We start from the raw sequence: 57,671 nt of genomic DNA on the forward strand, positions 1-57,671 counted from the left end.
TCTCAATAAATTTCTCTGCCGTAAGTTCTTCTTTGTTTAGGTAACCTCTTGCCAGTCCGGCTCCTGAGATATACAGCTTCCCTACTACACCTACGGGAACTAACTGTAAGGTGTTGTTCAGGATGTATAATTGGATGTTATCAATAGGTTTCCCTATCGGGATAAGTGTTGCGTTTGCAGCACATTTAAAGTAGCTTACATCAATAGCTGCTTCAGTTGGGCCATACAGGTTCATTAACGATACTGTAGACAAAAGCTCAAAGAAAGTATTGTTTTGATGCACCGTCAACGCTTCTCCACTGGTAAATACCTGAACAAGGCTGCCTAGTTTTTCTAATGCTGCAGGATGCTCTTTTAAATAGTTCAGAAAAGCGCCTAACATCGAAGGCACAAAGTGCATGACTGTAACTTTATGGTTAAATATGGCCTCTACCAACTCCTGAGGATCTTTATGGGCATCGGGTTTCAAAAAACTGACACTTGCTCCATTGTACATCCACCATAATAGTTCCCATACCGAAACATCAAAAGAATAACTGGTTTTTTGAAGAATTACATCATCACAAGATAATGGATAGGCTTTTTGCATCCATTCCAAACGGTTCACAAGTGAAGTATGGGAAATCATAACTCCCTTGGGATTACCTGTAGTTCCCGAGGTATAAATTACATAAGCAAGATCCGTTGGTTTATTGATTTTTGAAATATTTGTTTTGGCAAAATCAGTACAAACTTTATCAAATGACAACAGTTCTTCACGATCTATAACCACTTTACAGTTACTGTCTTTCTCTATATAGCTGATACGCTCTGCAGGATAACCCGGATCAATAGGAACATAGGCACCACCGGCTTTTAAGATTCCTAAAATAGAAATCAGCATAAGCTCGCTGCGTTCTAAACGAATGCCTATTAAATCATCCGGACCAACTCCATAAGTAACCCTTAAATACGCCCCTAACTGATTGGCTCTTTCATTAAGTTCCTGATAAGTAAGTTTCACATCCTCATACACAACGGCAATATTATTCGGAGTTCGAAATACCTGCGACTCAAAAAGATCTACTATCGTTTTATCCTCAGGATAAGATACCGTTGTAGCATTGAAACTTTCAAGTAAAGTACTTTTCTCTAATGCTGATAATAAAGGATAATTAGATAAAGATGAATCAATGTACTTTTCTAAATCAACTATAAAATGTTTAAAATGGTTCGCTAAACATTTTACTAAGCTTTCATTAATAAATTCTTGTAAATAGGAAACCTTTATTTTAAGGGATTCATCACTTATTTCTATATCAAATAAAATCCCATTACAATCTATAGTAACATTACCATTTAATTTTAATCCGAAATTAGAAAATGAACTTAAACTTCCAAAATCAATTTTATTGTATAAATCCTGGTCATTAAAATCCGAATATTTTAAAACTTCTAAAATTTCATATTTTACAGTTTGAAGATATTCTTTAAAAGACACCTTTAAATCTATAGGAAATGAAAGAAGTAATGGATTGTTATGCTCTTTATAATTTGACACAATATAACCATCAAATTCATAGGTCAATTTAGTTAATAAAAAAGAATATACAGCACTTAAAACAGCATATTGAGCTAATGGTTTATTATTGGTAAGCTTACTAAAGTAAGATAGCTCTGTAGTATTAATTATAATATTAGGCAACGTTTTTTGTTCTGCATTTAACAGAAAAACTCTTTCTCTATTTGCTGCTTTTTTCTTCCAGTATTTTGAAATAAAGTTATTTTTATTTGGCAACTTACTTATATCCATAAAACTTTAAATTTTTTATTTTTGAGAACAAACAAGTTTTGTTTATTCTCAAAACAATATTTAAAAATCACTTTTTTAGCACCTTCTACTCTGCTTTTATAAATTATAATCAACTTCTTTTCGATTAAATTTCATAATGCAATTCCCAAAATATCAATTTTAAAACTTAATAATATTGAATCATTTTTTGGCTAATTTAGCAACAGTGATTACCTAAAAATTACGGACTTTTCAAATAAAAATTACGGAAGTTAATGGCATAACAGCAACTTTAAATAATAGAGAATCAATAGCTCCTATTAGTATTTTATAAAAGATTAAATTTTGACCCAAGTCACAATCTATTTAACTGACTTTATACTGTTTGTAGAAAATAAAATTATGGACAAAAAAAACGATATTAAAATAATCAATATCGTTTTTTCATCAAGTTGCATGTTAAAGTACTAGGTGTTTTTTATTATCTACAACTTAAAATCACTTCAATTTTAATACCTATTCCTATTTACAATTCAACATAAATTTCAATTTAAAAATTCTGTACTTTTATTTTTAAAAAAAACCAGTGAAATTAACTTCACTGGTTTTTTAAATTTATATAAATCTATTTTTTTGTTACTTAACAATCAGTTTTTTAGAAACATTAAAAATATTAGAACTAATTGTAACAACATATATTCCTGCAGCTAAATTATGATTGATTTTTGATGATGTATTTAGTTTGCTAATTAAAACCTTTCTTCCATTTATATCAGTAACTGTTATTGTGGCAATATCACCAGTTTTTAATTCCGGGAATACTATATTGAATTCATTGTTAATTGCCGGATTTGGATAAACACCAATAAAAGTGTTGTTTTCAGCTGTTACTTCTTCTTCAATACTATCAATTCTTTTTGATGTAGACGTTGTCTGAAATTGCCATTGTGCGCTTTCCCAATTGTTTTGAGCTCCGGAATATTGGGCAGAACCGTTTAGGTTTTCAATATGAATCATACTTCCGGATTGCCATCTGTTTTTAATTCTAACCCATGTACCATCAACATTTTCGTTTGACCATTGTGCGCTATACCACGTAGTTTGTCCGGAAGTACATTGTACCGCGCCTGTTAAGTTTTCGATGTGCATAATATCTCCCGTACCAACATTTTTCAGAATAAAATAAGTTGCATCAATTGCTACTTTTTCCCATTTGTAATTGTTATTGGCAACAGCAGCGCCATAACCTACATTTGCGCCGGCATCATATAAATAATTATTTGTCCATTTATTTTTAATGGTAAAGTAGTTTCCGGTTGCGGTACTTACCGTAATTACCGCCGTACTTGTTTTATTTCCGCTAACAGTTGTAACCGTGATTGTTGCGGTTCCGTTAGAAACTGCTGTTACCAGACCTGCTGAATTTACGGTTGCAACTCCCGTATTGTTTGAAGCATAAGTAACCGATTTATTGCTTGCATTACTTGGTAAAACCGTTGGCGTTAATTGTTGTGTTGCGCCAATACTTAAAGTCGCTGTTGCCGGACTCAAACTTACACTTGTAACGGCTACATTTGATGAATTTACAGTTATTGCAGCAGTTGCCGTTTTGTTACCATCCTGCGTTGTAACAGTAATTGTAGCCAATCCCGAAGCAATAGCAGTAACTAAACCTGCTCCATTTACGGTCGCTACGCCAGTATTATTAGAACTATAACTTACCGTTTTGTTTGTAGCATTTGCCGGAGCAACTGTAGGTGTTAATTGTTGTGTTGAACCAACGCTTAAAGTTGCTGTTGTTGGTGAAAGCGTAACTCCTGTTACCGGAATTGTAGTAGTAGAACAATTTGAGCTTTGTGTCCATGAAAAAGTACCAATTGCACTTAATTCTTCATTACTTGTTGCATTACCGCCTCTATTGGAGTAATTCATATTGCAATACGTACCGTTTCCGCTTGGGGAACCTGCTATAAGTACAAAGAATCCTCTGCCCCAATTTCTGTTAAGTGCATTATTATTTGGATATTCTTTATCGGTTCCGTTAACAGTTATATTTTTAAAGCTAAGATTATAAATTCCGTCTCCTCCTCTTTTACTTATCGATATAGCATCATTTCTTGAATCTATAATATCAATATTATACAACTGAACATTTTTTACCTGAGTGCCGGCATTACTGGCGCTAAAAATATCTACTGCCGCAACCGGATTGTTATAAGTATCGTTAAAAGTTCCGCATGAGGTTATTGCAATATCGTGTATTTCATGGCTTCCATCATTGTTAAATGGCGCTCCGGGAAAATTATTACTAACTCTGATCCCCGCTTCAAGATTATCTTTTATAATTAAATTGTAGGCTTTGTTATTTTTTCCGCCATAGATAGCTAAACCAGTGGCACGCCAGCAATTTTCAGATGTGTTGTATCTAAAAGTATTGTTGATACATTCCAGCCCGTCAGCTGACCAGATTGCCTGATCATCATCGCCATTATTTCTAAAACTGCAATGTTCTACAATGGCATTTGCAGTTCCTTTGCAAAGATTAATTCCATCAGCATAATTATTTCTAAAACGACAATGAGATAACGTAAATCCATCTGCAATAGCCGGACCGCCTACATTATATTGTGCAATCCATGCGCCACATTCAAAATGTTCTGCCCAAATATTTTTTATGGTTGAAGTAGCAGTAAAAACACCATTTATCGCTTTATAGGAATTACTTCTGGAAGCAGAATTGGTCGTTAAGTAAAGATCTGCAAAAGATATATTACTTGCATTTGCACGCAATCCTCCATTACCACTGCTTGTATTGGTAAAATTAATTTGAGTGTACCACATTCCTGCACCAATTAATGAGGTGTTTGCCGAACCAAAATACAATTCGCGATTCACGTTGAAAACACCACTTGGAATAAATATTTTTTTACCGCCGTTTGCATCAATAAAGGTTTGAAGATCACTTCCGTTTCCGGTATAAGTAACTGAACCTGCCGGAGCTGTAACAATTGCGGCAACGGGTTCCATTTCTGCAAAATCCAAATGAATATTTCCCGTTTCCCTCACCAGTTTTAAGGTTCCGGATGCTGCTATTTTAGCAGGAAGTTTATAACGTACTTCATCAAATCGCATTCTTGGATTTTGATTTGTGATTCCGCCGTTATTAGGATTTCCGTTGCTCCACAAATATTCCCACGACCAGGTTGAAGTCAATGTAATAGTTGTAATTTTTGTGTTCCCGTTGTACACGCCTAAAGTCGCCGTTTGTCCGTCTGGAACGCTGTATCGAATTACAAGCCCATCTGCAGCTTCTGTAAGATTCCATTGAATTGTTGCATTGGTTGCCGACATGTTTACGCATTGCTGATCTGTAGCTTCAGATTGAAGATCTGCCTGAATGTATGATTTTGAAGTAGTTGTGGCACCATTAGACAATTGACCCAGATTTGCTTCGTACCTTTTATAAGCTGCATCATAATAACCGCGCTGTGCGAATAAATTTGAGGTTAAAAAGAGGAAAAAAATCCCCGTTAAAAGACAAAATTTGCCTCTTTTAAAAATAGCATGTAATTGATTCTTCATAATTTTGGTTTTTAAATAGTTAGGTCCTGAAAAGGACATACCGAAATTAGACTTATTAAAAAGCTTAAAAAAAAGATATGTTAAAAATCAAGATTTATACAACGATTTCGTTGATATAACTATTTAATAATCAATACTATAATACTTATTTTAAAAATAAAAAATCTACAATAAATATAGGTAAGAAGTTTCTGATTTAAGTCTGAATCAATGAGGATGTGGAAATTTTTAGTACATTTTTTCGCCGAAAAATTTTTGAATTCAGACAGACCGCTACATTTATTCCTAAACAAAAGATTAGAATTAGCATTACCAACTTACCGAAAAAAGCAAAAAACCTGTTGACATATATTATGAAACAGGTTTTGAGAATTTATCGCATTTTTCGTTTGCATTAAAAAAACAGTTTGGCTACTCACCTACTGAATTACAAAGAATTAAAACAAACTAATAACGATTTTATATTGCAAAAAATTTATTTTTTTATGATTTTGGATGCGTAACTTTTACTCTCAATTTCAAACTTTATAAAATACATTCCTGAAGTTAATTCTGAAATATTGATTTTATTTTCATCAAATCCTTCCATAACTTTTTGTCCGCTAATATTAAATATTTCGTATTTATCAGCCTTCATTCCAGAATCAATATTGATAAAATTTGTGGCTGGATTTGGGTAAATATTGAATGTAGAAATTTCTATTTTATCTCCTAGTCCCAAAGTAGTAATTGTAAACTCATCAGCTCCACAATCAATCCTCCCACCTTCAATTCTTGCTTCATTATAATAATCTGTCTCAGTATTGGCAGCAATATAAGCTGGGTTTCCGGCATTTTTACCTGGAGATGTCGTCAAAATATGAAAATCAGGATTTGCAATTGCTGCGTTAGTTAATTGTGGATTTGCAAATATCGAATTGGCGTTTGTTGAAGTTCCGGTTACAAAAGGAGTGTATCCTGTATAGTACTTACCGTTCCAGTCTGTTGTTAAACCTGCCGCACCTGCCGGACAAAAAAATGTATTATAATTAAAAATTAAACCCGGCTGCGTTAATTCTGCGTAGGCGAGAATATTTTGAGTGCGGGTATAAAAAATATTGTTTTCAATAGTACTGTTTTCACTGTAAGAAAGGTATAATTCTCCGTTTCCTGAATTGCTGTAATCATTCTGTAGACAGGTATTATTTCTAAAAGAGGAATTGATCACTTTTCCCGAACCAGACGGATAATCAAATCCTCCTATGGCAGCTGCACAAATCTGATTGTCGTAAAAAACATTATTCCTAATGATAATTCCATCTGTAGTTTCTCCCTTTTTTTCACACCCAACCTCTATTCCGTAGCCATTATGATATGAGGTATTGTTTTCGACAATTATATTTTTTCCTCCGTCAATATAAATTCCTCCGGATGTTGAATACACGGCGATACAATTATGGGTAATATTGTTTTTAACAAGACCGTTTCGTGCCTGATCGTTTGCAGGAGTTGGGCAAGTGCCTTCGTGACCAATTAAATCGATACCAATATTAGTTAGATTGTAAACATTATTGTTCGTGACTTCAAAACCGTTTACGTTTCCATTTACGGCAATTCCCTCACTATAACCTAATCTGCAATTATACAATTCATTATTTTGTATTTTTAAGTTGGTAATTGCTGTTGTTCCGTTTGTGCCAAAAACGATAATTCCCTGTGCATTTACAGTTTCGTTTACAGCTGCATTTACATTAGAAGAAAAATGAATATCGTGTATTTTACAATTTTTAATCGTAATATTTGCTCCGCTTCCTTCAACTAAAATTCCCTGCGCATCATTTTGAATATTATTTTGCAGCTCAATTCCATCAATAGTAACATTGCTTTTATTGTTGATCGCAAGAATAGCATTTTGAGTTTTTATTCCTCCTGCATCAATTACAGGAAGTGTTGCAGAATAATTTTTCAGCGTAATATTATTGTTCGGAATTAGAATTTTTTCTAAGTAGGTTCCAGGAAAAACATTTAAAACGCCGTTAGCAGGTAATTGATTTAGTCCGTATTGTATTGTTTTCCAAGGTGAAGCAAGTGTTCCGGAATTGGTATTACTACCCGTTACGGCAACATAATAATTGGTTTGGGCAAAACAAAAATTCGACAAAACGCAAAACAGTAAAATTGTAATTTTTCTATTCATTTTCTTTTTTTTATTTTTAAAACGCCTTTAGGTTTGACGTTTTGTTAGATTTGGTAAGCCAAATGTATTAATTAAAGAATGAAATCCTAGTTGTTATTTTTGTTTAATAATAACCCGTTAGGTGCAATTAAGTTAAAAATAGAAACTGGATAAATTAGAACGCGGATAAAACAGATTTGCTTTGCAAAAACACCGATTTTCGCAGATTTTTATATAGAATAAAAAAAAGATCCTTGTAAATCCCTGTCTTCGTGATAACGAATCCGCCAAATCCGCGTCGAAATTATGTTTAAGTAGTAAAAACAAGAAATGTGAGCCGTTATTAAAAAGCAATATGAAATCATCTGTACATGAAATTCAATCCTTTTTAATACGGCTCACATTATTTTAAGCAAGTTATATTAACAACAGTTAGCTTTACCAAAAGCTATTTTTGATTTTGGTTGAACCAAATTACATAAGCATCAACCGCTTTTTTAATAAAATCTTTGGTTTCGCCTTCTTTAATAGTTCCGCTTTCATCAAAAAGCTCATTAATTTTTGCAAGATAAACTTCCGGCTGCTGCATCACCGGAATATTTAAAAATACAAGGCTTTGTCTTAAATGATGATTGGCACCAAAACCTCCTACAGCACCAGGCGAATTACTAAAAATCGCTCCGGGCTTGCCATCCCAAACACTTTTACCATAAGGACGTGAACCTACATCAAGCGCATTTTTAAGTACCGCCGGAACAGATCTGTTGTATTCCGGAGTAATAAAAATAAATCCGTCAAGCTTTTTTACCTCATTTCTAAAAGTTGTATAAGCCTCAGGCACTTCATTATTATCGTCAAAATCCTGATTGTATATTGGGAGGTCGTCTAACCTGATTGTTTTAAACTCAAATCCTTCGGGCGCCATAGCCAATAAAGCTTTGCCTATTTTTTTAGAAAATGATTCTTTACGAAGACTTCCTGCGATGATTCCAATTATTTTACTCATAACTATGTGTTTTATATTAATGACTTTTGCTTTTTAAAGCATTCGTTTACATCTGTAATTTACAAAAAAATGAAGTATAATAGCTGCTTATTTATAAATTATTAACTTTGTTTTACAACAAATAAAGAACTTATTATATCTTATTTTCCTGAAATTATCACTAAATTTCCGATTAGTATAACCCTGTCTTTTTTTAATCAATGAACTTTGCATTAAATAAGATTTAGTCATTAACAAATTTTTAAAACGTAAACAAATGAAAAAATTTACTGTATTATCATTAGTCGCTGTTACTTTATTTATAACGGCGTGTAAAAAATCTAACGAAACAACAACAGGCGAGGAAAAGCAGGTTGCCGAAAAAAAGGGTGAAGTATTAGCTGTAAAACTGGAAACATCAAAAGTAGACTGGAAAGCATTTCATAAAGGTGGTTTTGCGCCTCGTTGGGGAACACTTGCTATTAAATCAGGTGAAGTATCAGTTGAAGCAAATGAGCTTACTGCAGGTGATTTTGTGATTGATATGACATCTATAAAAGTGGATCCGGCATCTGTGACTGAAAAAGACAAAAAATACTCAGAATTAGAAGCGCACTTAAAAAGTGCTGACTTTTTTGATGTTGAAAAAAACCCAACAGCTGACTTTAAAATTACAAGCGTTACAGATTTAGCTGCTCCTGCAAAAGACGCTGTAGAAGGTGCTAATAAAACTGTAAGCGGTAATCTTACTCTTAAAGGTAAAGCTGTAAATGTTACGTTCCCTGCAAAAGTTACTGTTGCTGACGGAACTGCAACGTTACAAGCTAAATTTACTGTTAACCGTACAGATTGGGATATTAAATTTGGAGCTTCAGAAGCTGATCCTGCAGAATGGATGATCAGTAAGGATATCGAAATTGGTATCAATGTTACGGCAGGAAAATAATACTTAAACAGTTAATTATTATTCATAAAAAGGCAGCCTGAAAATATTAGGCTGCCTTTTTTGATTTTATGATTTAAACTTTAGACAATCCTTTTAAAAGTCTTTCAAGTCCTATTTGTAAAAGAACTCTTGGTGTTGCAATATTAATTCGCAAAAATCCTTCTCCCGAAGCTCCATACATGGTACCGGAATTAATCCAGAGCTTTTGTTCTTCAAGAAGTATATGCGATAATTCGTCTGCCGTTTTCCCAAAAGCGGTACAATCCAGCCAAACCAAATAAGTTGCTTCTAACGGAGTGACTTTTATTTGAGGAAGATTTAAATTGAGAAATTCTGTCAGGTAAATATAATTGTCCTGAAGATATTCTTTTAAAGCATCAAGCCATTGCTCTGATTCTTCATAAGCGGCAATAAGCGCTGCAATGCCAAATATATTGAGTAATTCTATTCCCATTAATTGAAAAGAAGATTGAATCGCTTTACGGAATTGCTCATTTTCTGTAAAAAAATAACCAACTTGTAATCCCGCTAAATTAAAGGTTTTGGTTGGCGAACTCAGCGTAACAGAATTTAGACTGTATTTTTCTCCCAATGAAGCAAAAGGAATATGAATATGTCCTTCAAAAACCAAATCGGCATGAATTTCATCTGAAATAATTAAGACATTATGCTGTAAACAAATATCCCCAACGGCTTGTAATTCTTCTTTTTTCCAGACTCTTCCCACAGGATTATGCGGATTACTGATAATCAAAAGCTTTACTTTGGGATCGGCAGCTTTTTGCGCTAAATCCTCAAAATCAATTATATATTCTCCATTATTATAAATTAGATTGTTCTCAATGGCAATTCGTCCGCTGTTTTCAATACTACTGTAGAAATGATTGTAAACCGGTGATTGTATAATTACTTTATCGCCCGTTTTTGATAGTGATTGTATGGCTGCGGATAATGCCGGTATAACTCCTGAAACGGGTACGAGCCATTCTTTTTCAAGGGTAAAACCATATCTTCTTTTCCACCATTTCATTATGGCAGCATAAAAAGCTTCGGGAATTGCCGTGTAGCCAAAAATTCCGTGATCTGCTCTTTTCTGCAGCGCCTTTAAAATTTCCGGTGCCGATTTAAAATCCATATCTGCAATCCACATTGGAAGTACTTCTCCAAAAGGAGCTTCATCCCATTTAATTGAACCACTGTCTTTTCGTGATATTATCTCATCAAAATTATACTTCATGATACCCAGTTTTGGTTTAAAACTTATTTTTTAGCGCAATAATCACTCAATTGCGAAATCGTATTAATGTGCAATTCTTTCGCTTGCTTTATGCGCATCATCAATGCATAAGCATTATTAAAGCCAATAGGTTTGAGCCATTGCAATTGATATTGTTTCTGAAATTCTTTCTGAACAAAATCATAGGTTTTTTTACTGTCTTTTGAAACTTCCTTAATTTTTTGTTCTGATGGTTTTAGCAAAACTAACAATCCTGTACCGGTATATTCCGGATAAAAGTCAATGCCATCATTCATTAACGCATCAAAGCATATTTTTGTTCCGCCAAGTCCGGTTTTGGTTTCTACTTTATAATTCGTATTTCCTTCAATAATCATTTTGTACATTTCTGCCAAAATATATTGTTCGCCAAAAATCTTGGATCCAATTCTGATGGTTTCGCCATTTCCCTGATTGGCTTTTTTGTATAAATTACTGCTGACTAAAAAATCTTTCGCTACTTTTTCAGGAGTTTGTTTTAAAAGTTCGGTTTTATAATTTAAATCCGTCATAATACTGTCGTTGATTTTACCTGCCAGAAGATTTAAAGTTTCTTCAAGTCCGGGAAATTTTTTCAGCGTCTGGGTTTTAATTATCGGCGCAGCATAATAAGGCGGAAATATGGTTTGATCATCTTCTAAAACGACCAAATCAAAGGCTTTGATCCTTCCATCAGTAGAATAACCGCTAATCAAATCCAGTTTTCCCTGATACGCCGCTTCGTACATAATCGCATCTGAAACCACTAGCGGATTCAACTTTAATCCATATACAGAGCGAAGTCCTAAATCGCCGTCCTGACGTCCCATAAATTCCGGTGTAAATCCGGCGATTATCTTGCGCTCAGCTTTCGCCGAAAACATAAAATAAAGACCTGTCATTATTACAATACCAAAAATAATATAAAGGACTTTTTTAAGTGTTTTTAAGGTAGAATTTTGAAGATAACCAATAATCAAATCCAGTAATACAGCCAATAATGCTGCCGGAATTGCTCCCGCCAAAATCATATTAGTATTGTTGAGGGAGATTCCTCCAAAAATAAATTCGCCCAATCCGCCCGCAGCTACAAACGACGCAAGCGTTGCAACGCCAACATTAATTACCGCGGCGGTTCGAATACCGGCAATAATCACGGGCATAGCCAATGGAAATTCGACTTTAAACAAACGCTGCATTTTGTTCATTCCAAGTGCGGTTGCGGCTTCTATAACCACAGGATCTACTCCCGTAATTCCGGTGTAAGTATTTCGTATAATGGGAAGTAAAGCATAAATAAGCAATGCAATTATGGCGGGTGTTGCGCCAATACCGAAAAGCGGAATCATAAAACCCAAAAGCGCAATACTGGGAACGGTTTGTAATATTCCTGCTGTTCCTAATACCGAAGCTGCTAATTTTCGTCTTCGCGAAATTAAAACACCTAACGGGATTCCGACTATAATTGCCAAAAGCAACGATAAAAAAGTAAGTCCCAGATGTTGCCCTATTTGTACAAACAGCTTTTCATGCTGTGACACCATAAATTGCCAAAGGCTTTGCTGTTGTGTCATACTGTCTGAAGTTTTCTGTAGTGATTAAATGCCTGCAAAAGTTGTTCGTAGTCTTCGTTAAAAGTATTCTCAGCACTAAAAATCTGAAGAGTTTCCCATACATTGGCATCTTTAGTAAGTTGTTCTTGTGCTTTTATCGATAATGGTTTTGAAAGAAAAGATTCCATCGATTTGACCGAAGCAATTTTATATTCCAGCATTAATCGATTACCCGCAAAGAAATCTTTTACAAAACTATTTGCCGGATGATATAATATTTCTGCCGGAGAACCTATCTGTACAATTTGTCCTTTATCCATTAAACAAATTCGATGTCCGAGTTCAAAGGCTTCGACTACATCGTCCGTTACTAAAATGGTGGTTTTGTTTTTGAGCTCGTCAAGATTCTTAAACTCATTATGAATCGCCGACTTTGTAATGGTATCCAAAGCACCAAAAGGTTCGTCCATTAAAAGAACCGGAGTATCTGCAATTAAGGCTCGCGCGATACCAATACGCTGTTGTTGTCCGCCGCTTAATTCATGCGGAAAAACCTTTAACAAATCTTCGGTAAGATGCAATTTTTCTAAAAGTTCTAAAGTTCTTTTCCATGTTTTTTGCTTATCCCAATTTAGCAGATTCGGAACAATTGCAATATTTTGTGCAACTGTATAATGCGGAAAAAGTCCGGCGTGCTGCATCACAAAACCAATACTTTTGCGAAGTTCTTCCGGTTTTTGATCTCTGATATTTTTGCTGTCAATAAAGATATTACCATTATCAGGCTCAATAAGCCGATTAATCATTTTTAGTGTGGTTGTTTTACCACAGCCACTAGTGCCTAATAGTACCAGAATTTCTTTATCATTGGCTTCAAATGAAATTGAATCTACTGCTTTGTTTGACCCAAAACTTTTGGAAACTCCCTTTATACTAATCATATCTTATCCTGATGAATTATTTTGCCAGACGAATGCCCATAAATTGCCATTGATGACGCGGATGAAAAAAGTTGCGGTAAGTAGCACGGCTATGACCTTCCGGAGTTGCTACAGAAGCGCCGCGCAAAACCATTTGGCTTACCATAAATTTACCATTGTATTCGCCAATTGCTCCGGGCGCTTTTTTAAATCCCGGATAAGGCAAATAAGCACTTTCTGTCCATTCCCAGCGTTGTCCCCAGTTTAAATTTGGCGAAGCAACTTCCCACTCTGCTTCTGTTGGCAAACGCATCCCTTTCCATGACGCAAATGCTGAGGCTTCGTAAAAATTAATATGACAAACGGGTTCGTTTAAATCTATTTCTTTTAAACCGGCAAAAGTATAATTCATCCATTTTTGATCGATAAAATGCCAGTATAAGGGTGATTTTGCAGCGTTTTCTTTTACCCACTCCCAACCTTCAGAATGCCAGTATTTAAAATCAGAATAACCTCCGTCAATAATAAATTCAAGATATTGCGCATTGGTTACGGGAGATTTTGCAATTTCAAAATTCTCTAAATAAACTTTATGTCGTCCGAGTTCATTATCAAAACAAAAATCTTCGCCCTGATATCCAATTTCATAAATACCCGATTCAACTTTTATAAATTCATTGTTTTGAATACTTTTTTGGTCGAAAACAGTATCAACACTATAAACCGGAAAAAGCGGATTATGTCCTAATATATATTTGATGTCGCTCAACAATAATTCCTGATGCTGTTGTTCATGATTAAGTCCGAGTTGTAGCAATTCAATTAATTCTGATGAAAGTGAATTGTTTTGTAAAAAAGCTTTCATTTGCTGATCTACATAAGCACGATAACGATACACATCCGTAACCGAAGGACGGCTTAAATTACCGCGATCTGTACGAACAACACGTGCGCCTAAACTTTCATAATAACTATTGAAAACAAAATCATATTGGTCATTAAAAACCTGATAATCCTTGTAATTGGGTTTCAGAATAAAGGTTTCAAAAAACCATGTTGTATGTCCCAGATGCCATTTAGGCGGACTAACATCTACAATGGGCTGCACCACAAAATCCTCAATTTCCAGAGGCTTGCAGATATGCTCAGAATGCAATCTGATTTTAGTGTATTTGTCTAGTATAGTCTGGTTGCTAATTGCTAAGGTTTGTGCTTGCATATTATTATCTTTAAATGTTAAACTGACAACCAGGCTACATCTGTAAACCATGATTTAGAGTCCATGATATGATTTATTGTTTCAAAACCGGAATTGTTGGCTAATTCCTCACTTTCTTGTAAAGAATATTTTTGCGAAAGCTCCATATAAATCAGTTCATCTTTTTCAAAGTTAACAGATTGACCGTCAATATTCACAAGCTGATGATCTAAACTAATTAAATAACTTCTGCATGCTCCGCTTAACGGGTCATAAGTCTGGTAATGTTCAAACTTTTCTACTACAAAATCAGCATTCAATTCTCTGTTGATTCGCGTTAACAAGTTAAGATTAAACGCTGCGGTAATTCCTGCCTTGTCATTATAGGCATCCAATATAATTTGTGGATTCTTTTTTAAGTCAAATCCCATCAGGACAATATCGCCAGGGGAAAGATATGTGTTAAGACCCCGACAAAACGAAAGTGCTTCCTCCTTCTCCATATTCCCAATATTGCTTCCCAAAAACAAAACTACTTTTCGTCTTGAAGATAATTCGGCTGCCTTTTCCAGCATCTTAAAATATTCCCCGTCAAGACATATAATATTAAGTTCCGGAAGATCTGCTTTTAATTTATTATTTAAAACAGACAATATATTGGCAGATATGTCAATTGGCATATAAGTAAAATCCGCTTTCTGATCTAAAAGATATTTTAGCAAAAAAGCAGATTTTGTTCCGTCGCCGGCACCAAGTTCAATTAGATCGAATGCTTCATCAGTTTCCAAAATAATATTGGCAAGTTCTGACGTTTTATTTTGAAAGATGTCCATTTCACAATTCGTCAGATAATATTCCGGCATTGCCATAATCTGTTGAAAAAGAGTATCGCCTGTTTTATCGTAAAAATATTTAGATTGGAGTTTTTTTGGTGTATTGTTAAGTCCTTTAAGCACATCAAAACGAAACTGCTCAAGTGCATTATCCTGTGCTGCAACTTCTTTGATTAAAGTTTTTTCAGTTTTTAGTATCATGTTATTGTATTAAATTAAGCACTCAGTTCCTGTCCTTCTATTAAAGGTAGTTATTTATGTAATAATATTTGCGAAAAAATTACCTCATTTTTATTTGAAAGTAACTGAACTTTGAACTGATGTAAATGATAATAGTTTACAGGATGGTAATTTAATGTTCCTGCTTCTTTTCGATATTTTAAAAATTAATCTGCCTATAAATTATTTTAAATTCATAAGCATATTAATTTTAGAATTAAAAAGATTCTTATCTTAGTCATAATCTGTTAAGAAAACAACAACAAGATTTTTCGTATCTTAAAACATAAATTTTAAATTGAGAATGAAAAAAATCATTATTTTATCATTTGTATTTCACTGTTATTTGGGCCTTGCTCAAAATAAGCGAGAGAATGACAGTATGAGAATCGATACGGTTAAAAATATCAAATTCTCTTATAAGCAGCTCATTATTCCAGCGGTTCTTATTGGATACGGATTTTGGGGAAATGAGAGCGGACAAATCAAAAGTTTTAATCATCAAATTAGGGACGAGTTTACAGAAGATATTGATCGTAAAGTTTCTATTGATGATTTTTCAAGATATGTTCCGGCTGTTTCTGTTTATGCACTTAATGCTTTTGGAGTTAAAGGAAAAAATAACATGAGAGACCGTTCGGTAATTTTAGCAACTTCATTTATAATTATGACCGCGAGTGTTTTTACATTAAAATCGATAACCAATGTGGAACGACCGGATGGAACGTCTAACAATTCTTTTCCGTCAGGACATACTGCGGTAGCTTTTGCAGGAGCAGAATTTTTATATCAGGAATACAAGGATCAATCTGTCTGGTATGGTGTGGCAGGTTATGCGGTTGCTACAGGAACCGGAATATTTAGAATGTACAACAACAGGCACTGGCTTACTGATGTGGCTGCCGGGGCGGGTATTGGAATTCTAAGTACTAAAATTGCATATTGGACGAATCCATATATTACCCGAAAATTGTTTGGAAAAAAAGAAGCTAAATCTACTTCATTCTTAACTCCTTCCTATGATGGAAAAAACTTTGCCATTTATTTTATAAAAACATTTTAACTTTTATTACAACCAGTAAGAGTTCAAAATATAATTACAGAAAATTTTCGTTTTTTAAGGAGAGAAAATTTTAGAGCTGAAAGAGGAAATAAAGCTTCTGAAAATGAAAAACGACAAACAATAAATAGTTGTTTATATAAAAAGACAAATACGGCATCTTTTCAGAATACCGTATTTTATCCAACTAATTCAATTTAAAAAAATCTACAAACTTGCTTTTACTTCACCGCAGGTTAACATGTTTTTGGGATAATAAGGATTTTTGATTTCCTTACTGTCACTCAACCACATTGCGTTAGTCATGGGACAAACCTGAAGATGTAATTCTGCATCAGCAGCTTTGAATTTAGGTGCCAGATCCCAAAATGTAATTGAGAGTGATTTAAAAATTTCACGCTGTTTATTGATGTTTTTAGTTGCTGTAATTTCAGCAGCAAGACCTATAATTTCCTTTCTTTTATTCATTGCCTCGTTCATTTGCTGAAGATTTAACTTTTTAAACTTAAAGTTATCCAATGAATTTTTTAATGCTGTGGCGTTTTTTACAACCGCCAGACTATCTGAAACAAGAAGATTGTTTTTTAAAGCCAGATAATTATTTGTAATCTCCTTTTTTTGAAGTTCGCGTTTTTGCACTAATTCGGGAGTTACTTCTTCCTTTGATGTTAACTGGGCTTGCGCCAAAGTGCCGAAGCAAATGAATGCTATAACTAATAATTTTTTCATATAGTGGTATTATTTATTTTTGAAATGATTTTATCTATTTCTATCAGAATGCCTTCAAAATGGTCTTTGTTAAATCCTGTTGATTCACTCATTAGTTTTGCAACATCATTTCTTAATTTTAAAATATGCTGTTTGGCATAAAGCCTTACATCACTTCGCTGAGCTGCATTTAAAGCCTTGCCCGGTTCTACTTCTTTAGGTAATAAAACCATTCCTAGTTTTTCGATATAACTGCGCTGTAAACCTCGTCTGTAATAATCTAATTTTTCATTACCGCTAAAGTTTATCCACACAGTTTGCTGTAAATCGTTTAAAAATTCCGGAACTGTATACGCTCCTTCAAATTGCATCGCTTTAAGGCTGATATTGTATAATATTCCAGAACTTAACAGCATATTTAATATCTGATTCTGCTGATCTGCAATCTGATCTTCTGTTTTTAAAGAAATAAGCTGACTTATATCTTGCGGATACATCCAGAGAGGTGCAACAAACAATTGTCTTCCCACATAATCAATAGCGGCTTTTACTTTTGCTTTAGGAACTGGCTGGTAAACCACGCCTTTTTCATCAACAGTTCTTTTTGTTATATAGTTGTTGCCAATATATTTAAGTACGTGATACAGGTACAAACCATATTGTTTTACAACCGCTTTATGCATATCTGATAAATTATCATAAGCATCATTGGGCTGATAGGTCCATTGAATAAGATTAGGAACGACACGTTTTAAATTTTTAATTCCGTAATCGCTTGCAAGAACGGCATCATCACCAAGATCTTCTGTCTGGCTGCGTGGATCTTCGTCTTTTCCTTCCCCTCCAAACCATAATTTAGGATTAGCGGTTAAACTATCAGTTGTCATTTTGTTCAGTATGTTTTCTTCTTCAAACTCATCTTTAGTTTTAGGAAAATAAGTATACCCCCATTTTACAGCCCATTTGTCATAAATTCCAATACGTGGATAAATTCCCACCGGACTAATATTATCTTCTGGCTGGGCCACATAGTTAAGGCGTGCATAATCCATTATAGAAACGGTATGTCCGTTTGCTTCGACCCATTTTTTATCCCTTAGTTTTTCTACGGGAGTTGCACTGCTGGCTCCCATATTATGACGTAAACCAATCGTATGACCAATTTCATGAGAAGAAACAAAGCGGATTAACTGCCCCATAACCTCATCATCCAAATGCATTTTTCTTGCTCTTGCATCTAGTGGCCCAACCTGAATCATGTACCATCTTTGTACGAGTTTCATCACATTATGATACCAGCCTACATGGCTTTCGATGATTTCTCCACTTCTTGGGTCGCTCACTCGCGGTCCGTAAGCATTTGGTGTTTCTGATGCATAATAACGTACTACAGAATATCTTGCATCTTCAAGACTCATGGTTTTATCCTCTTCCGGCCATTCTTTACCTACAATTGCGTTTTTAAACCCTGCTGCTTCAAATGCTTTTTGCCAGTCGTTGATTCCCGCAATTAAATAGGGTCTCCATTTTTTTGGCGTTGCCGGATCAATGTAATAAACGATTTGTTTTTTTGGCTCGACCAATTGTCCGCTCAGGTATTTTTTAATGTCTTTGTCTTTTGGTTCCAGGCGATAACGCTGAATAATGAATTTTGCCTGTGCGCGTTGTTCATCATCATCAAACAAAACATATTTATTAGCAAAATAACCTACTCTTTCATCGGCAAAACGTTTGCGCATTGGTGTTTTTGGAAGCAATACGATTGAAGTATTTAATCTTAAGGTTATGCTTCCGCTACTTGCTGTAGAGCTTGTGTATGTTTTTGTAGTTTTTACTTCAATGTTAATTGGGTAGACATCTATTGTTTCTATAAAAGATTTATCATCAGAAAGTGAGGTTAGCTTTTTTTCTGTTTTTTCTTTATTTTCGACAGAGAACATTGGATTATCTTTCTTGAAAACATCTGTAACTTCAATAACAACATTTCCTGTGGCAGGATTTATGGTCTTTACAGGAAAAGCGGCAACAATTGGATTTTCGTTACTTCCTGCCAATGCTTTTGCCAGCATCGAATCGGCATTACGAACATCTTGCTTGTATTGCAATGATCTTAAAAAGACAATATTGTTAGCTCCTTTTTCAAAATAAATAGTCTGCTCGTTAGCTTTCTCACCACCAAAAATTCCAATACCTTCAGGAGTTGAAAGATATCTGGTAACCACAATCATATATCTGTTAAATAAACTATCCGGAATTTGAAAGTAAAATTTATTGTCTACCTGATTAATGGTAAAAAGACCTGATTTACTTTTTGAGCCTTCTTTAATTATTTTATCGTATGGTTGTAAACCTTTTTGCGGCGTGCTTGTACTATCCGCTTTTTTTTCTGTCTGTGTCTGGGCAAAACCATGCTGTTGTCCTACAATCAGCATGATTAATACTATAAATAATTTCTTCATCTGAATTAAAATGGAACTGTTTCGTTTGTGTTTAATGTAAGGTTTGGATTTTTTTGCAGCACAGATAAAGGAAATGGCATAATGTATAATCTGGAATTAGGCTGCAAAGTGTACGTTTTTTGCGGAACAGTTTTATTAACTATTGGAAATACCCTTGTAATTGTTTTTGCATATTCTGTTTCATTATTTAATCTCTTTAAATCAAAAAAACGATTAAATCCTAAAAGCAATTCTTTTCTGCGTTCGTTGATCACAAGTTCCATCGTTTCTTTTCTGGTCGTGGGAACGGCTAAATTTACAGTTCCTGATACAATACGTTTTGCTCTTAATGTATTTAAAACGGTAACCGCATCATTGAATTTATCTTCTCTGGCATAACATTCCGCCAGCATTAAATATACCTCGGGAGTTTTCATGCCCACTGTAGGATAAAAAAATCGTGTATATTGAGTTGCCCAATATGCTGTATTTGAACCCTGATCTAAATTTGTGGTGCTTGCAGTATTGAAAAACAAATTAAAACGCGCATCATTGGTTCCAAATAAAGTTCTCAGCTCGGGGCTTATCACATAGCTTTGTGCAAAATTCATTTCATTGTAACCTGTCATGTACATATAACTCAATACTTCGACGTTATTTGCTGCCGGTACAGCAACTACAGTTGGTCCGCCTAATTTGTTATAAGCTACCATGTCAAATATTTGATTGTTGTAAGTCAGTGATTTTTCTGCAGCTTCCTTAGCACTTTCAATTTGACGCTTAAACAAGTGAACTTTGGCTTTAAACGCATAAGCAAATGCCAGCGAGGGATGGTAAACATCAAGTGGTTTTTCCTGAATATACGGCAGTGCTTCTTCTATATCTTTTTGGATAAATTCATACACCTGTGCTACTGTAGATTTTGATGGCTGCGCTTCTAAATCAAATTTATCCATGATACAAATGCCACCATCTGTAGCGGCAGTTTGAGGATCATATGCCTTTGCATAGGTATTTACTAATAAAAAGTGATCATAAGCTCTGTAAATTTTAGCTTCTGCTTTTGCTAATTGTTTTGTTTTTTCATCTCCTGTACTATTATCTACTAATGAAATAATCGTGTTCCATCTGTTAATATAATTGTAAGCCTGATTGTAAAAACTGGACGAATTCATTAAGGAAACCCTATCTGTAGTTTCATCAAAAGTAAAATTAATGATATCAATGTTTGGCGTTTTTCCTATTACGTTTGCTTCTCTCATCCATTGATCGTCTGATAAATATTGAAAATTATTGATTGGATACCCTCTGTTTGGCAGTGATACCGTTTCAAGAAATTGATCAGCTGTTTCAATAACTAAAGAGCCTTTAGGTGTTATGTCTGTATAATCTTCACAAGATGTTACTGTGAGTATGATCAGTGACAATATTAGAATATATAAATTTTTCATTTTTTTTAAAGGGTAAGGTTAAAACCAAATAAATACGTTTTAGGCAATGGTAAATTACGTGTGCCGGAATTAGCAGAATAAACTTCGGGGTCGATACGATTTCCGGCGGCGCTCCAATACCAGATATTGTTCATTTGAAAAGTAAATTTTGCAGATGCAATATTCATTTTATTGGCGAAGAGTTTTGGTAAATTATATCCTAAAGAAATGTTTCTAAGTTTGATGTAATCGCCATCTATTACATTTACATCTGAGTTTCGCCATTGACTGTTCATTGTTATGGCATAATTTCGAACACCTTCGTCAAGATCCACAAATAAACGTGTATTGCCATTTTGGTTTGCATCAGTATAACGATCTGAAATACCTGTGTTGTTTACGGCATCAGAACTCATGTCGATAGTTTCTTTTCGCATTACATTTCCTCCTGAAAAAACAAATAACAAGTTCAAATCAAATTGGCGATAAGAAAATCTTTGTGATAAGGAACCGGTATAAGTAGGAGTTAAACTTCCCATATTTACCAAAGCATCTGTGCTGTTGACTGTTTTTAAACTATTTGCTACCGGAATACCATTGGCATCAAAAGTCATGGATGGATTTCCATTTTCGTCTAAAATATAAGGATAACCATTGACCATTCCTCCATATTTGTAAGCATACAAACTATTGTAGCCTTCATTCTCTAAAAAGTAGTCTAAAGGCGAGCTTGTATATACCGAAGCAGTTGATTGTGCTCTGGTAACTTTTTTAACGGTAGTTTTGTTAAATCCTAAAATTACATTTGAACCAATACGGAAATTACCATTATTGTACCAGTCAGAACCAATACTAAACTCTACTCCTTTGTTCATCAAAGCTCCTGCATTAATTCGTCTGGTCAATGCACCCACAGTAGGATCTAAATCTGTTGTGGCTAATAAATCACTGCTGTATTTGCGATAGATGTCAATACTTCCGTTTAATTTTGCTCTAAATAAACTATAATCTACACCAAGGTTGGTGCTTTGCGTTTTTTCCCATCTTAACATTGGGTTGGGCTGTCCGGTGATATTGGTGTATTGCAAAGATTGATATAAGTTGTCATTTTTTCTTGTAGCGGTTACATATGGGGTTGTAGACTGATCTATGTTTCCGTTAATACCATAAGTGGCTCTCAGTTTAAGTGCCGTAACCCATTTTATTTGTTTCATGAATTCTTCATTACTGGCATTCCATCCTAAACCTGCTGACCATAATGGGCGGTTTTTATATTTAGGATCTACTCCAAACAAATCTGCTCTGTCTACTCTATAACTTCCTGTTAAGTTGTATTTTGATAAAAAGGTATAACCCACAGTACTAAATACAGAAAAATAGCGGTGTAAAATCTCTGTCTGCGTTCTTGATCCAGCTGCCAGAGTTCGGTTATTTCCGTAAACGTAACTTGGCGTTCCTGTCTGGCTTAGCGCAAGGCTATTAATTACAGCAGATGTAAGTGTTACAGGATCATAACCGTATCTTAATTGCTCGATTGTTCTGGGAACAAAAGTCTCTCGCATTTCAAAACCAGCCAAAGCATTTATAGAATGTCTGCCTTCGCTAAAATCCTGACTAAAATCTAATTGATTTCTAAAAGAATAATTACTTGCCTGACTGCTCGATTGTGAATATCGACCTCCTGCCGAAACGCCTTCCGGATACGTATAAACATTTGTAGTTGGATTATATGCTGTTAGCGCATTTATCGCATATCGCATTTTATAAGAGTTAATATCGTAATATTGCTCGTTATCGTTTCTTGTAAGTTCATATTGAAATTGTGTACTTAAACTTAAACCTCTCCATATAGTGGCACGAATATTTGCAAAGGTTCTTAAGTTTAGTGAATTTTCATGCGTGATACCTTCCTGAAGTGCGTTTAAAACATTAAAAGTCATTGGTTTAAAACCGCTTAATGCTGCCATTTTTTCAGCTATAGCAGGATTAATAATACTACCGGAAGTAAAACCATCTTTAATAGCTACAAAAGGCGACAGCACAAGATCCCCATTATCATCTGTGATACGTTCGTATCTTTTTTGAATATCATAACTGCTGTAATCTCCATCAGTAACATCGTCATTGCTGTAAGTTCCGTTTACTCCAAATGTTGCATTTAGCCAGTTATTTAGCTGAAAACTGCTTTTTGCATAAAGATTGAAGGAACGGCTCTCGTTATTTTTAATACGATTTTTTGCTTCATCATAATTAATCGATACATATGTATTCTGTCTGCTTGTACTGCCGGAAAATGCAACATTATAACGCTGTCTTAACTCATTTTGCCATACATTATCACGATAATCTTTCATGTAATCGTTCTTTCTCCATTGTGCAATAGTGCTGTTATAATCTGCACTATTGATTTTTCCTTCTTCTAAATTTCTGTTAAGCTGATAAAGCGGACTGTAATATTTAGGATTGCTGTTTCCAATATCTCCATAACTGCTAAACATCGTAGCTGTGTTTGCAACTCTGGCTCTTTCTCTATTATAAACTGCTTGTTCCAAATCGATCAAATCACTTGTCGAAGCATAATTCATATCGCCTAAATTGGGTTTTGTTGAAACAAAGAAAACCGAATTTATACTTACTTTTAGTTTTCCGTTTCCTTTTTTGGTAGTCAAAACTATAATTCCGTTTGCTGCCCGTGAACCATAAATAGAAGCCGCAGCAGCATCTTTAAGAACATTTACACTTTCGATATCATAAGGATTAATATCTTCTAAAGTCAATTCTGTTGGCAAACCATCAATTACCAAAAGCGGACTATAACCTACTTGTAAAGATGAAAAAGTCCCCATACCACGTAATATTGGAGTATCTGCTGAAGCTCCGGAAGGATTTTTTCGTAACATTAAACCTGCTACACGACCTTCAAGCGCAGTTGACAAGTCTGTATTGATGTTTTCATTTAATGTTTTTTCGTCAATCGTAGTAATCGAACCTGTTGAGTGACTTCTGGTTAAGGTTTGATAACCCGTAATTACAACTTCTTTCATTGCCGCTACCTTATCCTCAACAATCAGCGTTAATTCAGTTCGCCCTGTGATACCAAAAGATTTTTTCTCAATTGTTAGTCCTGAACATTCAATAATACCATTCTCCGGCACACCTTCAAATGAAAAGCTTCCGTCAAAATCTGTTATACTCGTTCTGTTTGTTCCTGAAAGAGCAACTGTTACTCCCGGAAAAGGCTCGTTTTTATTGTTTAATACTTTTCCGCGAATATCGATTAATCCGTTTCCCAGGTTCTCTGCTTTTTCTTTTACAGCAGTTACCACAATAGTTTGATTGGTAATCGTGTAGTTTAAATTTTGGGCATTAAAAATCTGGTTCAGGGTTTCTTTTACATTCGAATTCTTAACATTAATAGTTACAGGTTTAGAATCTTTGAGTAACTTTTGTGTGTAAAAAACTTCGTAATTGGCCTGTTTTGCCACTTCTTTCAACACTGTTTCAAGCTGAGCACCTTTAAAATTAATGGTAACATTTTGTGCTTGCCCTTTATAACTGCAAAGCAGCATGAGCAACACACTAAAGCCGCATAAATAGCTGGAAAAATTAGATTTGTTAATCCTTTTCTTGAATTTTTTGTAAGGTTTTTTTGGTTGTAAATTAAATTTCATACATTTACATTTGGTTATAGTTAAACAATAGGTGGACAACTTATACTGGCTATTAACTTTTAAACAAACCGGAGGCATTGCAACTGCTTCTGGTTTTTTAGTTTATAGTCTCAGTATATTCAGGTAAATTTAAAATCAGGGATATACAATAATTGTTTTTCCTTCAACCTTAAATTTTATATTACTAAGCTCAAGTACTTTTAATACTTCAGACAAATTTTTATTCATAAACGTACCGCCGTTAAATCTTACATCCGAGACATCGCCGCGGTATTCTACTTTAATTCCGTACCAGCGTTCTAATTGTCGCATTACGGTTTTCAAGTCCGCATTATCAAATTTAAAGCGACCGTTTTTCCATGCAATTGCAGCTTCCGTATCCACTTGTTTGATTGTAATTTTATTCAATTTTTCAGATACATTAGATTGTTGTCCCGGTTTTAAAATTGATTTCTGATTTTTATAAGTAACGACTACACTACCCTCTAATAAAGTCGTTTTTACAACCGCTTCATTATCGTATGCATGTACATTAAAATGGGTTCCAAGTACTTCTATATCCTGATCACCTGATTTTACAACAAAGGGTTTGTTTTTATTTTTGGCAACTTCAAAATAAGCTTCTCCATCTAGTTCTACCACTCTTTGATCTCCGTTAAACTGAGTTGGATATTTTATAGATGAAACTGCATTTAGATACACCTTTGTTCCGTCTGCCAAAACAATATTATACTGTCCTCCCGTTGGTGTTGAAAGTGTATTGAAAGAATTAGTGTTTTCTTTTGAAGCAGCAGTATTTGGATTTATAATATACGTTATAACACCATTTGCCCCCATCTTAATTGTCACTTCGTCTTTTTCTCCTTCTTTTGCAATGGTATCTTTTGCCGAAATATCAGAAAGCACAATTTGTTTTCCGTTTGAAAGTGTCAGGATGCCACGATTTCCGCCGGGAGTAATTTCCTGTGGTTTTTCTGCAACCTGAATTATTTGTTCTTTTGGTTTTGCAAAATAAAATAGTCCGGTGCCCAATAATAAAGCAATCGAAGCAGCAACAGCAATGCGGGGCCAAATACGAATTACTTTTATTTCCTGCTGCAATGGTAATTTTGCTTTCAGCTGTTCGTAGCTGTCTTCCAGCTCGTACTCGTTAAGCTGTAAATTGCTGGTAGAAGCTTTGTGCAAATACCACGCATCTAGTTTGTCCTTATCTTGATTAGATAAAGTATTATTCTGGTATTTTTTTAACAACGTTAAGATTTCATTTTCAGTCATAAGTACAACACGAGATTTGGTCCTGTTTTAAGTAAGACAGTCAGAAGGTACTTTTGTCATAGGCAAATGACAAAAAAGATTAAAAAATTATTACTATATCGTTATCAAAGCAAGAAAAGTATTGATTTTTATGTATCAATTAAGATGATACGCTCTTATTTTGATATTAAAATTAACAAAAAGACAATGCTTTTGTCTACCACACAAAAACACCCACAAAATTTTTTAGTTTTTCCCTTAAAATTTTGAGTGAATTATAAACTTGCTGTTTGGCTGTTTTATCTGTAATATTGAGTTGAAGTGCGATTTCTTCATAGGATAAGTCTTCTACTTTTCGAAGTAAAAAAACTTCGCGCATTTTGGCCGGAAGAAGTTCAATTTCTTTTGCAATAATGGCTTCTAATTCTTCTTCTCTAAGTTGAGAATCTGCCAGAACATAATCATTTTCTATAAAGTTTGAAATGGATTCGGCATAATTTGAAACCACTTTTTCATGCGCAATATGATTGAGTATCCTGTTTTTTGTTGCTTTGTATAAATAGGAAGAAAGAGATCCGGTAATGGTTAGTTCATAACGTTTGTTCCAGATGGATAAAAACACTTCCTGAACAACATCATTTGCTTCATCCGGATTGCCAAGCATTTTGTAGGCATGATTAACGAGGAGTTTACAATACCTTTCAAAAATTTCTGTATACGCTAACTGATCATCTTTTTTAAGAAGATCCAGTAAAATATCATCAGCGTATTTGCTATAAACAAGCATTTATTAAAGGGATTGAAGATCAAAAAAGCAATATTAAACATTTTTTATCTTAAAAACTAGATAGAAAAAACGGGCAAATTGTATTGCAAATTGTATTAATCTGAGTACTATTTTTGAATTTTGGTGTTAACCATTTTGAATTCAGGAGTTTACTTTCCTGCCAGATTTTAATTAAAACCCGGTAATGAATTATTTTAGAAAAAATGCAAACAATTAAAAATATAAACTCCGCAATAAACTGAATTATTGCGGAGTTTATTATTTGAAAGTTGAACTTAAAAGATGTAATCTGTACTTAAAAAGCTGGAATCATGATCTTTTACAATTGTATTTAAAAGTTTTTTGTTCGCTGGTGTAATTTTTGCCGCCACGAGAGATCTAATAGAAAAAGAACGTAATGCATCAAAAACAGAAAGTGTACCTTCTGCACTGTCTTTTCTTCCGGTAAACGGGAAAACATCCGGTCCTCTTTGCGCCTGACAGTTGATATTTACCCTGCTTACTAAATTCACAAATGAATCAATTAATAGTGAAACTTCACGCGGTTCTTCACTAAAAATACTTACCTGCATTCCGTGAGAAGCGTTAATTTGATAATCAATAGGATCCTGAATATCTTCAAAAGGAACAACCGGAATTATTGGACCAAATTGTTCTTCATGATACAATTTCATTTCTGGCGTTACAGGAAAAACTACTGATGGAAATACAAATGATTCTTCATTATATCCTCCGTTTTCATTTAAAATTTTAGCTCCTTTTGCAATTGCATCATCAAGGCATTCCTTAAGATATGAGGGTTTATTAACTTCTGGCAATGGTGTAATTTTTACGTTTTGCTCCCACGGAAGCCCCGCTTTTAATTGTGAAACCGCAGCTGTTAGTCTTTTATTAAATTCTTCGGCAATTTCCTGTTGTACAAAAATTAATTTTAATGCTGTGCATCTTTGTCCGTTAAAGGATAAAGCCCCCAACAAGCATTCGCTTACCGCAACATCAAGGTCAGCGTGTTTGGTTACAATTGCAGCATTTTTAGCATCAAGGCTTAAAATTGCACGCAGGCGATTTACTTTAGGATGCAGTTTTTTAAGTCCGTTTGCTACTTTACTTGAACCTATAAATGCCAGTACATTTACTTTTCCGCTTTCCATAATTGGTGTAATAATTTCTGCTCCTTTACCGTAAAGAGTATTAACTGTACCTTTTGGAAAAGCTTCTTTAAAGGCATTCAGCAAAGGATAATGAGCCAGAACACCATGTTTAGGCAGCTTAAATAAAATGGTATTACCCATAATTAAAGCCGGAATAAGGGTGGTAAATATTTCATTTAAAGGATAATTAAAAGGTCCCATGCTTAAAACCACTCCTAGAGGCGCTCTTCTAATCTGGGCAATAGTACCTTCGGCCTGTTCAAACCTTGAAGATTCACGGTCTAAATCTTTTAGTGCGTCAATGGTCTGATTAATGTAGTCAACCGTTCTGTCAAATTCCTTAGTTGAATCCGGTAATGTTTTACCTATTTCCCACATTAATAATTTTATGATGAGGTCTCGTTGCTCTCCCATTAAATACACAAATTTTTGCATGCATTTAATTCTGCCTTCGACCGGCATTTTTGGCCACTCTCCAAATCCGTTGTCATATGCATTAACAGATGCGTCCAGAGCTTCTAAAGCTTCTTTTACTCCTGTATTAGGCACGCTCCCCAGAAGTTTTCGCTGTAATCCATTTTCGGTTGGAATACATATCGGAGAATAAAGTTCTAATACCTCTCCATTCCATTCTACCAGTTCTCCATTAAGTAAATAGGTTTTCTGATGAATTTCCTCTACTTTAAATTCGTCAGGGATTTCACTTTCGGTTTTAAAAATTTTGCCTTGTAATGGAGAATTTTGTTGAGAATCCATAAATATTTTTTTTTAGTTAAGTATTGATTTCTTAAAATTAGATCTATTTACAGCCAATTAACTGCTCAGTTTCAATGACTGAATTGAAGATGTAAATTAGTGAATTTCTGCCAAAATACCGATGGTAAAGTCAATAATTAGGATTTATTTATCTGTTTCAAATTGAAAAGATGGTTTGTTAATCTCTCTGTAAAAGCAAAAAACTCCGCAACGTCAGAGACATTTGCGGAGTTTTCTAAGTAATTGATTTGACTTTTTTATGTAATAATTAAAATTTATGAACTCAAAATATCTTTTAAGAGTCCAGCTTATTTTACATCAAACCATAGTTTTGTTGTAAGTAAGTCTTTGCCCTGAACAGATATTGCTGCCTGATAACTGGTTCCGTTCAACGATTGCTCTGTTCCGGGATAAAAGAAACGGGAAGGAATTTGTCCGTCTAAAACAGCTGCCGGACCCGCTTTTAATACCGGATAATCCAGTCTTCTCCACTCTACAAAGGCATCAAGACCTTGTCCGTAGAATGCAATCCATTTTTGTGTTCCTATTGATTTTGCATAATTTGCTGCATCATACTTCACAGTTGCCTGATTCAAATAAGCAGCAATAGTAGTTGCATTTGTAATTCCAAATTGATTTAATGATGCAGTAATGGCATTTTTATAAAGCTGTTCTGCATCTCCTGCAATATAACCGCGAGCCACGGCTTCAGAAAGATTAAAAAGCGTTTCAGAATAAGAAGCAATTACAGCCGGCGATGCCGAAGTCAGGAAGTATGTTCCTGGTTTTGATGTTTTAGCAAAACCCTGACTATTAGCATCACTGTTTGACAATCCATTTGCTCCACCAACATATTTACCTACAGTTGCATCTGATGGTAACTGCGCATAAACAGGCAAACGCGGATCTGCCAACTCATTTAACTTGTCAACCAATGTTTTTGAAATACGAAAATCATCACGTGTTTCAAACCATGCCGAAGCCGGATTTTGTTGAGGTGAACTGGTGTAAACAAACTGAAATGTTTCGGTATTACTGCTAATTACTCCCGCAGCATCTGATGTTGCTTCAATAGCGGTTTGTTTTGCTAACGCAGGTTCTTTGTCTGAAATTCTTAAAGCAATACGCAAACGAAGCGAATTTACCAGTTTTTTCCATTTTAGAATATCTCCTTTATATGCTAAATCCCCGGTTACAGTTCCGTTTGCTGTATTTAACAAAGTCTGGGCTTGTTTTAAATCTTCCAGTAATCCTGTATATACTTCTTTTTGAGTATTATATGCAGGGGTTACTTTTAAACCTGCTTCTTTGTAAGGAATGCTTCCATATGCATCTGTCAATAATAAAAATGTCCATGAACGCAGGGTTAAAGCAATCCCTTTGTAATTTGAATTTGCCTGTTCAGCAGGAAAATTCAAAATTGTATTTAAATCTGTAATAAGTGTTGCATATCCGCTATTCCATAAAGAAGTGAAAGTAGCATTTGATACGTCAAATCTGTCAGGTTCAGTATATTGAATTTTAGCCCAATGCTGAACAAATAATAAAGAGGAATTAAAATTATTATCTGATCCCCAATATAAGTCAGCGCCTTGTTTTAATGTTCCTGTTAACAAATAAGGAGCCAATGGTGTTTCGGTTGCATTTGGATTTTTATTAATATCATCCAATGTATCATCGCATGATATTAGTGCCAATGCAAATAGAGTTGTATATAATAGTTTTTTTAGCATGATCTTGTTTTTTTAAAATCTTAAATTGACATTAAGGCTGAAATTTCTGGTGGTCGGTAAAGCTAAACTTTCCAATCCTTGTGCGTTTCCTGTATTGAAAGCTGTTTCAGGATCAATATTTGGCGCATCTTTATATATAAATAAAAGATTACGACCTACAGCAGTAATACTTGCTCCTTCTAGTCCCAGTTTTTTAGCAAATGATTTATTGAAATTGTAAGCTAATTTTACTTCTCTTAGTTTTACAAAACTTGAACTGTAAATATAAGCTTCACTAATATTGTACGATGCCTTGTAATATTCCTGTGCACTAATTACTTGATTGTTTGGAGTTCCATCAGCATATACCCCATTAAAAATCATTCCGTCATCAAATACTGGTGCTCCACCAGGCGCAGCAACTCCGGTAGGAAGCAAGGTTTTTGTGGTTCCCGTAGTTGTAGTTGTTGTATAATAATTTAATCCGCCATTTGTTGCATCACGTCCCGGAAGAGTTTCTGCAAGTACACCTGTATAAGTACCCGTTCTATTTGTTCCTGAAAAAAGTTCCCCTCCTACACTTGCGTCAATAAGAAATGAAAGTTCAAGATTTTTATACGTCAATGTGTTTGTAACACCGGCTAAATAATCCGGAGTATAATGTCCCAGAACTCTCTTTGTAGGATCAGCTTTTGGCAGTCCATTAGCGCCTACCACTATATTTCCGCTTGCGTCACGCTCATAAGCAGTTCCGTAAAGTGCTCCGTAAGCTTGCCCTACTGATGCCAATACATCTACACCTCCAGAAGTACCAATTGTGTAGTTTTGAATTTGTTTTGCATAGTCAAGAACTTCAACTTTGCTTGTATTCTTTGAATAATTTGCACCAATATTCCATTTGAAATCCTGAGTTTGAACAGGAGTTCCGTCAAATTGAATTTCTATACCATTATTATTTACTTTACCTGCATTGATTAATTGCGAATTATAACCACTTCCTGCCGTTGTTTTAATCTCTAAAATCTGATCAAAACTATTTGTGTTATAATAAGCAACATCAAAATGAAGTCTGTTTTTAAAGAAAGAAGCTTCTAAACCAACTTCTGTAGAACGTGTTGTTTCCGGTTTCAGGTTTTCGTTAAGTTTCTTTTGTGAAGAAGTTTGAATTGGATTTCCGTCAAATGCCGTTTTAAAATCATAAACTGTAGACAATTGATACGGATCTGCATCGTTACCTACTTCAGACCATCCACCACGAACCTTTAAAAAATCAAGTGTATTGCTTTTTAGATTCAAGGCTTCAGATAAGATCAAACTACCATTAACAGATGGGTAAAAATAAGAACGGTTACTGCTTGGCAATGTTGATGACCAGTCATTACGAGCCGTAAGATTTAAATAAGCATAATTTTTATAACCCAATTGTGCCGATGCGTATGCGCTATAAACTCTCAATCTTGATAATGAGTTTGATGACGTTAACGGATCTCTTGAATTAGTCAATGTATATAAATCAGGCACGGCTAAACGAGGTGCTTTTTGATAATTATTTGCATCACTGTGATTACGAATATTGAAACCCGCAAGAGCATCTACGGTAAAATCATCATTCAATTTTTTAGTATAAGTAAAAATACCTTCCGTATTTTGTTCGTTTACAGTATAAGCGTCTTCGGCATATGATCCAAAAGGAGTTCCGTTTGTACCATATTTAATCTCGTATTTTCTACGATCATTGTAATAATCAACTCCTGTACGGAATCTAAAATTAAGTCCTTCGGCAAGTTTTGCATCTAATTGGACATCCCCAATAAAACGGTTACGTTGCTGACTTGTAGTATTGTAATAAGCATTCCAATACGGATTGCTGTAATAGCTATTGTTCCAGTTAACGTCTCTGTTATTTCTAAGCTGATTAACATCAACCTGGCGCCCGAACCAAAGAAACTGAAGCATAACTCCCGCAGCACGGTTTCCTGTTGGACCACCCGGAAGAGCCGGAGCATCAGTAACAATATAATTCCCTGTTACACCTACTTTTACATTTTTAGATATTTGATAATTAGTGTTAATAGTAAAGTTGGTTTTGTTTACTTCACTGTTAGGCACTGTTCCTGTTTGTTTTTGATTGTTTACTCCCAAACGGAAATCTGATTTATCATCTGATTTGGCAATAGAAATACTATTATCAAAAGTAAGACCTGTATTAAAAAAGTCTTTTACATTATCAGGATGTGCCACAAACGGAACTGCAACACCATTCGAATTAAATTGAGGAATAAGTCGACCATCTAATTTAGGTCCCCAGCTTTCATCAACTCCATCATTAACTCCGCCACCTTTACCATCTACATAACTGAATTTTCCGTTTGATCCTTGTCCAAATGAATTTTGAAAACTAGGCAATGTAGCTACCTGAGAAATTGTGATTCCTGAATTAAAGGTAATACCAAGTCCTTTTTGACTTTTACCGGATTTTGTAGTAATCAAAACAACACCATGCGCCGCACGCGATCCATAAAGAGCTGCGGCATTTGGACCTTTTAGCACTGTTAATGTTTCAATATCATTCGGATTTAAATCGGCAACCGCATTTTTGAAATCGCGGGAAGCTGCGGCTCCACCAGCACTGCTTAACTGCGAGTTATCAACAGGAACTCCATCTACCACAAATAATGGCTGGTTATTTCCCGCTATCGAAGTTTCTCCACGAATAATAATACGGGATGATCCCATATCTCCCTGTGAATTGGTAATACGTACACCTGCTAATTTACCGGTAAGACTATTAAGAAAATTTGTTTCCTTTGTTTCAGCCAAATCCTTATTTTTAAGAGATTGAGTAGTATAACCTAAAGATTTCTTTTCTTTTGAAATACCAAGAGCCGTAACTACTACCTCTGATAATGCATTTTGTTCCTGGGTAAGATCAATAACAATTGAATTTTGATTTGCTGTAATCTCTGCTTTTTTATATCCCAAATAACTTACGATAAGAGTATACGGCAATTTTTGTCCAGTCTGGAAAAAAAACTTCCCGTCAAAATCTGTAATAACGCCGTGTGTAGTACCTTTAATGTTTATTGAAGCGCCAATAATAGGCTCTTTTGTTACAGCATCAACTACTGTTCCTTCGAGTTTTGACTGGATTAACGGTTTTGTTTCCTGAGCTTTAACTCCTATGGAAATCAACAAAATACATAATCCTATATATCTATTTAATTTTTTTTTCATTACTTTGTTTTAGTTTAATAATAAGGTGCGCCGAAAATGGATTTTTCTACTATCGCTTTCCTTACAGAGATGTACAATTTCTTTAAGCTTCGCCATTTCTGCTCGAACAGAAATGGTTTTTTTATTTACAACACATTCGTTTTTTCATTTTTATTTTATTTTGGATTATTATTATTTGAATTGATCTCATAAGATTTTGAACCAAAAATTAAGGATCCATCTTATCAAATTATAAGAAATAAAAATTAGAATCATTGACAGCGCCAACTCGCAAGGCATAATTGTCAAACATTTAAGTTCTACTAATTTGGTAGAACAAAAGTAGATTAAAATCTTTATACCCAAAATTTTAAATGTTTTTTTTGTCAAAAAAATGTTAATTAAAGTTTTAGTAAAATTTTAATTAACTTAAAACAAGAACGTTACTAATTATGAGATTTTTTTACCGTGTAAGAATTTTTTCTAAAACAATAGGATTATCGTAGAAAAACAATCGATTTTAAAACCTAAAACTTATAAGAAACCCGCATTATCATTGAATATGATGCTATTTTGAATTCTTTTTATCTCTATTTTGGATAGATTTCTCCCAATAACAGGATGATTTATTTTGTACTTTTTTAAAGCCTATAATTTGAATCTCGTTTTGTCTCTTTTATAATAATATTCTACCATCAGAAAATCTTTTCTAAACTATTTGCAATAAACTAATTATGTAAATAGGAACGATTATTCTATAAATAAAACTTAAGTAACCTTTTTAAATTTGAATATCAGCGTTTTACTAATAATTCAGATATCCTGAATAAACGTAAAGCCTGATATAATAAAATTGCTGAAACGGTCAATACTGCTACCATCAAAAAAGCAGTTATGAGTAAAAAAAATTAAAAAATAATATTATGAATTTAAATGAATTAGAAAACAACCGTCAGGAAAACGGAAATTTTCAGGATGATAACACAAATCAAGGACAGGAAAAGCAATCTGCAGCTGTAGATCATTCCTTTACAAACAATGCAGAACCTGATTATGGAGATGATTTGAATATTAACGAAATTGATACTGAAAATCTGGATAATGAAAATTTGGGTAATGAAACATTTGATGATGAGGAATTAAATAACGAAGGATTTGAGGATGAATTTGATACTGAAGATGATAACGACGAATTTGGTAATGAAGAATTGGATGATGAGGGGCTTGATGACCTGGATAGTGAAGAACGAACTGATAGTAACAGCTCACTATAATTATAAAAAACCGTCACTTTTAGACGGTTTTTTTTATGTGAAAGGTAAATCCTTCTGCTATTTGAAAAGAATAATACTGTAAAACAAAAAACTCCAGGAATCAGGATGATTTTGGAGTTTTAATTTTTGTATGAAAAAATGTTAATGCTATAGCTGCATTTTAAATGTCAGACTCAATATTGAGCCCGTTGGGTGCAATTAAGTTAAAAATACAAACTGTATAAATTAGAACGCGGATAAAACAGATTTGCTTTGCAAAAACGCAGATTTTCGCAATTTTTATATGAAATTTAAAAAAAATCAGTGTAAATCCGCGTCGAAATATATGTTTTTTTTAATTACACTCAACGGGGTAATATTGAATATTATTTAATCTTCTTATTTGTGGTTTTCTTTTTTACGGTATCTGTTTTTAAGTTTTGTGGATCAGAAGGACCAGCATAAGCAGAACCATCTTTAGGACTTGGTCCAGGTCCGGTTCCTGTTCCCGTTCCTTTTACTTCTCCATTTCCAGCTTCTTTAGTTCCTGCATTAATACTTTCGGCACCGGTATTTGCAGCACCTTTGTCTCCAGTACCTCCAATAGCACTTTTACCCGCGGGTCCAGATTGATCTGTAGCTGCAGAATCTGTTGCAGTTTGACTGGTGTCATTTGTTTGTTCTGTCGTGGTAACTTCATCGCTATATCCGTCCTGCTTTTTACATGAAAATAATAGACTTGTAGCAAGGAGACTACAAAGAATTGTTTTATTAAATAGTGCTTTCATAATATTAAATTTTAATTTTTTTCAGCCAGGCTGAAAATTGTTTTTGAATTAATAGTGTTTTATTATATAAATAGGACTTGAATTTTAAGCCTTTATTACAAAAATAAAACTCTGATAACCAAAACACTTATATAATTTTCAATAGTCTTTTATAAGAATCAAATAAATCATGCTAGATAATGAGAAATGGAATCTTAAATGAGACCGTATGAATCCGGAACAAGCATGATAATTTAATAACAAATCAAGATTTTTTTATAAGAAAAATTACTGCTATAGAATTAATTTTGAGATTATTAATCTAATTTAAAAAATGACAATCATGGAAAATTCAAACAATTACACTGCTGAAGATCTTCAAAAATGTCCTTATCATAACCAACAGTTAAGTGCACAAAACAATGATAATGATCGCGAGAACGCTAATACTGGCGATTGGGGAGATTTTGATGAAGATGATGAAGCTGGAACGGATCCGGATCGTAATGAAGGTGGAAATAATAATTCCGGTGGCGCTGGAAGTACAGGAAGTGCTGCGACAAACAGCTAAATTATAACTAAAATACTAACCTAATTTTTACTATAATGAGCGACGATTTAAACAAAAAGGGATCTCAGGACAGGTCGAGAATCAATATAAATGAAGATCACGAGGTAACATATTGGACCAAAAAATTTGGTGTTACTAAAAAACAGCTGGAAGATGCTGTTAAAAAAGCGGGCAGCACGTCTGCTGATGCGGTCGAAAAAGTACTAAAACAATAATAATTACTGTTGCTAATAATCACTTAAAATCGTAGCAATATAGATTTTATAAAATCAGTCAAACAAAAAAAAACCTTCAAAATCGAATGACTTTGAAGGTTTTTAATTTTAAAATATCTTACTATTACATTTCATTCAATTCGTTGAACTCGTGTAAAGATTTTAATGTGTTTTCGTAAAATAAGATTGCTGCGATAAGGTTTCCTTTATCAGAATATGGCATCATCTTTCTTTGAAATTCTACTGTAGTATCTAAGAAAGTTGTAGTACCCAATGCCTGAGCATCTAATACTTTTTTGTGCTCACTATCGTCCGGAATACCTAAATCTGACATAGTAACACCTGGTTTAGTCACCAAAGCGATGTAAGGAAGGGTTTTCACTAAAACTTTAATACGCTCAATGTATAATTCTAAAAGTTCTCCTTTTTGCATACCACTCAATTCTTTTTGATCATGGTATTTGCGGATTAGAGCTGTTGTACTAATAATACTTCTTGGAGCATTTTTTGCTTGTGCTGAAATTGCACCTGTTGTCAAGAAGAAAAGGATACTTAATATAAAAATTTTGCTCTTCATTTTTTTGTGTGTAATTGGTTGTTGATTGGAAACAAAAATATATAAATTAACTTAAATTGCAAGTTTATTGATTTCTTTTTTTTTATTTTTTTTAACATTTCATATTTTATCAATCTTTAAGGCTGTTTAGCAATTACAACTTAATAAGATTTTTTTCCGAATTTATTTGGGAATAATGAAATATTGTTCTTTAAAGGCACTTTACAAATCGGTTTTAGTGTTGCCGGACAAATTAATATTGCCTGTAACGAGTGCCGTATTTTTACCTGGCTGTGAAATTGCATAATTGCTCTTCATATCTTCATCTGACTTGATAATTCTAAAACGTCCGGGATATTTTATCCAGATACTTTTTTTATTGCCATAGTAGTCCATAAAATCTTCACAAACAAAAACCGCATGTGCTGTTGACCAAGCTACCACTCCACAAAATTCGCTTCCGGATTGTCGCTTTAACTTTTGTATTTGTTTGCCTATTTTAAATCCTAGGTATTTATAAATTGTAGGAGTATATACTTCACCGCTTTCAAGATCCTCTAGTGCTCTGTCAAAAGTTGCTTCGCTATCAATAATTTGCTTGTATTTTGCCATCACTGCGTATGTTAATACTGCATAATCTGTTATTGTTTCACTCTCAGGATTGTCTTTTATAAATATAAAACCGGCAGATTCTTTAGCTTTATTTATTTCATCGGGACTTAAATGAAATGAAGCATTATTTTTTAGTGTAATTTTTTGTGAACCGTCATTTATTTTTTCAGTTACAAAAAGATTGTCTAATCCATAAACATTTAAAGCCGCTTTGATAAAAGCAATCGATGAACAATTTGTACGCTCTCCTTGTTTAAAGCTATCAAATATTTTATCTGAACTCAATTGTGAGTACGAATTCGAATAAAAAATTAAAAATATAAATATTGAAGTAACAGATTTCATTGTATTGAGATTTTACAATTATTTCCCAGCTATTTTTTGGGAACATATACATTTTACAAATCTATAAAAATCAACTGATAGTTTTTTTTTTACTTCTTAACTTTTATAAAAAATTACCAACATCGCTAAAAATCAGCTATTTAAAAGCATTATACATTAGTTGGCAGTCATTATTTTCTAAATTCCATCAGATATATCCTGTTAGAAGAAATAAAAACATATAGGTTGTGCTCATCCAAATGGACTAATTATTAGCTTTAAAACGATAAAAATTCTGGATAAAAAATTAACAAGAAGCAATTTAATGTGCTGATTTTTTCTTTATGCTTTCTACAACAACTCCCTAAACCGAAACTAAATTTTTAAGCGCCCCGGCATTGTAACATACTTTTTACCAAATGGTAAATCACAAAAACTCATTTTTTAGTAACTTTCCGCTATGAAAGAATTGATTAATTATATTTTGCAGTTTGGGATTTTAAACCAGCAACAAATAGATTTTATTGAAAATAAAGCAATAGAAGTAGCACTTGAAAAAGACGATTATTTTTCTGAAGCAGGAAAAATTCCAGTTCGTGTAGGCTTTATTTTAGAAGGTGTAATTAGGGGTTGTTACTACAATAATAAAGGAGAAGAAATTACACGTTGCCTTATAAGCGAAAATAGTTTAGTGGTTGATTATCTAAATTTTGAAGCAAACACTTCCTCTACAGAATATCTACAGGCGTGTACAAGTTGTAAACTTATTGTGTTTTTAAAGCAAGACTGGCTGGAACTTTCTCAAACTATTGTGGGTTGGGAAAATATTGCAGGTAAGATGTTTCAAAAATGTCTTTTTCAAAAGTCCAGAAAAGGTCCGGTTATTTCGCAGGATGCTACTACACGATATTTAGAATTCATGCAGAATCATCCATCACTTATTAATCGTATTTCATTGGCTTATATTGCATCTTACTTAGGAGTTACACAACAATCATTGAGCCGAATAAGAAAAAATATTCGGTGATTTCCCTTTTTACCAAATGGTAAATCGTTTCATTTTTATACGATGCAATTTTGCTTTGTTAATTTAAAAAAAATAAAAATGAATACAAAAAAAGAGGAATACTCAAAAGGCAATGAAAACGAAGTCCCTAAATCAGCATTAATAACAGGCGCAAATAAAGGAATAGGTTTTGAAACTGCAAGACAATTGCTTCAAAAAGGATTTTACGTTTATATTGGAACCCGCCATTTAAAAAACGGACTTGTAGCGGTTGAAAAATTAAAATCAGAAGGATTAAACAATGCACAAGCAATACAATTAGATGTAACTGATGACAATTCTGTAAAAACAGCTAGAGAAGAAATTGGAAGAAAAACTCAGGTATTAGATGTTCTTATTAATAATGCAGGCATCAATGGAGGAGCTCCATATACAGCACTTGAAGCAGGAACAGACCAATTTGCGGCAGTTTTTAATACTAACGTATTTGGTGTAGCAAGAGTTACAAAAAATTTTATAGACTTACTGCAAAAATCAACCGAACCACGAATTGTAAATGTAAGCAGCAGTGTTGGTTCTCTTTCGCTGCAAAGCGATCCAGACTGGCAAGCTTATCATTATGCAAAATATGCTGTATATGGTTCGTCAAAAGCCGCTATGAATATGTACACCATTCATTTAGCTTATGAGTTACGAGATACGGCTTTTAAAATAAATGCAGTTTGCCCTGGTTATACAAGAACTGATTTTACCAACCATAACGGTGGAGAAGTTGAAGAAGCTGGAAAACGCATTATAAAATATGCCTTAATCGATCAAAATGGTCCAACAGGCAAATTCTTTAGTGAAGAAAGCAATCCTGAAACTGGTGAAATTTCGTGGTAATAAACGATTACAAATACTGTTAACACTGTAACAGTTTGTATTTTATAACTTTTACAAATTATTATATAACCTTGTATTTCAATATTATAATTAATTTTATTAAAAAATTAAAACGTAGTATTATGAAAACAAATAATCAAACTCCGAACAACAATACAAAAAACGGTTCTGATAATCGAAGTGACATGAGAAAGCATCAATATAAAGATCATGATGAAGTTTTAACAAACGATGAAAATTATGATGTTGACACTCACAAATTTAAAGGCGAACAACCTGATTTTGACGATAAACTGACTAATGAAAAAGAAAAGTAATATCAATTATTAAAAAATGCGCGAATGCTTTTAGTTTTCGCGCATTTTTTTATGCATTAAATAATCAAGTAATAAGTCAGCCAGGTATTCTCAATCACTGCATTTAATTCAAAAGCCTGTAACAAAATTTGCTACAGGCTTTCTTTAAAACATCAAAAAATCAACAAATGGAGATTCCTATCTGCCATTTGTACCGGTCGAATCTGCTTTTACAGTCGAATTTCCTTGTTGTGTTGATCCCGCAGTACCTGAGCCTGTAGAACCTTCTCCGGTTGCACCCGTTGTTCCGTTTCCTACCCCGGTTGTATCTGAATTTGGACCAACACTATCTACAGCAATTTCTGTCGAATCAGTGTTATCTGTGTTGTCTGTTGAGACCGTTTTATCATTTTTACATGAAAAGGCAAAACCCGCAAACATTAATGCCACAACTAATTTTATCTTTAACGCTTTCATAATTAAATTTTTAGAATTTATAATTAAATCTCTTTAATAATTTTGAGAAGTCGGAGCTTTATCCTGAGCATCGTGACCCTCTAATTTTACAAGTTTATTGTAGATGCCAAGTAATAAAAATGGAGCTGCCCACTGCCCCACAAATAAGGCTGTATGCTTTTTGCCTAAGCATTTTAATGTTAATGATGTTCCCATTGCTGCAAGCGATGCATATAAATATACATCTGACGGGATTTTTGATGTTTGCTCTTCAATAGCTTTTGCCGTAGCACCTTCTGTATTTTCGTTTTCTAATAACATATCATTTTTATTTAAAATTAATATTGGAAAATTAAAATATTCAAATGAGGCGTTTTTACAGAATTTACAATTGCTTTTACAACATTACAACACTTAAAATACTGACTATCAAATAGTTTTTTTAAAAAAAAGCAACTTAACTAACTTAAATAATCTGTAAAAGCGGTCTAACCTGCATAGTCACGATATCACATCTTTTAGGTTGCGACAATACAAATAATATACTCATTGCCAGATCATCTGCTTCAAGCATTTCTAATTTTTCTATTTTTTCCCTTTGTTCTTCTTTAGTTCCCGGCTGCATGTCAGACATTACGGCTCCGGGCTCAATAAGGCTTACTTTGATCTCAAGGGGATTTATTTCTTTACGAAGCGAAGATGTAAATCCGCGAATTGCCAATTTTGTTGTTACATAAATTGTGCTTTCTCCACTTTGCGTTTCGGCACTCATGGATCCTACATTGACAATGTGCCCGGATTTTTGAGATTTCATTCTTGAAACCGCTTGTTGCGCAAAATCAATGTAACCTTTTATATTGGTATCAATCACATATTTCCATTCGTCATTAGCACTATCAGTTATACCTTGAGCTGGTAATCCGGCGTTGTTGATTAAAATATCGATACCGCCCATTTCGAGATCTACAATATCAAAAATCATTTTAATATCTTCCTCATTCGTAACATCGGCTGGCGCGCCAAATAATGCTGCATCCGGATATTTTGCAGTAATTTCTTCAAAAGTTGCATCAAAATCTTCTTGGTCCCTTCCAAAAATTAGTACGCGCGCACCAAGAGAAATTAATAATTCGGCTGTCGCTTTTCCTATTCCAGTTGTTCCTCCGGTTATAACAATATTTTTTTGTTTGATATTTGATCCAAAGTATTCATTCAAATTTTTCATAAATATTAATTTTAGTGGTAAATAAAACACCTTTTAAAAAGTGTCATTTCTTGTATATGGTTCATCATTATTTCAGCTAACTTTTAAACTATTTTCAGTTTTAATTTTAGAATATTTTCTAATTAAAAATCAGGAAATGTCGTTTACCAAACTATCTTAACCTGACTGTTTCCTGCTACTTGATAATGTAAAACGCTTGTATCAGAAAATAAAAATTCAATCTCTTTTTTATTTTGGGTAACTTTTACATTTTTCGGAATTTTATTTGGATAAATAATCTTAACGTTCCCGCAAAATTCCTCACTTCCCAACATTCTAAATGTGATTGCGCTTTTAACTTTTCTAAAACCCACTATAGGATAATCTGAAAATACTACAAAATCTTCCCCGTTAACCTTGCAGTATTGGCGCGGCACAACACCAAAAGCTACACCGCCGCCATAAACCTCCTGCCCTACCTGACCGCTTTTTTCCCAACCGGTATAGAGATCTTCAAGCGGAATCCATAGTTTAGGTTGAATTTCTCCTGTTTTCACATCGTCAGACAGCATATCTTCCGGCAGTTTTGACGGATAGTAATATGACATTCTGCTAAGCGCATATTTTATAAATTCCGGCAGTAAGATTTTTAATGCCGGCAGGATTTCAACATCCTCTGCTTTTATCATGTATTCCCTCAATTTGGCATACACCTCATGTTCTTCATATACTGCACTGTAAGGCGCATCATTAAGAGGAAATAAGGAAAAATAATTGGGATAATTTTTACCAAAACCATATTGGCAATCCCATATCTGCATATTCTTAAATAATCCGGCAAGACAGGCATAACTCAAATCGAGATACATTTTTTTGCCCGTAATTTTATAAAGGTCTAAAAGTGCTCCTGCAGAAAAAGCGGTGTTATTGGCTTGATAGAAAATATCAAAACCCCGACCAGTAAGTTTTTTAACAGCTTTTTTAGCTTCACGCAGATAAAGTTCATCCTTTGTCAAATCATAAACAAGCAGCATTAAATGGGCATAGGAACCAGGTACGTCATGTTCGCCGCCTTGCCCCGGAACAGTTTCCTTTTTAATAACCTCTAGCGTATCCATTTTATAAAAAACAGGCCACTCATAATCAAAATGACGTGCTACTTTTATAGCAAACTGAATTGAATCCAGCAATAATTTTTCGGCAATTTTTTCACCTTTTAAGGCAAGTCTGGCTAGATTCATTAACGGATGATGCAAATACCAGGAATCCATCACCATTTTCTCTTTTTGTTCCTCAGATCCGTCAAGTTTGTCCTGTAAGGCAGGAAGCCATCGGTTTACAGTTTTAATTTCAGGATCATAAAAAGCCGAAATTCCTTTTTGCAAATCATCAAAAAGCGGGTGTTTTTCACCAGTCCACTCCATATATTCCTTCAAAGGCACTAACATAGCCAGCTGTACCATGATCTCTGCCGGAGTATCATAATCGCACAAATACGCATTTAGATATTGAAAACCATTAGTTTGTGTCCAGCAGCCTTTATTATGATAAATATCTTGCTGACATTTTTGCGCAATCTCAGGCCATTTATGATATTCGGTTTCCGGATGCGGAAGCAATTTATATATTTCTGCCAAATGATTTAAAAATTCGTGGGTAACCTGTATATCATCTTCCATAATTTGTTCCGAAAATAATACATAAGCATCTGACAGTATAAAATCCTGATCTGCCGGCAAAGGCTTATTTTCAGTCAATGGTAATCGAAATCCTATTTCAGGCCAGTCTCCTCCTACTGTTTCAGCCAGCGAAGTTTCGGTAGCTTCACAATATGAGCTCATGGAACCCAAATTCTGAAAGTAAAAAACAGATCCCGTTTTAGGTTTTGTCATACTCAGATAAAGTAAACCTGAGCGCGCTCCTATTTGATGTGTATGGATGTTTCCAAAGGTGTTTTCTACATTTCCCTTTTCTGTTAATGGCAAAATATCACGTGGCCAGAACGGAATCATTATTGGAAAATCTGCTTTGAAAGATGTTTTATAATGCAATATTGGCGACAAATCATTTGGGAAATCAATTGTTACCTCATATTTTCCAATTCTTGTTGACAAATTAATTACGGTTGTCTGGTCGTCATCAAATAAATTAGTTATTTCAAAACAACTGTTCAAACCAAAAGCTGCCCTAAAAGCCATTTTTCCCTGATTGGGCCATAATGCAACAATCCATAACGAATCGCCGGTATTGTATAATTGAAAGATATAATTACGGAATTTTTTCTCCCATAATACCATACTGTTTTCCAGATCAGACTGCACTGTTGCAGTCCATGGTGAAATTGATTGCATGTGTTATCTAATTTAATGGATTAATTTTCAACTTATTTTCTTTTTAATAAGCGCCGCTGCACAATCTGCCGCTTTTAAAACAATTTCTTCAGGATTACCTGAAAATACTTCTCTGTGACTAATGTTTCCTAAAGGTGTTATGATATAAAAGAAAATGGTTCCTACCGGTTTTTCCTTAGTTTCGCTGCCTCCCGCAGTGGTAAGACCGGTAAGTGCAACAGTTATTTTTGAATTAAAAAACTGTGCTGTTTGTTGCGCAAGAACCTGTGTAACCTGCATTGATTCAGGCGTGAATTCCTTAATAAGATAATGAGGAACTTTCAGTATCTGTTCTTTTACAAAAACTTCATAACACACAATTCCTCCTCTTAAAATTTGTCCGGATTGTGGTGTTAAAGAAAATTCGGCACTAAGTCTTCCTGCCGATGCGCTTTCTGCAAAGGCAATATTCCAGCCCTTTTGTGCAATAAGTTTACTGCATTCTGTAATAATTTCTGATGGCATAATTTCGCTTTTTAAGATCTAATACTATTCTCCGGTTTCACTATTTGGTGCGTCAACAGGTTTAGATTGTGAGGAACCAATTTGTCGAAAATAAATAGACAGAATAACTATGGCAAAAACAGATAAAAACTCACTCTGCCAATTTTGAAATGATTCAAACCAAAATCTTGAATCTCCCATATAATTCAAAGCAGTTTCTAATGGATGTCCTTTTAAGGATAGCTGCTCGTTTTCATCTTTTAAACTTCCATAAAAATGTAAAATAAACGAGATAAAAAACAATAAGAAAAGAATAATTGATAAGGAATGTTTATAAACGGTTAAAATAAATCCTCCTTTTTTAACCGGCCAAGGCACATTTTTACGATTTGCAGATGGTTCTCTGTCAACTTCTTCCTCTTTATCAAAATTCTTAGATTCTGATGAGCCTTTTTGTTGTAAAAAAATAGTCAGTACAACAAACAGTGCCATTTGTAAAAATTCGCTTTCCCAATTCTCAAAAGTCGATTGTATAAAATGACCTGTACTGAAATAGGATAAAAACGATATTGCACCGACACCATCATCGAGCAGTTCTTTATTATGCTCTTTAAATCCAAAAAATGTTTGTGCGCCTAATGCTGCTACAAACAGTAAAAAAAAAGTAATAGAAAGACTGTTGTTGCGTACAAATTTTTTCATGATCTTGTTTTTGATAAATACAAATTTGTAATCTTAAAACGACTTTTATTTACATCATTATTCTTAGATTTTATAAAATTCCATCTTAATTCAATTTTACATTCTAAAATCAAAGGATTCTCACATTATTGAAAATCAATTATTAATAATGAAAATTGCATAAACGTTACTAATTATTATATAAATTTAGTCCGTTAATAATGTCTTTCTTTATAAGATGGATTATTGTAAGATTTTAAGACTAAAAATTTGAAAATAATTCTCTTTAAAAAGTCAAATAAACAGCAACATTATGAGTGATATAGCACGTCGTTTTCCTGAAAATCCCTTACTGATGCCCAAAGATTTACATGCAAGCACAGATGATTTACAAATTATAAGTCTTTTAAATCCTGGTGTATTTGAATTTGAAGGTAAAATTTGGCTATTAGTTCGCGTTGCCGAATGTATTGCCCAAAAAGAAGGTGTTATTTTTTTTCCTGTAATTAATGCATTGGGCAAAGTAGAAATTATTGAAATCCCCTTAAACGATCCGGATCTGGTAACAAACGACGCCAGGATTGTGCAATATAAAGGACTGGATTATCTTACTACACTTTCGCATTTACGCTTATTGTGCAGTGATGACGGAATCAATTTTCAGGAACCAAAACAAAATTCTATCCTGACAGGTTTGGGAAACCTGGAACAATTTGGTATTGAAGATTGCCGTGTTAGTAAATTAGATGATACATATTACCTTACTTATACAGCAGTTTCAGAAAACGGTGTTGGGGTAGGTTTAAGAACTACAAAAGACTGGAAAAATTTTGACGCAAAAGGTATGATTTTCCCACCTCATAATAAGGATTGTGCTATTTTTGAAGAAAAGATAAAGGGCAAATTTTATGCTTTACATCGTCCGTCGAGTCCACAAATTGGCGGTAATTTTATCTGGCTGGCAGAATCAAATGACGGAATTCACTGGGGGAATCATCAATGTATCATAAAATCTCGTCCCGGTCTATGGGATAGTGCAAGAGTTGGCGCAGGCGCAGCTCCGATAAAAACAGAAAAAGGATGGCTGGAAATTTATCATGGCGCAAATGCAGAACATCAATATTGCCTGGGAGCTTTCCTGATGGATCTTGAGGATCCATCAAAAATTATTGCCAGAACTGTAGAACCTATAATGCGACCTCAGGAAAATTATGAGCTAAGCGGTTTCTTTGGCTATGTTGTTTTTACAAACGGACATGTAGTTAACGGTGATAAACTAACCGTTTATTATGGAGCGGCAGATGAATTTGTTTGTGGCGCTTATTTCTCTATAAATGAAATTTTATCATGTCTCGAATTCGTTGGTAATAAGTGATTTACTTATTTATCACGCTTACAATCAAAACGTTATAATCATGTAATAATGTTATTGTAATTATATAATTTTTTGATAATCCCGAAAACTAAATTTGGATATCTGAAAAAAATATAATTTATAATAAGCATTATAAAATTAATTTTTCAGGTTTAATAAACCAATAATATAAATATATTATGAAAAATTTACAAGATGAAAAACAACGTGATTTGTCGATCAACAAATCAGATGGAACTAACAAATTTTTGACTACTGATCAGGGCGTTAAAATCAATGATGACAATAATTCCCTGAAAGCCGGTGAACGTGGTCCTTCACTCCTTGAAGACTTTATTTTACGCGAAAAGATTACGCATTTTGATCATGAGCGCATACCGGAAAGAATAGTGCATGCAAGAGGTTCCGGAGCGCATGGTTTTTTTGAAGTAACCAATCCAATTCCGGAATTAACCAAAGCAGGATTTTTGCAAGAGGCAGGACTTAAAACTCCGGTTTTTACCAGATTTTCTACTGTAGCAGGCTCAAGAGGTTCTACCGATTTAGCGCGTGATGTGCGCGGATTTTCTGTAAAATTTTATACTCAGGAAGGAATCTACGATTTAGTAGGAAATAATATTCCGGTATTCTTTATTCAGGATGCTTCAAAATTTCCTGATCTGATTCATGCAGTTAAACCTGAACCGCACAACGAAATACCACAAGCAGCATCTGCACACGATACATTTTGGGATTTTATTTCCCTAATGCCAGAATCCATGCACATGATTATGTGGGTAATGTCTGATCGTGCCATTCCAAGAAGCTATCGTATGATGGAAGGATTTGGAGTACATACTTTTAGATTAATAAATGAAGCAGGAGAATCTACCTTTGTAAAATTTCACTGGAAACCAAAATTAGGTACTCACGCTGTTGCCTGGGATGAAGCGCAAAAAATTTCAGGAAAAAACCCAGACTTTCACAGAGAAGATTTATGGGAAGCCATCGAAATGGGGAATTTCCCGGAATGGGAACTTGGAGTACAAATAATTCCTGCTGAAGATGAAAACAAATATGAATTTGATTTACTGGATCCAACTAAATTGGTTCCCGAAGAATTAGTTCCGGTTACTATTGTGGGACGAATGGTTCTGAACAGAAATCCAGATAATTTCTTTGCAGAAACGGAGCAAATTGCTTTTCACCCCGGACATGTTGTGCCAGGAATCGATTTCTCAAATGACCCATTATTACAAGGACGTTTATTCTCGTATACCGATACTCAATTGTCAAGATTAGGAAGCCCTAATTTTCATGAAATTCCAATTAACAGAAGTGTAGCGCCGGTTCACAACAACCAACGTGACGGACATATGCGCCAGGAAATTAATGTAGGACGTGTGAGTTATCACCCTAATTCACTTGGCGGAGGCTGTCCTTATCAGGCAAAAATCAGCGAAGGCGGTTTTTCAAGCTTTGAAGAGCGTATTGATGCCCATAAAATCAGAGAAAGAAGTGAAAGTTTTAACGATCATTTTGGTCAGGCAAAATTATTTTTCAACAGCCAGACAGCAACAGAAAAAAGCCATATCGTAAAAGCACTTCGCTTTGAACTTGGAAAAGTAGAAACCACAGCTATTCGTTTAAGAATGTTGGGGCTTTTATCACAAGTTGATACAGAACTGGCAGAAAAAGTAGCTATAGGACTTGGTGCTACGGTTCCGCCAGTATTAGAAACTCCACTTAATCATGGCGTTTCACCGGAAAACCTGGAGGAAGGTAAACATGAGCCGCAAACTGTAGATCAGTCTGTAGCATCCTCTGATGCTTTGACCATGCTTAAAAACCCGACTAACTCCCCTACTATCGCATCTAGAAAAGTAGCTGTTATATGTGCAGATGGTGTATCTGAAGCCAGTGTTATGAATATTAAAAGTGCCCTTTTAAAAGAAGATGCAAAAGGCTGTATAATTGCGCCACATCTGGGATCTGTACTTACAGACAGTGACGGTGCCATTCATGTTGATTTTAGTTTTCTAACTGCATCATCAGTATTATTTGATGCTGTTTACGTAGCTGATGGTTTAGGTGTTAAAGTACTTATTGACAATGATGATGTAAATGAATTCCTGACAGATGCCTATAAACACTGTAAAGTAATTGGTGCTGATGGTCAAGCAATAAGCGTAATAAATGCCGCTCCTTTTGCAGCAAAAATTACTAATGAAGACGAAGGAATTATATTATCCGGAGATGCAGCGTCTCAAGAATTTGCACAAGAATTCATTACAGCTATGGGAAAACACCGTATCTGGGATCGTGAAAAAAACTTATACAACTAATACATAAAATCAAACCTTATGAAAAATTCAGAAAAACCAAGCGCAACAAAAGCCGCCAATACTAACGGTAGCGTTCCTAATAATGCTAGCGCAATTGTAGAACCTGCAAGCGATGCTGCGACAGAATTAAGAGGATTGTTTATTGACAGCCTTAAAGATATTTACTGGGCAGAAAATGCTTTAGTTGGCGCTTTGCCTAAAATGGCTGCCAATGCAACTTCTGCAAGTCTTGCGAGTGCTATTAAAGAACATCATGCAGTTACACAAAACCAAATAGCACGTTTAGAGCAGGTATTTGATATTGTTGGAGAAAAAGCTGAAGGCAAAAAATGCGAAGCAATGGCGGGACTTTTAAAAGAAGGTGACAGTATTCTGGAAGAAACTGTTCCCGGAGCAGTTCGCGATGCAGGTATTATAGCGGCTTCACAAAAAATTGAACATTATGAAATTGCTACTTACGGCACACTGGTTGCCTTTGCAAAAACACTTGGTGAAAATGATGCAGCAAAATTATTGACACAAACTCTTGCCGAAGAAAAAGAGGCTGATTGTTTGCTAAATGATGTAGCGCTAAACGCTGTGAATATTGTAGCGGCAGAATAATTATTAAAAATGCTTTCACATTAATTTCAATAAAAAACATCTGTATTAGCTACAGATGTTTTTTCATTATTTACAAAATATAAATGTATAAAGAAGCTTTGCCCCCACTTATAAATAATTCTAGCAGGATATTAATTCTGGGAACAATGCCTGGCGATCAATCTATTGCCAAACAGGAATATTATGGCAATAAAGGCAATCATTTCTGGCGAATTATGTTCACGATTTTTAATCAGGATTATAGTTTACTATATGATGATCGCAAGGATTTATTAAAGGCTCATAAAGTTGCTTTATGGAATGTGCTTGCAAATTGTATGAGAATTGGTAGCAGCGATTCTAAAATTAAAGACGAAAAAGTCAATGATTTTGAGAGTTTTCATCTTCAATACCCTGATATAAAATACATCTTTTTCGAAAGTAAATCAGCGTCAAAATATTATCAGAAATATGTAAAACCAAGAGAAGATATTTCCTATTTCATTATGCCATCCACAAGTGGATTGAACGCGGGAATTCCGCTTTCTGAAAAAATTGATTGTTGGAGAAAATTAGCCGAAGTATCGGGAATTTAGAGAAGTATTTGTGTCAATAGGTTTAGTCCCTACGGGACATTATTTTCTTTGGCGCATTTTTTTTCTACCAATATTTAATCCCTACGGGATAATTTTTTGAATTAAATATAACAATAATACCCCCCGTATAGATTATATATTGATGTATTATTATCACGTAGGGCTTAAATATTGTAAAAAGAAATGCATAAAAATCAACATTACGAAATTATCCCGTAGGGATTAAATATTGGTAGATAAAAAAATCAACACCACATAATTGTCTCGTAGGGATTATATATTGGTAGATAAAAAAAAAGCATCACGAAATTATCCCGTAGGGATTAAATATTGGTAGATAAAAAAATTAACACCACACAATTGTCCCGTAGGGACTACATATTGGTAGATAAAAAAAAGCATCGCGAAATTTATCCCGTAGGGATTAAATATTGGTAGATAAAAAAATTAACACCACACAATTGTCCCGTAGGGACTACATATTGGTAGATAAAAAAATCAACGCCACACAATTGTCCCGTAGGGACTACATATTGGTAGATAAAAAAAAGGCATCGCGAAATTATCCCGTAGGGATTAAATATTGGTAGATAAAAAATCAACGCCACACAATTGTCCCGTAGGGACTATATATTGGTAGATAAAAAAACAGCATCGCGAAATTATCCCGTAGGGATTAAATATTGGTAGATAAAAAATTAACATCAAAACAATTGTCCCGTAGGGACTACATATTGGTAAAAAAACAAATTCCCAACCTATTTGTCCCGTAGGGACTACACATTTTAATAATTATTATCAATCACTATTTCCATTTTAAAAAACTGTCTTTTTTCAAAAAATTACTTTAAAAAAAATTACACGCCATGAAACTCAAAATTATGAATATAATCAACAAATGTCTCGCTGTTATAATTATGGGAATATCCTATATGGGTTCCGCACAACAAATACAAACCGACCGTCCTAACGAAACCGAAAATCCAGGTACAATAACTCCGCATCGTCTACAGGTCGAAACCGGATTTTCCTTTGAAAAAGAAGATGACCAAAAAACGTTTAATATTCCTGAGATCGTTTTTAGATACGGAGTCTTCAAAAATGCCGAAATCAGGGTTGAAACTGCACTTAAAGTTTTGAATCAGGAAAATACAGATAATCAATTTGGAATTGAGCCTGTTAAGATTGGTGCAAAATATCATATTTTAGATCATAAAGGAGTCGCAATTCCGGATCTTGCTTTGCTTGCGCGTGTCAGTATTCCGTGGATGGCAGACAACGCTTATAAGGAAGAAAAGTACAGTCCGGAAATAAGATTGCTTGCTCAAAATACGCTATCAAAAACATGGCATTTGGGTTATAATCTAGGTATTGAATGGCTGCCGGAAAATTTACATCCGGAATATATTTACACACTTTCTGCAGATCATTCTCTTTCAAAAAAATGCAAAGTTTTTGTAGAAGCTTATGGTTTTACCGAGGCACATCATCATGCTGATAATAGCGCCGATGCAGGAGTTTTGTTTGTAATTACACAAAACTTACAATTAGATTTTATGGCAGGAACGGGAATCATGCATTCTCCTTCAAAAAAATTCGCAGAAATTGGTGTTTCACTTAGAATATAAAATGTTTTGTAATTTTTCTTCTTTTCATTGTGTTGTTTTTTTTCTCGCAGATTTAGCAGATCTGGCAGATTTTTGATTTCTATACTAACTATCTGATAATTATAGAATTATTATTGATAATCGTATAAATAATCCGTGTTGTACTCTGCTAGATTTGTATTTGTAAATAAGCTAATCAGTTACAGTTTTCAATTCCAAAACACTATACTGAAAACTGAAACTGAAAAAAGTAATCAGTCGCAGTCGCAGTTTTTAGTTATGAAGCGGAGACTGAAAAAAGTAATCAGTCGCAGTTTTCAGTTATGAAACGGAGACTGAAAACTGAGACTGAACACTGAGACTGAACACTGAGACTGAACACTGAGACCGAGACTGAAAACAAAAACAAAAACAAAAAAATGGACACATCATACCACAAAAATAGTACGGCAACAAGCGCAAGAGCTTCTGACAAGAAAATGGACTCAAAAACAACATCTGCACGAAGCAACGAAAAATCACATATTGAAACTAAGAAAACGATACAAACTCAAAAATAATATTTAAAAAAATCTCTATTATGACAGCAGAAAATAATGAATTTTACGGACAGGAAAATCGTGATTTCAACACTTCAGACCATAAAAGTAATGATCTAAATGCAAACCCTTACGATTCTGAAAATCTGGATAATGAATCAGATAGTGAATTGAAAGATATAACAGAACAAGACATTGAAAATGATCTTAGAAACAATGACCCTTCTGAAGGATTTGAAACTGAAATTGATTCTCCGGACAATGACGAATTCGAAAGTGATAAATTTGAAACTAACGAATTAGATCAGGATAATTCGGTTAATAAGGAATTCGAAATTGGCGAACTTAGTAACGAAGAAATTAAGAATGATGAGCTTACACAGAATGAAATAGATAATAATAAATTCAAAAACGATGAATTTGGTCAGGGAAATTTCTAATTCTATCGTATATCTTCCCTTCATACAAAGAAAAGACCGTTAGCAATAACGGTTTTTTTTATTGCTGATTTTTAAATAATCAGGATAAAAAAATCCTGTGCAATTATCTTCAAAAAATTAGTCGTCAATTTTTTAAAACCATAGACTTTTCACCTTTAAACAATTTAAAATCAACACCTAACAAAAATGTAATTTTGTAACAAAGCCCCATAATTATATAAATTTCTTACGATTATGCGATATACATTTGGCTCAATAAAGTGACAAAAACCCCGTACACTTTTAAATTTTTCAATCACATATTTAGTAATATAAATTAAAAAATCATTGCCATGCTAACAAATTTACGCCCAGAGCAAAAAAACAAATTAGACGTTCCGGATTTCAACAAAAACAATGCTGTTAATGGATATCCAACAGCGCAAAAATATGACATGGTCGTTTTCTGTCATCTTAGATGGCAGTTTGTCTACCAGCGTCCACAGCATTTGATTAGCCGATTGTCTAAAAATGCAAAAATTTTATTAATCGAAGAACCAATAGGTTACGACAATCATGATGAAAGTTCCGGTAATTTATTGGTTATCAATGAAAACCTTCATATTCTACAGCCTAAAGTGAAAGATATTGAAGCTATTTCGATAATACTTCCTGAATATATCAGTAATCTGAATCCATCTGTTGGCTGGTTTTATTCGGCATCATTTAGTCCTTTATTAGAAGTTTTTGATTTTGAAACCGTAGTTTTTGACTGCATGGATGAATTAACTTTATTTAAGGGAGCGCCAAAACAATTAATAGATCAGGAAAAATACCTTATGGCAAATGCTGATATTGTTTTTACAGGCGGAAAATCTTTATATGAATCCAAAAAGCAACATCATGATAATGTGTATTGTTTTCCGAGTTCTGTAGATCAGCCTCATTTTGCACAAGCACTTAACGGAATAGAAGTTCCGGCGGATATTGCGAATTTACAAGCTCCTGTTGTGGGATATTTTGGCGTAATCGATGAGAGAATTGATCTTGAATTATTACATGAAACTGCTAAAAAATTGCCTAATGTTTCCTTTGTAATGATTGGTCCATTGGCTAAAATTGATCAGTCAGATTTGCCTGTTGAAGATAACATTTACTATTTAGGAATGAGATCTTACAATGAACTTCCTAACTATCTAAAAGGTTTTGATATAGCGATGATGCCTTTTGCTATTAATGACGCGACAAAATATATCAGTCCAACTAAAACACTGGAATATATGGCGGCGGGAAAACCAATAATTTCTACAAAAATTACTGATGTGGTTCGCGATTACAGCATTTGTGTAAATCTTGTTGAAACTGCCGATGAATTTTGCGAAGCCATCACTTATTTGTTTGACAAAAGAGACCAGCTTTCTATGGAACTGGAATATTTTGACATTCTTAAAAATACCTCATGGGATGCTACGGCAAATAAAATGGAGTCTATCATTAAAACTTTTGCACAATGAAAAATATAGACATTTTAATTATCGGCGCAGGAATTTCCGGAGCCGTTCTTGCCGAAAGATATGCTTCAATAGGGAAACGTGTTTTGATTATAGAAAAACGAAATCATATTGCGGGAAACTGCTACGATTATATTGACGAAAACGGAATTTTGGTTTCTAAATACGGTGCTCATTTGTTTCATACTAATGAAGAATCGGTTTGGAAATATGTCAATCAATTCTCAAACTGGTATCCGTGGGAACACAAAGTTGTGGCTCGCGTTGATGATAAAACCGTTCCAATTCCTGTAAATATTACTACAGTTAATAGACTTTTTGACACCAATATCAATTCTGAAGAAGAAATGAAAAACTGGCTGGAGGAAAACCGAATCGCAATTGAATCTCCTTCTAACGGTGAAGAAGCAGTTTTAAATCGTGTTGGTCCCGTATTGTATGAAAAAATGTTCAAACATTATACTAAAAAACAATGGGATAAATATCCGGCTGAACTTGATGCTTCGGTTTTAAACCGAATTCCAGTACGCTATAATTACGACGATCGTTATTTTTCTGATACTTATCAGGCATTGCCGGAGGGCGGTTATACGAAGCTTTTTGAAAATATCCTGAAAAATCCCAATATAGAAATACTTTTAGAAACTGATTATTTTGATGTTAAGGATCAATATAAAGGGTATGAAAAACTGTTTTATACCGGACCTGTTGATCGCTTTTTTGACTTTAAACACAGTCTTACCGAAAAGCTGGAATACCGTTCTATAAATTTTGTGAGCGAAACTGTTGAAGCTGAATATTTTCAGGAAAACTCGGTTGTAAATTATCCGGGAACTGAGGTCGATTTTACCCGAATTATCGAATACAAACATTTCGGAAATCAGAAATCAGATAAAACCACGGTTGTATGCGAATTTACTGTTGATGATGGCGAACCATATTATCCGGTTCCGAACCCTCGTAACGAAGAAATTTATGCGCGTTATAAAACCGAAGCGGATCAACTTGTAGATGTTCATTTTGTGGGCAGACTCGCCAATTATAAATATTTTAATATGGATCAGGCTTTTAAAAATGCTTTGGATCTTTTTGAAACTCTGGAAAACAAAGACAAGACCAATTATAAAACAGCCGGTTAAATGAAAATTTTCAACACTTTTTTCATCGGTGGTTATGAATGTGCGGATCATATTAATCGCTCCGGCGAAAGAATCAATCTTTTGCAGGAAACGCAACACGATATCAGGATTACAGAGGATTATGAGGCACTTTGCGCACTTGGTATAAAAACCGTTCGCGAAGGAATTTGCTGGAGCAATGTCGAAAAATCAGCGGGGATTTTTGATTTCTCCGAAGTTTATAATCGGATGAAAGCTGCGGAAACTTTTGGGATTCAGCAAATTTGGGATCTGATTCATTTTGGCTATCCCGATGGTTTATATCCCACGCATCCACATTTTTGCAATAGGTTTACCGCTTTATGTCAGGCGTTTGCAACATTTTATAATGCAAATTCAACACAGGATTTGTGTGTCGTACCTATTAATGAAATAAGTTTTCTTTCGTGGCATTCCGGAGATGTTCGCGGTACGGTTCCTTTTGCAGTAAACAGCGGCTGGGATATTAAATACCATTTGTGCAAGGCTGCTATATTAGGAATCAAAACCGTGAAAGAGACTGATCCTAATTGTGTTATCGTATTGGTGGAACCATTGGTAAAAATTCATTGTGATCAAAACACAACTGAGGAACGTGTAGATGAACTAAACTCACATCAATTTCAGGCGATGGATATTATTGCGGGCAGAATGTGTCCGGAACTTGGCGGATCTGAAGATTATCTGGATATTCTGGGCTTCAATTATTACTGGAATTGCCAATGGAGAGGAAACGGCGAAACGCTCGACTGGCCTGAAACAGTAGCATTAAGAACACCTCTATCTGACTTACTTCAAATTGCTTACGAAAGATATCGCAAACCTATTTTTCTTTCTGAAACGGGACATTTTGGATCAGGACGTGTTGAATGGATCGAAGAAATTACATCAGAATGCCTGATAGCCAGAGAAAACGGTGTCGATTTTAACGGAATATGTATTTATCCCGTTACTGACAGACCAGATTGGGATGATCTGACAAGTTACAGCAATTGCGGTATTTGGGATCTGGACGCTGCGGGAAACAGAATTCCAACGCAGGAATATATTGACGCCGTTATGAATGCCCAAACCCAATTTAGAAATCCGGGGAAAATCATGGATTTCTTTCTGAATTTATTCAAATAATATAATAATAAACTAAATGAAAGTCATAAAAACAAAAATCGGAATTACATTTAGCGCTTTTGATTTGCTTCACGCCGGACATGTAAGAATGCTGGAGGAAGCAAAATCATATTGTGACTATTTAATAGTGGGATTACAAACTGACCCAACAATCGACAGACCTGAAAAAAACAAACCTACACAATCTGTCGTAGAAAGATATATTCAGCTAAAAGCCTGCAAATTTGTCGATGAAATTATTCCTTATGCTACTGAACAGGATCTTGAAGATATACTTCAGGCTTTGCCCATCAACGTAAGGATATTAGGCGATGAATATAAAAATTTGAATTTTACTGGACGTGAATATTGTGAGAAAATGAAAATTCAACTTGTGTTTAACAAACGTAATCACAGGTTTTCAAGCAGTGGTTTAAGAAAAGAGGTTTATCAATGTGAATGTCTGAAAATTGTGAATGACTAAATAATCATAAAACCGAATGATAGCATTTTAGTGATTTAAATTTTCATCGCATTATTATTGAATTTGAGTGATAATTACATAATGATTACAACAAATTATATAAGGTATTTACTAAAGGTATTTTTAAATTTAGATTGTTATTCTATCCTGTTAACAATCAGCAACATGAACAGAAAATAAAAATTAAGCAATACAATTAAGTAATTAAAGTTTAACGTCATGAGAACAGATAACATAAACTACGAAGAGCCTGTTTCTACAGATAATACCCCGCTATATGTAGAACAATATGAACGTGATCACATCGATTGGCAATATAAATCTACAAAAGAGCAGCTTTTATGCTGGGGCGAAGAATCAAGCTATCTGGATAGTGAATTTTCAAATGAACTTGAAGGAGAAGACCAGGGAAATCTTAATGATTCAGATTATGATGATGCTCTGGAAGAAGATCCCGATGAAGAAGAAGAAGATCTGGATGAAGACTTAGATGATAACGAAACCGAAAATTTCGACGATGATACTCAAGAAGAAAATGATGAAAATTCAAAATAAACAGAAGTTTTAAAACCTTTTTAAAACCATTAGCTAAAACTAATGGTTTTTTATTTCTATTTTAGTCGCAATTTGAATTGAATACACCTGATTACAATAACGATTTCAAAAATTATAAAACGATTTTTACTTATTTTTGTAAAAATCCAAATCTTATC

General features: G+C 34.3%; 47 protein-coding genes and 1 pseudogene. 21 read left to right on the forward strand and 27 right to left on the reverse strand.

All coding sequences use genetic code 11. The features are described 5' to 3' along the window. Together KHA90_RS10725 and KHA90_RS10730 are read right to left on the reverse strand one after the other, a co-directional pair. Positions 1-1,792: non-ribosomal peptide synthetase (locus tag KHA90_RS10725; RefSeq protein ID WP_213299101.1), on the reverse strand; the 1,792-nt coding region annotated here is incomplete at its 3' end. Between the two features lie 615 nt (positions 1,793-2,407). Continuing rightward, a complete protein-coding gene (locus tag KHA90_RS10730) occupies positions 2,408-5,353 on the reverse strand; it encodes an Ig-like domain-containing protein (RefSeq protein WP_213299104.1) in 2,946 nt (981 codons plus the stop codon). 288 nt (positions 5,354-5,641) lie between these two features. On the opposite strand from KHA90_RS10730, the pseudogene KHA90_RS25375 reads away from it, so the two are divergent. Beyond that, positions 5,642-5,804, forward strand: a pseudogene (locus KHA90_RS25375) (helix-turn-helix domain-containing protein); the annotation flags it as partial. A 24-nt stretch (positions 5,805-5,828) separates the two neighbouring features. On the opposite strand, the gene KHA90_RS10735 reads toward KHA90_RS25375, so the two are convergent. Together KHA90_RS10735 and KHA90_RS10740 are read right to left on the reverse strand one after the other, a co-directional pair. Further along, a complete protein-coding gene (locus tag KHA90_RS10735) occupies positions 5,829-7,529 on the reverse strand; it encodes a T9SS type A sorting domain-containing protein (protein ID WP_213299107.1) in 1,701 nt (566 codons plus the stop codon). 427 nt (positions 7,530-7,956) lie between these two features. Further along, a complete protein-coding gene (locus KHA90_RS10740) occupies positions 7,957-8,514 on the reverse strand; it encodes an NADPH-dependent FMN reductase (protein ID WP_213299110.1) in 558 nt (185 codons plus the stop codon). A gap of 256 nt (positions 8,515-8,770) precedes the next feature. On the opposite strand from KHA90_RS10740, the gene KHA90_RS10745 reads away from it, so the two are divergent. Next, on the forward strand, positions 8,771-9,439 hold the full coding sequence (locus KHA90_RS10745; RefSeq protein ID WP_213299113.1) for a YceI family protein: 669 nt from the start codon (positions 8,771-8,773) through the stop codon (positions 9,437-9,439). 73 nt (positions 9,440-9,512) lie between these two features. Here KHA90_RS10745 and KHA90_RS10750 read toward each other — a convergent pair whose 3' ends face one another. From KHA90_RS10750 to egtD, 5 genes are read right to left on the reverse strand one after another with little or no spacing between them, the layout of a single operon-like run. Further along, positions 9,513-10,676, reverse strand: coding sequence for a MalY/PatB family protein (locus KHA90_RS10750; protein ID WP_213299116.1), 1,164 nt, complete (start codon positions 10,674-10,676; stop codon positions 9,513-9,515). A gap of 23 nt (positions 10,677-10,699) precedes the next feature. Next, on the reverse strand, positions 10,700-12,268 hold the full coding sequence (locus KHA90_RS10755; protein ID WP_213299118.1) for an ABC transporter permease/substrate-binding protein: 1,569 nt from the start codon (positions 12,266-12,268) through the stop codon (positions 10,700-10,702). Beyond that, on the reverse strand, positions 12,265-13,188 hold the full coding sequence (locus KHA90_RS10760; protein WP_213299122.1) for an ABC transporter ATP-binding protein: 924 nt from the start codon (positions 13,186-13,188) through the stop codon (positions 12,265-12,267). Before KHA90_RS10760 ends, KHA90_RS10755 begins: the two co-directional genes overlap by 4 nt. A gap of 16 nt (positions 13,189-13,204) precedes the next feature. Continuing rightward, positions 13,205-14,386 carry an ergothioneine biosynthesis protein EgtB gene (gene egtB / locus KHA90_RS10765; RefSeq protein ID WP_213299124.1) on the reverse strand — a complete coding sequence of 394 codons (1,182 nt, stop codon included), beginning with the start codon at positions 14,384-14,386 and terminating at the stop codon, positions 13,205-13,207. 17 nt (positions 14,387-14,403) lie between these two features. Further along, entirely contained in the window at positions 14,404-15,399 is a 996-nt protein-coding gene (gene egtD, locus KHA90_RS10770; protein ID WP_213299127.1) for an L-histidine N(alpha)-methyltransferase, read from the reverse strand. 322 nt (positions 15,400-15,721) lie between these two features. Here egtD and KHA90_RS10775 point away from each other — a divergent pair, with 322 nt between their 5' ends. After that, complete coding sequence (locus tag KHA90_RS10775) at positions 15,722-16,480, forward strand: phosphatase PAP2 family protein (protein WP_213299130.1); 759 nt, start codon at positions 15,722-15,724, stop codon at positions 16,478-16,480. 204 nt (positions 16,481-16,684) lie between these two features. Here the strand turns inward: KHA90_RS10775 and KHA90_RS10780 are convergent, their stop codons facing one another. The 9 genes from KHA90_RS10780 to KHA90_RS10820 all read right to left on the reverse strand — a co-directional run bounded on the left by KHA90_RS10780 (position 16,685) and on the right by KHA90_RS10820 (position 33,618). Next, complete coding sequence (locus KHA90_RS10780) at positions 16,685-17,206, reverse strand: DUF3347 domain-containing protein (RefSeq protein WP_213299133.1); 522 nt, start codon at positions 17,204-17,206, stop codon at positions 16,685-16,687. Then, positions 17,203-19,644: a zinc-dependent metalloprotease gene (locus KHA90_RS10785; protein WP_213299136.1), complete on the reverse strand. Its 2,442-nt coding sequence runs from the start codon at positions 19,642-19,644 to the stop codon at positions 17,203-17,205. Before KHA90_RS10785 ends, KHA90_RS10780 begins: the two co-directional genes overlap by 4 nt. 5 nt (positions 19,645-19,649) lie before the next feature. Further along, positions 19,650-21,074: a RagB/SusD family nutrient uptake outer membrane protein gene (locus tag KHA90_RS10790; RefSeq protein ID WP_213299139.1), complete on the reverse strand. Its 1,425-nt coding sequence runs from the start codon at positions 21,072-21,074 to the stop codon at positions 19,650-19,652. A 5-nt stretch (positions 21,075-21,079) separates the two neighbouring features. After that, entirely contained in the window at positions 21,080-24,724 is a 3,645-nt protein-coding gene (locus KHA90_RS10795; RefSeq protein ID WP_213299142.1) for a SusC/RagA family TonB-linked outer membrane protein, read from the reverse strand. Positions 24,725-24,859: 135 nt separating this feature from the next. Beyond that, positions 24,860-25,999 (reverse strand): FecR family protein, encoded by a 1,140-nt coding sequence (locus KHA90_RS10800; protein ID WP_213299145.1) that lies wholly within the window; start codon positions 25,997-25,999, stop codon positions 24,860-24,862. A 196-nt stretch (positions 26,000-26,195) separates the two neighbouring features. Continuing rightward, positions 26,196-26,765: an RNA polymerase sigma factor gene (locus KHA90_RS10805; RefSeq protein WP_213299148.1), complete on the reverse strand. Its 570-nt coding sequence runs from the start codon at positions 26,763-26,765 to the stop codon at positions 26,196-26,198. Between the two features lie 275 nt (positions 26,766-27,040). Beyond that, on the reverse strand, positions 27,041-28,672 hold the full coding sequence (locus KHA90_RS10810) for an NADP-dependent glyceraldehyde-3-phosphate dehydrogenase (protein ID WP_213299150.1): 1,632 nt from the start codon (positions 28,670-28,672) through the stop codon (positions 27,041-27,043). A 308-nt stretch (positions 28,673-28,980) separates the two neighbouring features. Next, complete coding sequence (locus KHA90_RS10815) at positions 28,981-30,405, reverse strand: SusD/RagB family nutrient-binding outer membrane lipoprotein (protein WP_213299152.1); 1,425 nt, start codon at positions 30,403-30,405, stop codon at positions 28,981-28,983. Positions 30,406-30,417: 12 nt separating this feature from the next. Then, on the reverse strand, positions 30,418-33,618 hold the full coding sequence (locus tag KHA90_RS10820) for a SusC/RagA family TonB-linked outer membrane protein (RefSeq protein WP_213299154.1): 3,201 nt from the start codon (positions 33,616-33,618) through the stop codon (positions 30,418-30,420). A gap of 902 nt (positions 33,619-34,520) precedes the next feature. Between KHA90_RS10820 and KHA90_RS10825 the strand changes: the two genes are divergently transcribed. After that, positions 34,521-34,871, forward strand: a complete 351-nt coding sequence (locus tag KHA90_RS10825; protein WP_213299156.1) for a hypothetical protein — start codon at positions 34,521-34,523, stop codon at positions 34,869-34,871. A 365-nt stretch (positions 34,872-35,236) separates the two neighbouring features. On the opposite strand, the gene KHA90_RS10830 is transcribed toward KHA90_RS10825, so the two are convergent. Further along, the gene (locus tag KHA90_RS10830) at positions 35,237-35,638 is read right to left on the reverse strand and encodes a hypothetical protein (protein WP_213299158.1); all 402 of its coding nucleotides are present in this window, start codon (positions 35,636-35,638) and stop codon (positions 35,237-35,239) included. Positions 35,639-35,960: 322 nt separating this feature from the next. Between KHA90_RS10830 and KHA90_RS10835 the strand changes: the two genes are divergently transcribed. Together KHA90_RS10835 and KHA90_RS10840 are read left to right on the forward strand one after the other, a co-directional pair. Beyond that, positions 35,961-36,188 carry a hypothetical protein gene (locus KHA90_RS10835; protein ID WP_213299160.1) on the forward strand — a complete coding sequence of 76 codons (228 nt, stop codon included), beginning with the start codon at positions 35,961-35,963 and terminating at the stop codon, positions 36,186-36,188. Between the two features lie 35 nt (positions 36,189-36,223). Further along, positions 36,224-36,403, forward strand: coding sequence for a DUF3606 domain-containing protein (locus tag KHA90_RS10840; protein ID WP_213299163.1), 180 nt, complete (start codon positions 36,224-36,226; stop codon positions 36,401-36,403). Between the two features lie 124 nt (positions 36,404-36,527). Here KHA90_RS10840 and KHA90_RS10845 read toward each other — a convergent pair whose 3' ends face one another. Next, positions 36,528-36,980 carry a hypothetical protein gene (locus KHA90_RS10845; protein ID WP_213299166.1) on the reverse strand — a complete coding sequence of 151 codons (453 nt, stop codon included), beginning with the start codon at positions 36,978-36,980 and terminating at the stop codon, positions 36,528-36,530. A gap of 201 nt (positions 36,981-37,181) precedes the next feature. Then, positions 37,182-37,916 carry a hypothetical protein gene (locus KHA90_RS10850; protein ID WP_244860297.1) on the reverse strand — a complete coding sequence of 245 codons (735 nt, stop codon included), beginning with the start codon at positions 37,914-37,916 and terminating at the stop codon, positions 37,182-37,184. Between the two features lie 439 nt (positions 37,917-38,355). On the opposite strand from KHA90_RS10850, the gene KHA90_RS10855 reads away from it, so the two are divergent. The 3 genes from KHA90_RS10855 (at position 38,356) to KHA90_RS10865 (ending at position 40,103) form a co-directional block, all read left to right on the forward strand. Continuing rightward, on the forward strand, positions 38,356-38,922 hold the full coding sequence (locus KHA90_RS10855) for a Crp/Fnr family transcriptional regulator (RefSeq protein WP_213299169.1): 567 nt from the start codon (positions 38,356-38,358) through the stop codon (positions 38,920-38,922). Between the two features lie 78 nt (positions 38,923-39,000). Further along, positions 39,001-39,786 (forward strand): SDR family NAD(P)-dependent oxidoreductase, encoded by a 786-nt coding sequence (locus KHA90_RS10860; protein WP_213299171.1) that lies wholly within the window; start codon positions 39,001-39,003, stop codon positions 39,784-39,786. 122 nt (positions 39,787-39,908) lie between these two features. Continuing rightward, positions 39,909-40,103, forward strand: a complete 195-nt coding sequence (locus KHA90_RS10865; RefSeq protein ID WP_213299174.1) for a hypothetical protein — start codon at positions 39,909-39,911, stop codon at positions 40,101-40,103. 177 nt (positions 40,104-40,280) lie between these two features. Here KHA90_RS10865 and KHA90_RS10870 read toward each other — a convergent pair whose 3' ends face one another. From KHA90_RS10870 to KHA90_RS10895, 6 genes are all read right to left on the reverse strand, one after another. After that, positions 40,281-40,559, reverse strand: a complete 279-nt coding sequence (locus KHA90_RS10870; protein WP_213299177.1) for a hypothetical protein — start codon at positions 40,557-40,559, stop codon at positions 40,281-40,283. Positions 40,560-40,592: 33 nt separating this feature from the next. Continuing rightward, entirely contained in the window at positions 40,593-40,859 is a 267-nt protein-coding gene (locus tag KHA90_RS10875; RefSeq protein ID WP_213299180.1) for a hypothetical protein, read from the reverse strand. Positions 40,860-41,004: 145 nt separating this feature from the next. Beyond that, on the reverse strand, positions 41,005-41,763 hold the full coding sequence (locus tag KHA90_RS10880; protein ID WP_213299183.1) for an SDR family oxidoreductase: 759 nt from the start codon (positions 41,761-41,763) through the stop codon (positions 41,005-41,007). Between the two features lie 143 nt (positions 41,764-41,906). Beyond that, positions 41,907-44,093 carry a glycoside hydrolase family protein gene (locus tag KHA90_RS10885; RefSeq protein ID WP_213299186.1) on the reverse strand — a complete coding sequence of 729 codons (2,187 nt, stop codon included), beginning with the start codon at positions 44,091-44,093 and terminating at the stop codon, positions 41,907-41,909. Positions 44,094-44,120: 27 nt separating this feature from the next. Beyond that, positions 44,121-44,597, reverse strand: a complete 477-nt coding sequence (locus KHA90_RS10890; protein ID WP_213299189.1) for a CinA family protein — start codon at positions 44,595-44,597, stop codon at positions 44,121-44,123. Positions 44,598-44,621: 24 nt separating this feature from the next. Then, complete coding sequence (locus KHA90_RS10895) at positions 44,622-45,278, reverse strand: DUF6766 family protein (protein ID WP_213299192.1); 657 nt, start codon at positions 45,276-45,278, stop codon at positions 44,622-44,624. Positions 45,279-45,570: 292 nt separating this feature from the next. On the opposite strand from KHA90_RS10895, the gene KHA90_RS10900 reads away from it, so the two are divergent. The 12 genes from KHA90_RS10900 to KHA90_RS10955 all read left to right on the forward strand — a co-directional run bounded on the left by KHA90_RS10900 (position 45,571) and on the right by KHA90_RS10955 (position 57,513). Continuing rightward, positions 45,571-46,632 (forward strand): glycoside hydrolase family 130 protein, encoded by a 1,062-nt coding sequence (locus KHA90_RS10900; RefSeq protein ID WP_213299195.1) that lies wholly within the window; start codon positions 45,571-45,573, stop codon positions 46,630-46,632. A gap of 179 nt (positions 46,633-46,811) precedes the next feature. Then, a complete protein-coding gene (locus tag KHA90_RS10905) occupies positions 46,812-48,956 on the forward strand; it encodes a catalase (protein WP_213299198.1) in 2,145 nt (714 codons plus the stop codon). A gap of 18 nt (positions 48,957-48,974) precedes the next feature. Continuing rightward, positions 48,975-49,559 (forward strand): YciE/YciF ferroxidase family protein, encoded by a 585-nt coding sequence (locus tag KHA90_RS10910; RefSeq protein WP_213299201.1) that lies wholly within the window; start codon positions 48,975-48,977, stop codon positions 49,557-49,559. A gap of 83 nt (positions 49,560-49,642) precedes the next feature. Continuing rightward, entirely contained in the window at positions 49,643-50,134 is a 492-nt protein-coding gene (locus KHA90_RS10915) for a DNA-deoxyinosine glycosylase (protein WP_213299204.1), read from the forward strand. 866 nt (positions 50,135-51,000) lie between these two features. Beyond that, positions 51,001-51,762, forward strand: coding sequence for a transporter (locus KHA90_RS10920; protein ID WP_213299207.1), 762 nt, complete (start codon positions 51,001-51,003; stop codon positions 51,760-51,762). Between the two features lie 398 nt (positions 51,763-52,160). Next, the gene (locus KHA90_RS10925; protein ID WP_213299210.1) at positions 52,161-52,301 is read left to right on the forward strand and encodes a hypothetical protein; all 141 of its coding nucleotides are present in this window, start codon (positions 52,161-52,163) and stop codon (positions 52,299-52,301) included. A 20-nt stretch (positions 52,302-52,321) separates the two neighbouring features. Beyond that, positions 52,322-52,720 (forward strand): hypothetical protein, encoded by a 399-nt coding sequence (locus KHA90_RS10930; protein WP_213299213.1) that lies wholly within the window; start codon positions 52,322-52,324, stop codon positions 52,718-52,720. A gap of 332 nt (positions 52,721-53,052) precedes the next feature. Further along, positions 53,053-54,213 (forward strand): glycosyltransferase, encoded by a 1,161-nt coding sequence (locus KHA90_RS10935; protein WP_213299216.1) that lies wholly within the window; start codon positions 53,053-53,055, stop codon positions 54,211-54,213. Then, entirely contained in the window at positions 54,210-55,349 is a 1,140-nt protein-coding gene (gene glf, locus KHA90_RS10940) for a UDP-galactopyranose mutase (protein WP_213299219.1), read from the forward strand. The genes KHA90_RS10935 and glf overlap by 4 nt, the downstream gene beginning before the upstream one ends. Continuing rightward, positions 55,350-56,495, forward strand: a complete 1,146-nt coding sequence (locus tag KHA90_RS10945) for a hypothetical protein (RefSeq protein WP_213299222.1) — start codon at positions 55,350-55,352, stop codon at positions 56,493-56,495. A gap of 16 nt (positions 56,496-56,511) precedes the next feature. Next, on the forward strand, positions 56,512-56,958 hold the full coding sequence (locus KHA90_RS10950; RefSeq protein ID WP_213299225.1) for an adenylyltransferase/cytidyltransferase family protein: 447 nt from the start codon (positions 56,512-56,514) through the stop codon (positions 56,956-56,958). 219 nt (positions 56,959-57,177) lie between these two features. After that, on the forward strand, positions 57,178-57,513 hold the full coding sequence (locus tag KHA90_RS10955) for a hypothetical protein (protein ID WP_213299226.1): 336 nt from the start codon (positions 57,178-57,180) through the stop codon (positions 57,511-57,513). The last annotated feature ends 158 nt before the right edge of the window (positions 57,514-57,671 follow it).

The organism is Flavobacterium psychroterrae (assembly GCF_018380615.1).
In the GTDB taxonomy this organism is placed as follows: Bacteria; Bacteroidota; Bacteroidia; order Flavobacteriales; family Flavobacteriaceae; genus Flavobacterium; species Flavobacterium psychroterrae.

Excerpts from the sequence above, each read along its gene's own strand:
- KHA90_RS10760 (WP_213299122.1), bottom strand. The coding sequence starts at position 13,188 with ATGATTAGTATAAAGGGAGTTTCCAAAAGTTTTGGGTCAAACAAAGCA.
- KHA90_RS10945 (WP_213299222.1), top strand. The coding sequence starts at position 55,350 with ATGAAAATTTTCAACACTTTTTTCATCGGTGGTTATGAATGTGCGGAT.
- KHA90_RS10870 (WP_213299177.1), bottom strand. The coding sequence starts at position 40,559 with ATGAAAGCGTTAAAGATAAAATTAGTTGTGGCATTAATGTTTGCGGGT.
- KHA90_RS10885 (WP_213299186.1), bottom strand. The coding sequence starts at position 44,093 with ATGCAATCAATTTCACCATGGACTGCAACAGTGCAGTCTGATCTGGAA.
- KHA90_RS10745 (WP_213299113.1), top strand. The coding sequence starts at position 8,771 with ATGAAAAAATTTACTGTATTATCATTAGTCGCTGTTACTTTATTTATA.
- KHA90_RS10775 (WP_213299130.1), top strand. The coding sequence starts at position 15,722 with ATGAAAAAAATCATTATTTTATCATTTGTATTTCACTGTTATTTGGGC.
- KHA90_RS10750 (WP_213299116.1), bottom strand. The coding sequence starts at position 10,676 with ATGAAGTATAATTTTGATGAGATAATATCACGAAAAGACAGTGGTTCA.
- KHA90_RS10755 (WP_213299118.1), bottom strand. The coding sequence starts at position 12,268 with ATGACACAACAGCAAAGCCTTTGGCAATTTATGGTGTCACAGCATGAA.
- KHA90_RS10795 (WP_213299142.1), bottom strand. The coding sequence starts at position 24,724 with ATGAAATTTAATTTACAACCAAAAAAACCTTACAAAAAATTCAAGAAA.
- KHA90_RS10955 (WP_213299226.1), top strand. The coding sequence starts at position 57,178 with ATGAGAACAGATAACATAAACTACGAAGAGCCTGTTTCTACAGATAAT.
- KHA90_RS10910 (WP_213299201.1), top strand. The coding sequence starts at position 48,975 with ATGAAAAATTCAGAAAAACCAAGCGCAACAAAAGCCGCCAATACTAAC.
- KHA90_RS10905 (WP_213299198.1), top strand. The coding sequence starts at position 46,812 with ATGAAAAATTTACAAGATGAAAAACAACGTGATTTGTCGATCAACAAA.
- KHA90_RS10865 (WP_213299174.1), top strand. The coding sequence starts at position 39,909 with ATGAAAACAAATAATCAAACTCCGAACAACAATACAAAAAACGGTTCT.
- KHA90_RS10780 (WP_213299133.1), bottom strand. The coding sequence starts at position 17,206 with ATGAAAAAATTATTAGTTATAGCATTCATTTGCTTCGGCACTTTGGCG.
- KHA90_RS10815 (WP_213299152.1), bottom strand. The coding sequence starts at position 30,405 with ATGCTAAAAAAACTATTATATACAACTCTATTTGCATTGGCACTAATA.
- egtB (WP_213299124.1), bottom strand. The coding sequence starts at position 14,386 with ATGCAAGCACAAACCTTAGCAATTAGCAACCAGACTATACTAGACAAA.
- KHA90_RS10930 (WP_213299213.1), top strand. The coding sequence starts at position 52,322 with ATGACAGCAGAAAATAATGAATTTTACGGACAGGAAAATCGTGATTTC.
- egtD (WP_213299127.1), bottom strand. The coding sequence starts at position 15,399 with ATGATACTAAAAACTGAAAAAACTTTAATCAAAGAAGTTGCAGCACAG.
- KHA90_RS10875 (WP_213299180.1), bottom strand. The coding sequence starts at position 40,859 with ATGTTATTAGAAAACGAAAATACAGAAGGTGCTACGGCAAAAGCTATT.
- KHA90_RS10730 (WP_213299104.1), bottom strand. The coding sequence starts at position 5,353 with ATGAAGAATCAATTACATGCTATTTTTAAAAGAGGCAAATTTTGTCTT.
- KHA90_RS10950 (WP_213299225.1), top strand. The coding sequence starts at position 56,512 with ATGAAAGTCATAAAAACAAAAATCGGAATTACATTTAGCGCTTTTGAT.
- KHA90_RS10860 (WP_213299171.1), top strand. The coding sequence starts at position 39,001 with ATGAATACAAAAAAAGAGGAATACTCAAAAGGCAATGAAAACGAAGTC.
- KHA90_RS10740 (WP_213299110.1), bottom strand. The coding sequence starts at position 8,514 with ATGAGTAAAATAATTGGAATCATCGCAGGAAGTCTTCGTAAAGAATCA.
- KHA90_RS10850 (WP_244860297.1), bottom strand. The coding sequence starts at position 37,916 with ATGAAATCTGTTACTTCAATATTTATATTTTTAATTTTTTATTCGAAT.
- KHA90_RS10895 (WP_213299192.1), bottom strand. The coding sequence starts at position 45,278 with ATGAAAAAATTTGTACGCAACAACAGTCTTTCTATTACTTTTTTTTTA.
- KHA90_RS10925 (WP_213299210.1), top strand. The coding sequence starts at position 52,161 with ATGGACACATCATACCACAAAAATAGTACGGCAACAAGCGCAAGAGCT.
- KHA90_RS10825 (WP_213299156.1), top strand. The coding sequence starts at position 34,521 with ATGAATTTAAATGAATTAGAAAACAACCGTCAGGAAAACGGAAATTTT.
- KHA90_RS10800 (WP_213299145.1), bottom strand. The coding sequence starts at position 25,999 with ATGACTGAAAATGAAATCTTAACGTTGTTAAAAAAATACCAGAATAAT.
- glf (WP_213299219.1), top strand. The coding sequence starts at position 54,210 with ATGAAAAATATAGACATTTTAATTATCGGCGCAGGAATTTCCGGAGCC.
- KHA90_RS10805 (WP_213299148.1), bottom strand. The coding sequence starts at position 26,765 with ATGCTTGTTTATAGCAAATACGCTGATGATATTTTACTGGATCTTCTT.
- KHA90_RS10900 (WP_213299195.1), top strand. The coding sequence starts at position 45,571 with ATGAGTGATATAGCACGTCGTTTTCCTGAAAATCCCTTACTGATGCCC.
- KHA90_RS10790 (WP_213299139.1), bottom strand. The coding sequence starts at position 21,074 with ATGAAAAATTTATATATTCTAATATTGTCACTGATCATACTCACAGTA.
- KHA90_RS10915 (WP_213299204.1), top strand. The coding sequence starts at position 49,643 with ATGTATAAAGAAGCTTTGCCCCCACTTATAAATAATTCTAGCAGGATA.
- KHA90_RS10890 (WP_213299189.1), bottom strand. The coding sequence starts at position 44,597 with ATGCCATCAGAAATTATTACAGAATGCAGTAAACTTATTGCACAAAAG.
- KHA90_RS10810 (WP_213299150.1), bottom strand. The coding sequence starts at position 28,672 with ATGGATTCTCAACAAAATTCTCCATTACAAGGCAAAATTTTTAAAACC.
- KHA90_RS10835 (WP_213299160.1), top strand. The coding sequence starts at position 35,961 with ATGGAAAATTCAAACAATTACACTGCTGAAGATCTTCAAAAATGTCCT.
- KHA90_RS10920 (WP_213299207.1), top strand. The coding sequence starts at position 51,001 with ATGAAACTCAAAATTATGAATATAATCAACAAATGTCTCGCTGTTATA.
- KHA90_RS10785 (WP_213299136.1), bottom strand. The coding sequence starts at position 19,644 with ATGAAGAAATTATTTATAGTATTAATCATGCTGATTGTAGGACAACAG.
- KHA90_RS10880 (WP_213299183.1), bottom strand. The coding sequence starts at position 41,763 with ATGAAAAATTTGAATGAATACTTTGGATCAAATATCAAACAAAAAAAT.
- KHA90_RS10935 (WP_213299216.1), top strand. The coding sequence starts at position 53,053 with ATGCTAACAAATTTACGCCCAGAGCAAAAAAACAAATTAGACGTTCCG.
- KHA90_RS10830 (WP_213299158.1), bottom strand. The coding sequence starts at position 35,638 with ATGAAAGCACTATTTAATAAAACAATTCTTTGTAGTCTCCTTGCTACA.
- KHA90_RS10855 (WP_213299169.1), top strand. The coding sequence starts at position 38,356 with ATGAAAGAATTGATTAATTATATTTTGCAGTTTGGGATTTTAAACCAG.
- KHA90_RS10845 (WP_213299166.1), bottom strand. The coding sequence starts at position 36,980 with ATGAAGAGCAAAATTTTTATATTAAGTATCCTTTTCTTCTTGACAACA.
- KHA90_RS10735 (WP_213299107.1), bottom strand. The coding sequence starts at position 7,529 with ATGAATAGAAAAATTACAATTTTACTGTTTTGCGTTTTGTCGAATTTT.
- KHA90_RS10840 (WP_213299163.1), top strand. The coding sequence starts at position 36,224 with ATGAGCGACGATTTAAACAAAAAGGGATCTCAGGACAGGTCGAGAATC.
- KHA90_RS10820 (WP_213299154.1), bottom strand. The coding sequence starts at position 33,618 with ATGAAAAAAAAATTAAATAGATATATAGGATTATGTATTTTGTTGATT.